Origin of the sequence: Paenibacillus sp. CCS19 (assembly GCF_033239625.1) — a bacterium.
GTDB lineage: Bacteria > Bacillota > Bacilli > Paenibacillales > Paenibacillaceae > Paenibacillus_T.
In genome coordinates this window covers 1-57,671 of the sequence record NZ_BTCK01000028.1, presented here as the reverse complement: position 1 = coordinate 57,671, position 57,671 = coordinate 1, and the positions used below count along the sequence as shown (strand labels likewise).

Annotated in this window: 59 protein-coding genes (1 of these 59 running past the window's edge); 6 read left to right on the top strand and 53 right to left on the bottom strand. The window is 51.7% G+C overall.

Annotated elements, in window-relative coordinates:
* From fliM to sucC, 24 genes are all read right to left on the bottom strand, one after another.
* On the bottom strand, positions 1 to 486 hold the 5' portion of the coding sequence (gene fliM, locus SBI19_RS18590) for a flagellar motor switch protein FliM (RefSeq protein ID WP_317970890.1). It extends 513 nt beyond the left edge of the window; only the first 486 of its 999 coding nucleotides appear in the window; the start codon lies at positions 484 to 486; its stop codon lies off the left edge, out of view.
* 36 nt (positions 487 to 522) lie between these two features.
* A complete protein-coding gene (locus tag SBI19_RS18585) occupies positions 523 to 990 on the bottom strand; it encodes a flagellar basal body-associated FliL family protein (RefSeq protein WP_317970888.1) in 468 nt (155 codons plus the stop codon).
* Positions 987 to 1,217, bottom strand: coding sequence for a flagellar FlbD family protein (locus tag SBI19_RS18580; protein WP_317970886.1), 231 nt, complete (start codon positions 1,215 to 1,217; stop codon positions 987 to 989). Before SBI19_RS18580 ends, SBI19_RS18585 begins: the two co-directional genes overlap by 4 nt.
* 125 nt (positions 1,218 to 1,342) lie before the next feature.
* Positions 1,343 to 2,161, bottom strand: a complete 819-nt coding sequence (gene flgG / locus SBI19_RS18575) for a flagellar basal body rod protein FlgG (RefSeq protein WP_317970884.1) — start codon at positions 2,159 to 2,161, stop codon at positions 1,343 to 1,345.
* A 98-nt stretch (positions 2,162 to 2,259) separates the two neighbouring features.
* A complete protein-coding gene (locus SBI19_RS18570) occupies positions 2,260 to 2,646 on the bottom strand; it encodes a TIGR02530 family flagellar biosynthesis protein (protein WP_317970882.1) in 387 nt (128 codons plus the stop codon).
* Entirely contained in the window at positions 2,639 to 3,130 is a 492-nt protein-coding gene (locus SBI19_RS18565; protein ID WP_483312311.1) for a flagellar hook capping FlgD N-terminal domain-containing protein, read from the bottom strand. The genes SBI19_RS18570 and SBI19_RS18565 overlap by 8 nt, the downstream gene beginning before the upstream one ends.
* Positions 3,131 to 3,170: 40 nt before the next feature.
* Positions 3,171 to 4,541, bottom strand: coding sequence for a flagellar hook-length control protein FliK (locus tag SBI19_RS18560; protein ID WP_317970878.1), 1,371 nt, complete (start codon positions 4,539 to 4,541; stop codon positions 3,171 to 3,173).
* Between the two features lie 43 nt (positions 4,542 to 4,584).
* A complete protein-coding gene (locus tag SBI19_RS18555) occupies positions 4,585 to 5,487 on the bottom strand; it encodes a magnesium transporter MgtE N-terminal domain-containing protein (RefSeq protein WP_317970957.1) in 903 nt (300 codons plus the stop codon).
* Between the two features lie 55 nt (positions 5,488 to 5,542).
* Positions 5,543 to 5,989 carry a flagellar export protein FliJ gene (gene fliJ, locus SBI19_RS18550; RefSeq protein WP_317970876.1) on the bottom strand — a complete coding sequence of 149 codons (447 nt, stop codon included), beginning with the start codon at positions 5,987 to 5,989 and terminating at the stop codon, positions 5,543 to 5,545.
* Between the two features lie 7 nt (positions 5,990 to 5,996).
* Positions 5,997 to 7,322, bottom strand: a complete 1,326-nt coding sequence (gene fliI, locus SBI19_RS18545) for a flagellar protein export ATPase FliI (RefSeq protein WP_317970874.1) — start codon at positions 7,320 to 7,322, stop codon at positions 5,997 to 5,999.
* Entirely contained in the window at positions 7,303 to 8,142 is an 840-nt protein-coding gene (locus SBI19_RS18540) for a FliH/SctL family protein (RefSeq protein WP_317970872.1), read from the bottom strand. Before SBI19_RS18540 ends, fliI begins: the two co-directional genes overlap by 20 nt.
* The gene (gene fliG / locus SBI19_RS18535) at positions 8,135 to 9,148 is read right to left on the bottom strand and encodes a flagellar motor switch protein FliG (RefSeq protein WP_317970870.1); all 1,014 of its coding nucleotides are present in this window, start codon (positions 9,146 to 9,148) and stop codon (positions 8,135 to 8,137) included. The genes SBI19_RS18540 and fliG overlap by 8 nt, the downstream gene beginning before the upstream one ends.
* An 11-nt stretch (positions 9,149 to 9,159) precedes the next feature.
* Complete coding sequence (fliF, locus tag SBI19_RS18530) at positions 9,160 to 10,728, bottom strand: flagellar basal-body MS-ring/collar protein FliF (protein WP_317970868.1); 1,569 nt, start codon at positions 10,726 to 10,728, stop codon at positions 9,160 to 9,162.
* Positions 10,729 to 10,770: 42 nt separating this feature from the next.
* Positions 10,771 to 11,079 (bottom strand): flagellar hook-basal body complex protein FliE, encoded by a 309-nt coding sequence (fliE, locus tag SBI19_RS18525; RefSeq protein ID WP_483312309.1) that lies wholly within the window; start codon positions 11,077 to 11,079, stop codon positions 10,771 to 10,773.
* A gap of 20 nt (positions 11,080 to 11,099) precedes the next feature.
* Entirely contained in the window at positions 11,100 to 11,567 is a 468-nt protein-coding gene (gene flgC, locus SBI19_RS18520) for a flagellar basal body rod protein FlgC (RefSeq protein ID WP_317970866.1), read from the bottom strand.
* Between the two features lie 4 nt (positions 11,568 to 11,571).
* On the bottom strand, positions 11,572 to 11,982 hold the full coding sequence (gene flgB, locus SBI19_RS18515; protein WP_317970864.1) for a flagellar basal body rod protein FlgB: 411 nt from the start codon (positions 11,980 to 11,982) through the stop codon (positions 11,572 to 11,574).
* Between the two features lie 227 nt (positions 11,983 to 12,209).
* A complete protein-coding gene (gene codY / locus SBI19_RS18510) occupies positions 12,210 to 12,980 on the bottom strand; it encodes a GTP-sensing pleiotropic transcriptional regulator CodY (protein ID WP_317970862.1) in 771 nt (256 codons plus the stop codon).
* Positions 12,981 to 13,007: 27 nt separating this feature from the next.
* Positions 13,008 to 14,408, bottom strand: a complete 1,401-nt coding sequence (gene hslU / locus SBI19_RS18505) for an ATP-dependent protease ATPase subunit HslU (protein WP_317970860.1) — start codon at positions 14,406 to 14,408, stop codon at positions 13,008 to 13,010.
* 38 nt (positions 14,409 to 14,446) lie between these two features.
* The gene (gene hslV / locus SBI19_RS18500) at positions 14,447 to 14,989 is read right to left on the bottom strand and encodes an ATP-dependent protease subunit HslV (RefSeq protein WP_317970858.1); all 543 of its coding nucleotides are present in this window, start codon (positions 14,987 to 14,989) and stop codon (positions 14,447 to 14,449) included.
* 155 nt (positions 14,990 to 15,144) lie between these two features.
* Positions 15,145 to 16,464, bottom strand: a complete 1,320-nt coding sequence (trmFO, locus tag SBI19_RS18495) for an FADH(2)-oxidizing methylenetetrahydrofolate--tRNA-(uracil(54)-C(5))-methyltransferase TrmFO (protein ID WP_317970856.1) — start codon at positions 16,462 to 16,464, stop codon at positions 15,145 to 15,147.
* 84 nt (positions 16,465 to 16,548) lie between these two features.
* A complete protein-coding gene (topA, locus tag SBI19_RS18490; RefSeq protein WP_317970854.1) occupies positions 16,549 to 18,663 on the bottom strand; it encodes a type I DNA topoisomerase in 2,115 nt (704 codons plus the stop codon).
* A 24-nt stretch (positions 18,664 to 18,687) separates the two neighbouring features.
* Positions 18,688 to 19,800, bottom strand: a complete 1,113-nt coding sequence (gene dprA, locus SBI19_RS18485) for a DNA-processing protein DprA (protein WP_317970852.1) — start codon at positions 19,798 to 19,800, stop codon at positions 18,688 to 18,690.
* 197 nt (positions 19,801 to 19,997) lie between these two features.
* Entirely contained in the window at positions 19,998 to 20,930 is a 933-nt protein-coding gene (gene sucD / locus SBI19_RS18480; RefSeq protein WP_317970850.1) for a succinate--CoA ligase subunit alpha, read from the bottom strand.
* A 52-nt stretch (positions 20,931 to 20,982) separates the two neighbouring features.
* On the bottom strand, positions 20,983 to 22,143 hold the full coding sequence (gene sucC / locus SBI19_RS18475) for an ADP-forming succinate--CoA ligase subunit beta (protein ID WP_317970848.1): 1,161 nt from the start codon (positions 22,141 to 22,143) through the stop codon (positions 20,983 to 20,985).
* Between the two features lie 348 nt (positions 22,144 to 22,491).
* On the opposite strand from sucC, the gene SBI19_RS18470 reads away from it, so the two are divergent.
* A complete protein-coding gene (locus tag SBI19_RS18470; protein ID WP_317970846.1) occupies positions 22,492 to 24,048 on the top strand; it encodes a YifB family Mg chelatase-like AAA ATPase in 1,557 nt (518 codons plus the stop codon).
* Positions 24,049 to 24,069: 21 nt separating this feature from the next.
* On the opposite strand, the gene SBI19_RS18465 is transcribed toward SBI19_RS18470, so the two are convergent.
* The 25 genes from SBI19_RS18465 to SBI19_RS18345 form a co-directional block, all read right to left on the bottom strand.
* On the bottom strand, positions 24,070 to 24,450 hold the full coding sequence (locus SBI19_RS18465; RefSeq protein WP_317970844.1) for a YraN family protein: 381 nt from the start codon (positions 24,448 to 24,450) through the stop codon (positions 24,070 to 24,072).
* On the bottom strand, positions 24,443 to 24,766 hold the full coding sequence (locus SBI19_RS18460) for an EscU/YscU/HrcU family type III secretion system export apparatus switch protein (protein WP_317970842.1): 324 nt from the start codon (positions 24,764 to 24,766) through the stop codon (positions 24,443 to 24,445). The genes SBI19_RS18465 and SBI19_RS18460 overlap by 8 nt, the downstream gene beginning before the upstream one ends.
* A complete protein-coding gene (locus SBI19_RS18455) occupies positions 24,763 to 26,781 on the bottom strand; it encodes a RodZ family helix-turn-helix domain-containing protein (protein ID WP_317970840.1) in 2,019 nt (672 codons plus the stop codon). The genes SBI19_RS18460 and SBI19_RS18455 overlap by 4 nt, the downstream gene beginning before the upstream one ends.
* A 443-nt stretch (positions 26,782 to 27,224) precedes the next feature.
* Entirely contained in the window at positions 27,225 to 27,842 is a 618-nt protein-coding gene (locus SBI19_RS18450) for a ribonuclease HII (RefSeq protein WP_317970838.1), read from the bottom strand.
* A 39-nt stretch (positions 27,843 to 27,881) separates the two neighbouring features.
* Positions 27,882 to 28,754, bottom strand: a complete 873-nt coding sequence (ylqF, locus tag SBI19_RS18445) for a ribosome biogenesis GTPase YlqF (RefSeq protein ID WP_317970836.1) — start codon at positions 28,752 to 28,754, stop codon at positions 27,882 to 27,884.
* A gap of 69 nt (positions 28,755 to 28,823) precedes the next feature.
* Complete coding sequence (gene lepB, locus SBI19_RS18440) at positions 28,824 to 29,525, bottom strand: signal peptidase I (protein WP_317970834.1); 702 nt, start codon at positions 29,523 to 29,525, stop codon at positions 28,824 to 28,826.
* A gap of 129 nt (positions 29,526 to 29,654) precedes the next feature.
* Positions 29,655 to 29,996 carry a 50S ribosomal protein L19 gene (gene rplS / locus SBI19_RS18435; RefSeq protein WP_317970832.1) on the bottom strand — a complete coding sequence of 114 codons (342 nt, stop codon included), beginning with the start codon at positions 29,994 to 29,996 and terminating at the stop codon, positions 29,655 to 29,657.
* Positions 29,997 to 30,142: 146 nt separating this feature from the next.
* Entirely contained in the window at positions 30,143 to 30,931 is a 789-nt protein-coding gene (gene trmD, locus SBI19_RS18430) for a tRNA (guanosine(37)-N1)-methyltransferase TrmD (protein WP_317970830.1), read from the bottom strand.
* A 4-nt stretch (positions 30,932 to 30,935) separates the two neighbouring features.
* The gene (gene rimM / locus SBI19_RS18425; protein ID WP_317970828.1) at positions 30,936 to 31,469 is read right to left on the bottom strand and encodes a ribosome maturation factor RimM; all 534 of its coding nucleotides are present in this window, start codon (positions 31,467 to 31,469) and stop codon (positions 30,936 to 30,938) included.
* 217 nt (positions 31,470 to 31,686) lie between these two features.
* Positions 31,687 to 31,920: a KH domain-containing protein gene (locus SBI19_RS18420; protein WP_317970826.1), complete on the bottom strand. Its 234-nt coding sequence runs from the start codon at positions 31,918 to 31,920 to the stop codon at positions 31,687 to 31,689.
* Between the two features lie 25 nt (positions 31,921 to 31,945).
* Complete coding sequence (gene rpsP / locus SBI19_RS18415; RefSeq protein ID WP_191202427.1) at positions 31,946 to 32,218, bottom strand: 30S ribosomal protein S16; 273 nt, start codon at positions 32,216 to 32,218, stop codon at positions 31,946 to 31,948.
* Between the two features lie 39 nt (positions 32,219 to 32,257).
* The gene (gene ffh / locus SBI19_RS18410; RefSeq protein WP_317970823.1) at positions 32,258 to 33,625 is read right to left on the bottom strand and encodes a signal recognition particle protein; all 1,368 of its coding nucleotides are present in this window, start codon (positions 33,623 to 33,625) and stop codon (positions 32,258 to 32,260) included.
* 19 nt (positions 33,626 to 33,644) lie between these two features.
* Positions 33,645 to 33,980: a YlxM family DNA-binding protein gene (ylxM, locus tag SBI19_RS18405; RefSeq protein ID WP_483312310.1), complete on the bottom strand. Its 336-nt coding sequence runs from the start codon at positions 33,978 to 33,980 to the stop codon at positions 33,645 to 33,647.
* A gap of 170 nt (positions 33,981 to 34,150) precedes the next feature.
* The gene (gene ftsY / locus SBI19_RS18400; RefSeq protein WP_317970819.1) at positions 34,151 to 35,158 is read right to left on the bottom strand and encodes a signal recognition particle-docking protein FtsY; all 1,008 of its coding nucleotides are present in this window, start codon (positions 35,156 to 35,158) and stop codon (positions 34,151 to 34,153) included.
* A gap of 44 nt (positions 35,159 to 35,202) precedes the next feature.
* Positions 35,203 to 38,799, bottom strand: a complete 3,597-nt coding sequence (smc, locus tag SBI19_RS18395; RefSeq protein WP_317970817.1) for a chromosome segregation protein SMC — start codon at positions 38,797 to 38,799, stop codon at positions 35,203 to 35,205.
* Between the two features lie 195 nt (positions 38,800 to 38,994).
* A complete protein-coding gene (gene rnc / locus SBI19_RS18390; RefSeq protein WP_317970815.1) occupies positions 38,995 to 39,693 on the bottom strand; it encodes a ribonuclease III in 699 nt (232 codons plus the stop codon).
* Positions 39,683 to 40,921: a beta-ketoacyl-ACP synthase II gene (gene fabF, locus SBI19_RS18385; protein WP_317970813.1), complete on the bottom strand. Its 1,239-nt coding sequence runs from the start codon at positions 40,919 to 40,921 to the stop codon at positions 39,683 to 39,685. Before fabF ends, rnc begins: the two co-directional genes overlap by 11 nt.
* A gap of 161 nt (positions 40,922 to 41,082) precedes the next feature.
* On the bottom strand, positions 41,083 to 41,316 hold the full coding sequence (locus SBI19_RS18380; RefSeq protein WP_110043041.1) for an acyl carrier protein: 234 nt from the start codon (positions 41,314 to 41,316) through the stop codon (positions 41,083 to 41,085).
* Positions 41,317 to 41,411: 95 nt separating this feature from the next.
* Entirely contained in the window at positions 41,412 to 42,161 is a 750-nt protein-coding gene (fabG, locus tag SBI19_RS18375) for a 3-oxoacyl-[acyl-carrier-protein] reductase (protein ID WP_317970810.1), read from the bottom strand.
* A 117-nt stretch (positions 42,162 to 42,278) separates the two neighbouring features.
* Positions 42,279 to 43,214 (bottom strand): ACP S-malonyltransferase, encoded by a 936-nt coding sequence (gene fabD, locus SBI19_RS18370; RefSeq protein ID WP_317970808.1) that lies wholly within the window; start codon positions 43,212 to 43,214, stop codon positions 42,279 to 42,281.
* A 563-nt stretch (positions 43,215 to 43,777) separates the two neighbouring features.
* The gene (locus SBI19_RS18365; protein ID WP_317970953.1) at positions 43,778 to 44,764 is read right to left on the bottom strand and encodes a beta-ketoacyl-ACP synthase III; all 987 of its coding nucleotides are present in this window, start codon (positions 44,762 to 44,764) and stop codon (positions 43,778 to 43,780) included.
* A gap of 14 nt (positions 44,765 to 44,778) precedes the next feature.
* Positions 44,779 to 45,768, bottom strand: a complete 990-nt coding sequence (gene plsX / locus SBI19_RS18360) for a phosphate acyltransferase PlsX (RefSeq protein ID WP_317970806.1) — start codon at positions 45,766 to 45,768, stop codon at positions 44,779 to 44,781.
* Entirely contained in the window at positions 45,752 to 46,348 is a 597-nt protein-coding gene (gene fapR / locus SBI19_RS18355; protein WP_174812758.1) for a transcription factor FapR, read from the bottom strand. The genes plsX and fapR overlap by 17 nt, the downstream gene beginning before the upstream one ends.
* A gap of 480 nt (positions 46,349 to 46,828) precedes the next feature.
* Positions 46,829 to 47,002, bottom strand: coding sequence for a 50S ribosomal protein L32 (rpmF, locus tag SBI19_RS18350; protein ID WP_006036546.1), 174 nt, complete (start codon positions 47,000 to 47,002; stop codon positions 46,829 to 46,831).
* Positions 47,003 to 47,047: 45 nt separating this feature from the next.
* Positions 47,048 to 47,569 carry a YceD family protein gene (locus SBI19_RS18345; RefSeq protein ID WP_317970802.1) on the bottom strand — a complete coding sequence of 174 codons (522 nt, stop codon included), beginning with the start codon at positions 47,567 to 47,569 and terminating at the stop codon, positions 47,048 to 47,050.
* A gap of 219 nt (positions 47,570 to 47,788) precedes the next feature.
* Here SBI19_RS18345 and SBI19_RS18340 point away from each other — a divergent pair, with 219 nt between their 5' ends.
* Both SBI19_RS18340 and SBI19_RS18335 read left to right on the top strand, forming a co-directional pair.
* A complete protein-coding gene (locus SBI19_RS18340; RefSeq protein ID WP_317970800.1) occupies positions 47,789 to 49,051 on the top strand; it encodes a nucleotidyltransferase in 1,263 nt (420 codons plus the stop codon).
* A 163-nt stretch (positions 49,052 to 49,214) separates the two neighbouring features.
* A complete protein-coding gene (locus tag SBI19_RS18335; protein ID WP_317970798.1) occupies positions 49,215 to 50,477 on the top strand; it encodes a nucleoside recognition domain-containing protein in 1,263 nt (420 codons plus the stop codon).
* 3 nt (positions 50,478 to 50,480) lie between these two features.
* Here SBI19_RS18335 and coaD read toward each other — a convergent pair whose 3' ends face one another.
* The 3 genes from coaD to pruA form a co-directional block, all read right to left on the bottom strand.
* The gene (gene coaD / locus SBI19_RS18330; protein ID WP_317970796.1) at positions 50,481 to 50,996 is read right to left on the bottom strand and encodes a pantetheine-phosphate adenylyltransferase; all 516 of its coding nucleotides are present in this window, start codon (positions 50,994 to 50,996) and stop codon (positions 50,481 to 50,483) included.
* Positions 50,971 to 51,591 (bottom strand): 16S rRNA (guanine(966)-N(2))-methyltransferase RsmD, encoded by a 621-nt coding sequence (rsmD, locus tag SBI19_RS18325; RefSeq protein WP_317970794.1) that lies wholly within the window; start codon positions 51,589 to 51,591, stop codon positions 50,971 to 50,973. Before rsmD ends, coaD begins: the two co-directional genes overlap by 26 nt.
* Positions 51,592 to 52,210: 619 nt before the next feature.
* A complete protein-coding gene (gene pruA, locus SBI19_RS18320) occupies positions 52,211 to 53,758 on the bottom strand; it encodes an L-glutamate gamma-semialdehyde dehydrogenase (protein ID WP_317970950.1) in 1,548 nt (515 codons plus the stop codon).
* A gap of 169 nt (positions 53,759 to 53,927) precedes the next feature.
* Between pruA and SBI19_RS18315 the strand changes: the two genes are divergently transcribed.
* Together SBI19_RS18315 and rocF are read left to right on the top strand one after the other, a co-directional pair.
* Positions 53,928 to 54,860: a proline dehydrogenase family protein gene (locus SBI19_RS18315; protein ID WP_317970792.1), complete on the top strand. Its 933-nt coding sequence runs from the start codon at positions 53,928 to 53,930 to the stop codon at positions 54,858 to 54,860.
* Positions 54,861 to 54,901: 41 nt separating this feature from the next.
* Positions 54,902 to 55,828, top strand: a complete 927-nt coding sequence (gene rocF / locus SBI19_RS18310; protein WP_317970790.1) for an arginase — start codon at positions 54,902 to 54,904, stop codon at positions 55,826 to 55,828.
* Positions 55,829 to 56,319: 491 nt separating this feature from the next.
* Here the strand turns inward: rocF and SBI19_RS18305 are convergent, their stop codons facing one another.
* Positions 56,320 to 57,171: an ATP-dependent DNA ligase gene (locus tag SBI19_RS18305; RefSeq protein WP_317970788.1), complete on the bottom strand. Its 852-nt coding sequence runs from the start codon at positions 57,169 to 57,171 to the stop codon at positions 56,320 to 56,322.
* Positions 57,172 to 57,310: 139 nt separating this feature from the next.
* Here SBI19_RS18305 and SBI19_RS18300 point away from each other — a divergent pair, with 139 nt between their 5' ends.
* Entirely contained in the window at positions 57,311 to 57,517 is a 207-nt protein-coding gene (locus SBI19_RS18300) for an alpha/beta-type small acid-soluble spore protein (RefSeq protein WP_317970786.1), read from the top strand.
* Positions 57,518 to 57,671 lie beyond the last annotated feature (154 nt).

Sequence of the window (57,671 nt, the reverse complement as noted above, 5' to 3'; positions counted from 1 at the left end):
TTCGAATGCTCGGCTGAATATACGCTCCATAATCGTCATTTCGATTTCAGTCAGCGCATTCATCTTAGAAGGAGCTGCACCTTGTCCTCCCAAGAGTCGGTCGAGCATCGCATAAGCGACGTTCGGATGCACCTCGAGCACCATTCGGCCTTCCAGCGGTTCTGCCTCAAAAATGTTCAGAATCGTCATTTTGGGAATCGAGCGAATGAACTCATCGTATGGAAGCTGTTCTACGTCTACGACGCTAATTTGTACAAAGGTTCGAAGCTGCGCGGAGAAATAGGTTGTCAAATACCGCGCGAAGTTTTCATGAATACGCGTTAAGCTGCGGATGTGATCTTTTGAGAACCGAGTCGCGCGCTTGAAATCGTAGGAACGCACTTTCTTCTGCGTATCCTCTTTCTTCAGCTCTTCCGCATCCATCTCACCGGATGACAGGGCAGCTAGAAGCGCGTCAATCTCGTTCTGCGACAACACATCAACCAAATCTCTCACCCCCTTACAGGAATACCGGTCTATCGACTAGATCTGGGACATTAAAAAGTTCGTTATGTCGACTTTCACCAGCTTCTCATCTTCGGGCAGCTCTTGGTTGATCAAATTCAGGAGCTTCGAAGCGAGCATATCTTGACCCTTCGAACCGTTCAGCTGTTCGACCGTCATATCTGCGATGACACGGTTGATGATCGGACGAATTTGAATATCTTTTACTTTCTCGAATGATGCCTTCGATTTCTTGCTGTCTAGCTGGAACGCAAAACTTGCAATGACAACGTAATCGTTATCGAGCAGATTGCGCTTTATATCCTTCAATTCAGAAGTGACCTCCACTCGCTCATCAGCTGACAAGACCTCTATCTTCACAGGTTCTGACGATTTGGCCTCCTTGCTGGTGTCGTCGAACATCGTATTCAGCAATATAATTACGACGATCGCAATTAACGTAATGGCTAACAGGATTGAGATTAACCACGGTACCATTTTTCTCATATCGAGGGTTCCTCCGTTTGCTCGCTCTTATGGGTTGTCGCCGCAATGACGCCAATCGTCTGAAGATAGCGCTGAACGAGCGAAATCACTTCCGAAGACTTTTCGAGAACATGTAGTTTCTTACCGGTCGTGAGCGTAATGAGCGTATCAGGCATCTCTTCAATCGTCTCAATTAATAAAGCGTTAATCGTAATGGGCATGCCATTCAATCGCGTTAAGCCAATCATACGTTTCCTCCCAAAGGTTATGCAGCGTCACAAGCAGGCTGTCTAGCCCACTAGGCGACATAGCTGCTTCGTAAGCATTGGCTGCTCCCGAGGAGAGATCTTACGACCTCTCCTCGGCCACTGCTCTATCGTTTCAGGTTGACGACTTCTTGCAAGATTTCATCAGATGTCGTAATGATACGAGAGTTCGCTTGGAAACCGCGCTGTGCGACGATCATCTCCGTGAACTCGCTCGTCAGATCGACGTTCGACATTTCCAATTGGCCTGCGATAATAGCGCCAGTGCCTGTCTCGGCATCATTCGCTGCGCCAACTTCAATCTCTTCCATATTGGCATTCGGAGTAACGCGGTACATGTTGCCGCCGATCTTCTCGAGACCGGATGGATTCGTTACTTTCACGACGCCGATTTTGAAATCCGTCGCTTCGGCCGTACCGTCTGCATTGATCGAGATAATCGTACCGTCTTGTGCAATCGAGAACGACGTAACGCCTTCATCCAGAATGATAGGCTCGCCGCCTTCCGCCAGAACGAAGTAGCCATCTGCCGTTACAAGTTGACGGCTCGCATCCAGCGTGAAGTTACCTGCACGAGTAAGGTAAGGCACTTCTTGATCGTCGCTGGCGCGGACTGCGAAGAATCCGTCGCCATCGATTCGCACATCCGTCGGTACGTTGGTCGTCATTGCGCTGCCCGCCGTATGAATCGTATCGATCGCTGCAATCGCAACGCCAAGGCCGATCTGCTTCGCGTTCGTGCCGCCTTGTACACCTTCTTCTGGCGCAGTCACACCTGCAACGCTTTGGCTCAAAATATCTTTGAACATAACGCGGCCGCCTTTAAAGCCAACCGTATTCACGTTCGCGATATTATTGCCGATTACGTCGAGTTTCGTTTGAAAGGCACGCATGCCGGATACACCGGAATACATCGATCTAAGCATCTACGAAATCATCCTCCCATGTCTTTACATTGGAATTTCAATCGCTTCTGTCGATCAGCGATTGGTAGGCTTCCTAATAAGGTCCAGCCTATTGTTCATTAATGAAGAATGACGGCGCTGTCTATTTGTGTGAATACCGTATTCGATAATTGCGAATGCTCCATCGCGGTCACAACCGTTCGATTAGGAACGTTTACGATCAATGCGACGTCAGGCATTACGATTAAAGAATCGACAGCACCTTTGGATGCTGCTTGATCAACGGCACTTGCCAGCTTCGTCATCGTCTCTGGCGGCATCGAGATGCCACGCTGTTGAATGCGCTGTGCGGCGTGCTGACTGAATTTCACTTGTCGTTGCTGCTCCTGCAGCATTTGTTCGAAAGGCTTGTCCGACGTGCGTCCCGTCGCGCTAGACGAAGCTCGTACATCAGCCGGACGTCCCGGAAGCGGATACAGTGAGCCGATCGTTACTCGATTACTCATTGCTGCCGCCTGCTTCCTCGTACTCCGATGATGCTGTCGACGATGCAGGTACATATGTAATCGTGGTTAAATCATCAACCTTCACGGTCCGGTCCCCAACCTTCGCGTACTGCGCGCCATCCTTAATCGAGATCGCTTCCACAATACCTGAGTAGGTCGTCTGGATGCCTTGGTCCGAGAGGCCGTCCCATTCTACGGTCATCCCGATCAAGCTGGAGGCTGAACCGAGATTTTGCCGAAGCTTAGTCATCTCTTCCGACATGTTCATCAGCTGCTCTACCGAGGAGAACTGAGCCATCTGCGCGATAAAATCACGGTCTTGGAGCGGCTGACTTGGGTCCTGGTTGCGAAGCTGGGTCACAAGAATTTTCAAAAAATCATCTTTGCCAAGCGTTGTATCCTTCGTTGTTGCAGCTGCCTTCTGTACGTTCGACGTACTGTAATTCGGCCATACTGCATTCGAATTGATCGCTGCTCCTGCCACTGCTGTCACCTCCATCCCTGCTTGCTTTGATGTTCATCCGTTATGCTCTTACGTTAATGCCTCGTCCATAGCCAAGCTCACGTATAACGGATTGTTCAGTCAACTCTGCTTCGAATGCAGATTGCTCTGATTCACTAGCGTCATGTGTTCCATTGCCGTTATTGGACTGCTGTCTGCCCGATCCGCTATTTTGCTGTTGAGCCGTTTGACTATCTACCGATTGCTGAGACACTTCCAGTTTGTCGACGTTCAATCCTTGCGATTGAAGATTCGCGCGAAGAAGCGCCAACTGGTTATCCAGCATATCTTTCGCTGTGCTGGAGTCTGTCAAGAACAGTGCCGTTAGCTGGCCATTTTGCATCGAGATTCGTACATCCACTTGACCAAGATGCTCAGGCGTGAGCGTCAGCCTTGCTTCCGACATACCGACAGCTGTCTTCACCTCGAACTTGTTAACCATCAGGTTTGCCATCGTTTCGGCAAATTGTTGAACAGGAACTTGCTGCGTCACTTGAACCGTCCGTGCCATAGCGATAGTACGTGCACCCTCTGGTGCTTGTGCGGTTAAGTTGATAGCGACGGGTGCATCCTCAGTGGATACCGTTCCGTCAGTCGGCTGCTCATTCGTTTGCTGTTGACCAGCAATGACTTGAAGCAGGTTCGGACTTACGCCATTCCGGTTCAACTGATCAAGCAACGATGCTGCTTTGACCGTTACTGTCGTTTGGGACTGCGTTGATGCCGAAGCCGGCTCGTTATTACTTGAAGATTGAGGAGTTGCGCTCAGCATATCATCCTCTTGCGGTGCTGCTTGCTCCGCAGACGACGCTTTCAACTGCTGCATCGTTTGCTGAAGCACTTGAAGCTGGGAGCCCAGCCACTCCGTTACATTGCCAAGTTTAGCTGCGCCAAGCTGTCCGCGGTCAATCGTTTGTTGAAGAGCGACCAGTGCCTGCGCAACATCAGCCTTCAGATCCTCAACCTCGAACCCTGGAACTTGCGGCAGAGGTTGTACAGGCTGCTGACCGAGCAGCGATAGCATCGCGTTCAATTGGTCCAGCATCTGCTGAAGCGTATCTTGTGCATCCGCATCGCTGCCTTGCTGTTGATCCGAGTTATCCTGCAGTGCTTGCAGAAGTTCACCGATCGCTGCAACAAGCTGCTCTGCTGTCATCGGTACGGCTGTTTCGGACTGCGCTGCATTCGCTTGATCAGCTTGAGTTGTTGAAGCTGTCTCCGTCTTACCCGCAGCACTCGTGTTCGCACCGCTGGTATCTTTCATGCTGCCCGCAAGCTTGTCTTTGAATTGACCATTGCTAGATGCGGCTGCATTGGAAGAATCAGCTGCATTAGTAGAAGACTTCGATTGTGCCGTTGGCGCTGCCGGTGCTGATACAATTGCCATATCCATCTGTTTTCACCTCCTTCCATCCATTGAAAGCGAGAGGAATTGATTATTTGCCTGTCATCAGCTTGGAAACGAGCTGTGCGGTCACACCATTGTTGAGCGCCGACATCTCCTGCAAAATACCAGCACGTGTGCTGTCATCTACAGCGTTCAAGATGCGGAGCACCTTGCTAGGACTTAGATCTGACATCTTGATGAGCAGCTCTGCCGCATTCTTTGGTGTCATGCTGGCGAATGTTTTTTGCAGCTGCGCCGTATCCAGAACCGTCGTCGACGTTTGTGTGCTGGATCCATTCGCGCCTGCTTGACGTTCCAGCTGCGCTTGAAGTGCAGCAATTTGGCGATCTTTCGCCGTCACGACGTCTTTCAATCCCATCGAGATATCCGCCGCTTTCTGCGCGTTCATCTTCTCAAGAATTTTGGACTGTTTATCCACAGCCATTGCTTCAAGGACTAACACAGCCTCTTCTGTAGACATGCTTTGCAGGATAGGAGCCGCCTTGCTAGGCGTCATAAGCGCATACATGTTAGCGAGCTCTGTAACCTTCGCCTGATACTGCTCATCATCGAGCAGCTTCTTATCGTTCGCCTTCGTAAGCGCCTCGATCTCGCTCTGCAGCTGTTTGATCTGTTCATCTGCCAACGCTGCCTTGTCCTGCACCGCTGTCAGCTCGGCCGTCTTGTCATTCAACTGCTTGCGCAGCTCATCAATCTTCGCCGTCGACTTCTCGACTGTCATCTCTTGATCGGTAGTCGCTTCCTTCGCTTTCGGGTCAGGAAGCACATCTGCCAAGTATGGAATCGAGTTGCCTGCTTCTAGCATTCTGTTCCTCATATTCTCGTTGAAGAGCATTAAAAACACACCAAGCAATATGATCGTGAACAAAATCGGCGTCAAGAAGAACATAAATCGTTCAAATCCGCTGTAGCGCTCATTGTCCAAATCCATTTCCGCCAATTTCAACCCTCCCGAAGTCCCGGATCACGCAAGCTTCTAGCATCGGTTAAGGGGCTGCGATCATGAAACGGACTGTCGCCATTTCATCTAGCTCGTTCTGCTCTTGGAGCATCGATGCTTGCCGGAATCGATTGAATGCTCGTTCCTTCGCTTGCAGCCACACTTTCTCATCTTTCAGCTTAACTGTCAGATGGCTGCGGCTTTGCTCTACGACTCCATTCGCAAGGCGAACCTCTGCGTTTTTGGTCTGAATGCTGCTGTCCAAGTAGTTCAAATACTGTTGAACAGCTGCCAGCTCACCCAGCGGTACTGCCGATTGAGCCATCTCGGTCTGCCTTTCTTCCCACAACTTACGCTCTGTCAATAATTGATCGAGCGAGAGCTGTTCGAGCTGCAGTTTACCGAGTGCATCCGACAGCATCCATTCCGCTTGACGCTTCTCGCTTTCCTTTAAACCTACTATCTTCGCATAGGTGTATACAAACTTAGCCACTTATCGTTCATCTCCCGAGAAATTGTGAAATGAGCAGCTGCTGCGCTTCTTCCAAACCGACCTTCTCGTTTGTTTTTTGCCTTGTGAATGCCCGTATTTCATCGATTGCATGAATCGCTTGATCAATTTTTTCGTTAGAACCTATTTGATACGCCCCAATATTGATCAAGTCCTCCGAACTCTTATAAGTAGCTAGTAAACTTTTGAGCTGATTGGCTGCGTCCTGCTGCTCCTCCGTCACGATTTCCTTCATGACGCGGCTGATAGAGGCGAGTACATCAATCGCCGGAAAATGTCCTTGATGCGCCAGGTCGCGGCTCAGAACGATATGACCGTCCAAGATGCCCCTGACTGCATCTGCGATTGGCTCATTCATATCATCGCCATCGACGAGTACCGTGTAGAACGCTGTAATCGATCCGTTCTGACCGGTTCCCGCCCGCTCAAGAAGTTTCGGCAGAGCCGCAAAGACGGAAGGTGTATACCCTCTCGTCGCAGGCGGTTCGCCAATCGCGAGGCCAACCTCGCGCAGCGCCATTGCGTACCGGGTAACTGAATCCATCATTAGCATGACATTCAAGCCGCGGTCGCGGAAGTATTCCGCTATCGTCGTAGCAATCAATGCGCCTTTCATTCGAACGAGCGCTGGTTGATCCGATGTCGCAACAATTACGACAGAACGAGCTAGTCCTTCAGGACCAAGATCCTTTTCGATAAACTCGAGCACTTCTCGTCCGCGTTCGCCGATCAGTGCGATGACGTTAACATCAGCGGAAGTGTTGCGAGCGATCATGCCCAGCAATGTACTCTTACCAACACCAGAACCTGCGAATATACCGACGCGCTGGCCACGCCCAACCGTGAGCAGTCCATCGATCGCACGAACGCCGATTCCGAGCGGTTCTTTCACGCGCGGACGCATGAGCGGATTGCTCGGCGTATTATTCGTAGAGCAGTGCGGCATTCGGCTGGGGATGAAGGAACCATCAAGAGGTTGACCTAACCCGTCAAGCACTTTGCCTAGCAGTTCGGAGCCAACTTGTACCGTCAGCGGTTTGCCTGTACCAACGACATCACAGCCTGGTCCGATTGCATCCAGCTCACCGAGCGGCATAAGGATAACTTTGTTATCACGAAAACCGACGACTTCTGCTTTGAGCGGCTTTGCACCTTTGGTCGGATAGATATGGCATACATCGCCGATACTCGCATCCGGGCCTTCTGATTCAACCGTCAGACCAATAACTTGTGTGACCTTGCCGTTAACACGAACTGGGTCGATTGGTCTAAGATGCTCCAGGTACTTCCATGCATTAAGCTTCGGAACGTTCATTGGCGTTCCCCCACTCATCGCTTTCAAGCGCAAGTTGTGTCAGCTCGCGTTTGATCTCGGTCAGCTGTGTGTCGATTCGCGCATCAATGCTGCCGAAGCTGGAACGGATCACACATCCGTAATCTTGTACCGTTACATCCGGCAGAATATGGAGCTCTGCTTGGGAATCGATCGCTAACGCAAGCTCTTCTCTGGCTGCCTGCATGAATGCTAGATTCTGCGGTGCAACACATAGAGTAATGACGCCTTGTTCTTTACGTCTAGCTAGTGATTTACGAATCATTTCGACTGCAAGATCCGGGTTCATCGAGAGCTGGTGGCCGATGATTTTCTCAGCGATCGCACAGCTAAGCTCGACAAGGAACGGTTCTGCTTCCTGAATGATTTGATCTCTCATCTTATAGGATGAGTTGAGCAGTTGTTGCGCTTCTTCAATCCGATGCTGCCATTCACGCTGAAGATCACCGATTGCTTGCGCTCGTCCGTCCTCGTAACCAAGGCTGAAACCTTCATCCTGGGCTCGACGGATTACGTTCTCGTCTTCTTCGCGTTGTGATTGCCACCACTGCTGAATCTGCTGCTCGGCTTCGGCCAACATAGCATTGCTTTGCATCGTAGCCTCTTGCACTCGCTCTTCAGCGAATTGCTGGGCATCTTGCAATATTTCATCGCGAAGCGATATCGTTTCGGCATCTGGCTTCGGAATCTCAGGTTGAATAAGATCATTCACCGGTGCAGCTGGCACATAGCGATTGAACCATTCCAATTTGCGCAAGTCTTCAACCGAAACAACATGTGAAGACTTTATCAAATTAGACAATGATATCATCTCCTCCACCGCGAGCGATGATAATCTCGCCGGCTTCTTCCAGTCTGCGAATCGTTGCTACGATACGAGTTTGAGCTTCTTCAACGTCACGCAGCCGGACAGGACCCATATATTCCATTTCTTCTTTGAAGGTGTCCGCCATACGCTTGGACATGTTGCGGAAGATTGCGTCGCGAACTTCCTCGCTCGCCACCTTGAGCGCAAGCTGCAGGTCGGCATTCTCCAGATCGCGGATAATCCGCTGAATGGAACGATTGTCGATATTGACGATATCCTCGAATACAAACATGCGTTTCTTGATTTCTTCTGCAAGCTCCGGATCCTGAATTTCGAGCGCATCGAGAATCGTCCGTTCCGTACCTCGGTCAACACCGTTGAGGATATGTACGATCGATTCGATACCGCCAGCCGTCGAGTAGTCCTGCGTAACCGTTGCGGACAACTTCTGTTCAAGAACACGTTCAACTTGCGAGATGACTTCCGGCGATGTGCTGTCCATGAGTGCGATTCTTCTTGCCACTTCTGCCTGCTTCTCTTGCGGCAGCGACGACAAGATGCTGGAAGCTTGTTCAGCTTGCAAATACGAGAGCACCAATGCAATCGTCTGCGGGTTCTCGTTCTGGATAAAGTTCAAGATTTGCGTCGGCTCCGCTTTGCGGGCAAAGTCGAACGGTCTTACTTGCAAAGTTGCAGTCAGTCGGCTGATCACTTCAACAGCCTTCTGTTCCCCAAGCGCTTTCTCAAGAATATCTTTGGCGTAAGCAATGCCGCCTTGTTGGATATACTCCTGCGCCAGACAGATCTGATGGAACTCCGTTAGAATCAGTTCGCGTTCAGCGCTGTCGACTTTACGGACATTTGCAATCTCAAGCGTCAGCTGTTCGATTTCTTCTTCACGCAGCTGCTTGAAAATTTCAGCCGATACTTCAGGTCCTAACGTAATCAGCAAGATTGCTGCTTTCTGCCTGCCTGTCAAACCCCCATAAGCTCGCGCCATGCCGACCACCTCTATTCATCTACAAGCCAAGTCCGAAGGAGATTAACGAATTCTTCCGGCTTGCGCTTGGCCAGCGTTTCAAGATTTTTCCTCACTTGATGGTCGTTCGTTACATTCTCCAGATCAATCGTTGGATACTCGACTCGAACTGGTTCAGCCGCAGCTGCAGCTGCCATCAACTCTGCATTCTGCTTACGTTTGCGTCTTACGAAGAACATCAGGCCAGCGATAAGTGCGACTGCCGCTGCTCCGATTCCCGCCATCCATACTGGACCCAGCTTAGATGTTTGCGAAACCGCTCCGTCCACAACAAAATCCTGCGCCATAACCGTAACCCGTTGGCCTACAACCGCATCGCTTGAAACATCCAATCCGGATTGAGCCAGCTGCGTGCGAAGAATTTGTTTGACATAGTTCGTAATTTGCGTCTGCGCATCGCCTTTGAGCGAAGCTGAATTTACGCCAACACTGATCGTCAAGTCTTTAATCATGAACGGACTGGACTCAACAATGTTCTTAATACGGCTGTATTCATAGTTGCGGATGCTGGACGATTCTTCCGAAGAAGCATTGCCCGTATCCGATGCTGTGTAACCTGGAACATCCGTTTCACCGGTTCCCGGTATTCCACCTGCATCGCCGCTGTTGTTCGTCGACGATTTGTTCGTATCCTGTGAGCTGATCAGAGCGCCGTTGTTGTTGTTATTCTCAAGCGGCTGCAGCAGATTTTGCTCCGAAGTCGTTTTGTCGAAGTTGAGGCTGCTGGCAATGTATACGGCAACATTTCCTTCGCCAATGATGGTGCTTAAATATTGTTGAATGTTCTTCTTCAGTTCACTCTCATACTTGCGTTGAATCGTGAACAGTTGATCCGCCGAATCCGTGCTCGCTGCACCACCATCTTGTTCGGATGACGTCAGTTGACCTTCTGGGCTAGCGATTGTGATATCTTCAACAGCCAGCTTCGGCACTGCTGTCTTCACCAGTTTGAAGTATCCGTCAATTTCCTTTTGTGTTGGACGATAACCGTTAACGAACTTCATCGAGATCGAAGCGATCGCTTTCTCGCCTTCATCGTTCGCAAACACGCTTTCTTCTGGAAGCGTAACCAGAACCTTCGACCATTCGACGCCTTTCATGTTGTTCAACAGCTGCTGCACTTCACCGTTAAGTGCATTCCGGTATTTGACGTCGAACATGTTCTGCGTTTCTCCCCATGAAGAGGAGCTGTCAGAGAAGGAATCAAATCCGATTGAACCGTTGCGTACAAGTCCTTGCGAACCGACTTCGATCTTTACTCGCGAAGCCGCCGCGCTTGGAACCGAGATGCTTTTGCCATCGTTCGAGAGCTTGTAGCCAATCCCGCTGCTGTCCAAGTAGTTCATAACGGCTGCTGAATCCGTTGAATCTAAGTTGTTAAACGCAACCTCATATTGCGTTCTTGAAAATATGTATGTTAGTAAAATGATCGATAAGATTATGAGTCCTAATGTAGCGCCTAACCAGATTCGCTGCTTCTTACCTGTCTGTCCCCACCACCGCGAAATACCTTCGCGATACCGGGCGAATGTCTCATTCACAATGTCACCTCACCCATTGCTGTACCCGCTCAACTTCACTATCTATACTTGCGTTCGCATAATCTCCTGATAAGCTTCAACTACGCGATTGCGAATTTGTGTTGTGAGCTGAAGGCTTAATTCCGCTTGCTGCGAGGCAATCATGACTTGCGACACATCCGCTTGTCCTGCCATAAACTTGACCGTCTGCGCTTGCGCATTCTTCTCCTGCGCACCCACCTCTTCGATTGCTTGCTGAAGGAAGTCGCCGAACGATTGCGTTACTTCTGCTGGAGTTGCCTGAACACTCGATGTAATCGCCTTACCAGACTGAACCGATTGAATCGGGATTGATGTAATTGATTGAATCAAGGTTTATCCCTCCGTCATGTCTACTTTCCGATTTCAAGCGCTTTGGCAAACATGGCTTTGTTGGAGTTCAATGCCGTAACGTTCGCTTCGTATGCTCTAGTAGCAGAAATCATGTCGATCATTTCTTTTGCAATATCAACGTTTGGCATCTGTACGTATCCATTCTCATCTGCATCTGGATGACTTGGATTAAAAACAAGTTTGAAAGGTGTTTGATCTTCGACGATATTGGTTATCTTCACACCAGGGGATGCTGCTCCGCCATTGGTTCCTCCGGTGCCATTTAGTTGACTCTGCAACATTTGTGAGAAATTAGAACTAGTCGGCTCCATCACAACTAGTTTCCGCGAGTAAGGGACAAATTTACCATTCACATATTTGGCGCGAGTTGTTTCTGCATTGGCAATGTTGGAAGAGATAACATCCATCCGCAGTCGTTGTGCCGAAAGTGCCGATGCGTTCGCGTCAAAACCGCCGCTAAGCTTCACCTAATTAAGCCCTCCCATCGATTGCGGTTCGCATCATTGATACATCATGGTTCACTTGCTGAATGTACAGATTGTACACGAGCTGGTTCTTCGCTAGCAGTGACATCTCTCGATCAATATCAACGTTATTGCCGTTATTGTTTATCGAGCTGGTCTCGTCTGTTGCGACGATTGGAGCAGGCACTTCCGACGATTGCCCTATTGGAATATGCTTGGCATTTGTTCTGAAGCCCGAGATTGACTTCTCACTAGTTCCCATAGCCTCTGTCAGCAGATCCTCAAACAATACTTCGGAGCGTTTGAAATTCGGAGTGTCAACGTTAGCGACGTTATCCGAAATGACCTGCTGTCTCAGCTCAGCCGAATGTACCGCCGATTCCAATACTCGAAATTCAGCGCCATTTAACAATTTCACCGATTATCCCCCCGCTTTCTTGTTCATGATCTCTTAACACTATTCAACCTGAAGCGATGTATTCCTGCTTTCTTCGACACCATTTTATTAAAAATAATATGGAAAAGTGTCGAGTTTTGCCGACATGATTATCTTCACGAAATTCCTATTTTTGTACAATAAGAAAAAAGCCCTATCTTTTGAATACAAAAGACGGGGCTTTCCTACTAACAACGAATTTATTCAATTTATGTCTTTAATTTGTCTAATTCTACAAGTAGTTGAGGGTTCAATATTTTGATATACGTCCCCTTCATTCCGAGCGATCTTGTCTCGATTACACCGGCGCTCTCCAGCTTACGCAGCGCGTTCACGATAACCGAACGGGTAATGCCAACTCGATCTGCAATTTTCGAAGCGACGAGCAGTCCTTCTTTCCCTTCCAGCTCTTCGAAAATATGCTCCACAGCCTCCATTTCGCTAAACGACAGCGAACCTACTGCGACCGCGACGACTGCACGGCTTCTTGCCTCCAGTTCGACCTCTTCGGCCCTCTCGCGCAAGATCTCCATCCCGACGATGGTTGAGCCATATTCCGCAAGAATGAGATCTTCGTCTCCGAACATCTCTGCGTCCCTCGTCAATACGAGCGTGCCGAGCCGATCGCCGCCACCGATAATAGGAACCACAGTCATGGTCCGCTGACCAGACAACAGCGGGAACACCTCAACAACACCAGGATCTGGCTCCGCGTTTGTTACCGTCTCCTGCAGATGCAGGAAACGTTCATTGCTTTCGTTCGAGAATCGAATCTCGCCGAGCGACATCACACGCATATGATCGTGTTCATAAGCGCCGATTGCTGCGCAGCCGAGAATCTTTCCCTTACGGCTAACTACAAATACATTGCCTTGCATCGTTGCGCTCAGCACCTCCGCCATTTCGCGGAAATTGAGTGCTTTGCCGGCCGCTCGCTGGAGCAGCCTGTTCAACGTTCTTGTTTTTGACAGAAGAGTCATTGTTGTATCCTCCCGAACCAACAGCCGCTACAAAATATACTGGCTCAAATCGCGGTTTTGCGCGATGCTTCCCAGTTTCTCCCGCACATACTCAGGAGTAATCGTAATTTGTTCTAATTGGAGCTCTGGCGCCTCGAACGATAGATCTTCGAGAAGCTTCTCCAGAATGGTATGGAGACGTCTGGCACCGATATTCTCCGTGTTTTTATTCACGTCAGCTGCAATCGATGCAAGTTCGCGAATCGCCTCATCCGAGAAGTCGATTGCAATGCCTTCCGTCTCAAGCAGTGCTGCATACTGCTTAATCAGTGCATTCTTCGGTTCCTTCAATATATTGACGAAGTCGTCAAGACTCAAGGAAGTCAGCTCTACGCGAATCGGGAACCGGCCTTGCAGCTCTGGAATCAGATCCGAAGGCTTCGCAACATGGAAAGCTCCCGCTGCGACGAACAATACATAATCGGTTTTTACGGGACCATATTTGGTCATGACCGTAGAGCCTTCGACAATCGGCAAAATGTCACGTTGAACCCCTTCGCGGGAAACATCAGGACCTGCGCCCCTTGACGGACTTGCAATTTTGTCAATTTCATCTATGAAAATAATACCAGATTGCTCTGCGCGCGCAACCGATTCGGAAATAACGTCATCCATGTCGATCAATTTGTTCGCTTCTTCTTGCGTAAGCGCCTTGCGGGCTTCTTTAATCCGCAGCTTGCGCTTCTTCGAACGTTTCGGCATGAATTGGCCGAACAGCTCCTGCATGTTCATACCGCCCATGCCTTCGCCGTTCTGACCCGACAGCATATCAAGCATATTCGGTGAATTGTCTTCTACTTCAATCTCGATGAGCTCGTTCTCGAGCAGACCAGCAGCAAGTTTCTCTTTGATCGCCTTGCGCTGCTCCGCAGTGGAAGCATCGTGAACAGGCTCATTGTCTTCTTCCTTCGATTGTTGACCGCCGAACAGCATCTCAAACGGATTCTTTTGTGTCTTCGTGCTCTTAGGCGATGGTACCAGCAGGGAGACGATGCGTTCATTCGCAAGCACCTCAGCGCGGTCTTTCACCGCCTCAGTCCGCTCTGCCTTCACGATTCGAATGGCTGTCTCCACGAGATCCCGTACCATCGATTCGACGTCACGACCGACATATCCAACCTCGGTAAACTTCGTCGCTTCCACTTTAACGAACGGCGCCTGCACCAGCTTCGCGAGACGGCGGGCAATCTCGGTTTTGCCGACACCGGTCGGTCCGATCATCAGAATGTTCTTTGGAACGATTTCATCGCGCAGCTCTTCGGCGAGCCGGCTTCTCCGGTAACGATTCCGTAGAGCGATTGCAACGGAACGTTTGGCCTGCTTTTGACCGACAATATACTTATCCAGCTCCGTAACAATTTGTCGTGGTGTCAATGACTCGTTGCTCATAATAACATCCCTCCGCCGGTTATTAATGATAGAAACCGTTATACTTGCTCAACAATAATGTTGCGGTTTGTGAACACGCAAATATCTGCTGCCGTTTCCAGTGCCGCTCTTGCCATGTCCTTCGCTTCCAAATGCGTCGCGTGCTGCTTGAGCGCCCTTGCCGCCGCAAGTGCAAAGCTCCCGCCAGACCCGATTGCGAGAATGCCATCATCCGGTTCAATAATTTCACCATTACCCGAGATAAGAAGTAGTCCAGTCGTATCCATGACGATCATCATCGCTTCCAGCCGTCTTAGCACACGATCGGATCGCCATTCCTTCGCAAGCTCGACGGCAGCACGCTGCAAATTGCCGTGATGCTCCTCCAGCTTGCCTTCGAACTTCTCGAACAGCGTGATCGCGTCCGCTACCGAGCCGGCGAAGCCAGCAACGACCTGCCCTCGATACAATCTGCGCACCTTCTTGGCGGTCCCCTTCATTACCATGCTGTTACCGAACGTTACCTGTCCGTCGCCTGCAATAGCGCCTTGCCCATTATGCCGAACCGCGCATATAGTCGTCGCATGAAATTGCATTTCCATGAATGGTCCCTCCTAAAGTTTTTCTGAGCGACCCATTATCTTCGATAATGGGTCTTAGAAAAACTGCATCGTAAGCATAGGCTTGGTTTTATCTGAGTTATCAAACTTCTAAGTATATTAACCATTAATAACCCGACTTCGCGAGCATCAAACAACTAGTTCAGATGCTCGCGCTTAAATTGCTCGATCGACTCGATCGCCCGATTGGCGATCGCATCATTCTTGTCCCGCTTGCTCTTCATCCGTTTCTCAAGCGGCGGGAACAATCCGAAGTTCGCGTTCATCGGCTGGAAGTGTTTGAAGTCAGCCGTCGTAATATAGTTCGCCATGCTGCCGAGCGTCGTATCAGCAGGCAGTACAAGCGGATCGAGTCCACGTGCGAGACGACCAGCATTCAATCCGGCAATCAGCCCGGAAGCAGCTGATTCAACGTAGCCTTCAACACCCGTCATCTGACCAGCGAAGAACAACGTATTGCGTTTTTTGAACTGATAAGTCGCATCTAGCAGCGTAGGAGAGTTAATGAACGTATTGCGGTGCATAACGCCGTAACGTACGAACTCTGCATTTTCAAGACCTGGGATCAAGGAGAACACCCGCTTCTGCTCGCCCCACTTCAGATGAGTTTGGAAGCCAACCATATTGTACAACGTTCCTGCTGCATTATCTTGACGCAGCTGAATGACCGCGTGTGGCAGCTTGCCCGTATGTGGATTAATAAGACCTACTGGCTTCATTGGTCCAAACAATACCGTCTGCTTACCCCGAGAAGCCATAACCTCGATCGGCATACAACCCTCGAAGTATACTTCCTTCTCGAACTCTTTGAGCTCCGCTTTCTCCGCCGTAATGAGCGCATCATGGAACGTATTGAACTCTTCCTCTGTCATCGGGCAGTTCAAGTAAGCTGCTTCACCCTTATCGTAACGGGATGCCAAGTATACTTTACTCATATCGATCGAATCTTTCTCGATGATCGGAGCCGCTGCATCATAGAAATAGAAGTATTCTTCGCCCAGCAGCGATTGAATGCTCTGGGACAACGAAGGTGCTGTCAGCGGGCCAGTCGCAATGACGACGATGCCGTCCTCTGGTATCGCTGTCAGTTCTTCATTGCGCACCTCGATAAGCGGATGCTCCCGAAGCGATCGTGTTACATCACCGGAGAAGCCATCGCGGTCTACAGCGAGTGCGCCGCCGGCCGGAACGGCATTGCGGTCAGCGCTGCTTAGAATAAGGGAGCCGATACGGCGCATTTCTTCTTTAAGTACACCAACTGCATTCGTGAGACCGTTCGCGCGCAAGCTGTTGCTGCACACAAGCTCAGCGAATTTATCGGTATGATGGGCTGGCGTCCGTGTTACGGGACGCATTTCATATAGCGTGACAGGAACGCCCTGCGACGCGATCTGCCATGCAGCTTCACTGCCAGCGAGACCGGCGCCGACGACCGTTACTTTGTTGACTGAAGACAATGTACAAACCTACCTTTCGGAATGAAAACGGCTGCCGTCTCTAATAGACGGGCAGCACGTTGTAATCATGCATGCGTACAAGCATTACGCTTGTTCTTGTTCGTGATCCTCATCTGAATCCTCTGCGAGCTGTTCGCTATGATCGCAAACGGTGCATTGCAGCTTTACGCCTGCCTTGCTTCGCTTCTCGACCATCAGTCCGCCGCACGAAGGGCATGGCACCCCTGCCGGCTTATCCCAAGATACGAAATCGCATTCCGGATACAAGTTGCAGCCGTAGAATACGCGGCCCTTCTTGCTGCGGCGTTCGATAATGCTGCCTTTGGCGCATTTCGGACACGCTACTCCGATGTCTTTGACGATCGGCTTCGTATTGCGGCAGTCTGGGAATCCAGAACATGCAAGGAACTTGCCGAAGCGGCCCATTTTGTAAACCATATGTTTGCCGCACTTTTCGCACAACTCATCGGACACTTCGTCCTGCAGCTCGACTTCCTTCATCTCGTTCTCTGCGAATTCAAGCCGCTTCTCGAACGATTTGTAGAACTCGGACAACACCTTCACCCAGTTCTCCGTACCTTCTTCGACGTGGTCAAGTTCATCTTCCATCTGAGCCGTGAACTCGACGTCAAGAATTTCAGGGAAGAACTCCTCCATCAGCTGGCTTACAAGCCCGCCAAGCTCGGTCGGGATGAATTTCTTCTCTTCAATCGCAACATACCCGCGCTTCTGAACCGTTTCCAGCGTTGGCGCATATGTACTTGGACGGCCTATACCGAGTTCTTCCAACGTCTTGACGAGACGCGCTTCGGTATAACGTGGCGGAGGTTGTGTAAAATGCTGCTTCGGCTCGATCGAATCCGTCGTGATAAGATCGCCTACAGCAAGCGCCGGCAGGAATTTATCATCATCGTTTGTCGTGCCGTCATCATTGCCTTCGACATAAACCTTCATGAAGCCGGCGAACTTGACCTTGGAACCAACAGCGCGGAATACCGTGTCGCCCGCTGCAAGGTCGACCGTCATCGTATCCAGGATAGCCGACGACATCTGACTTGCGACGAACCGCTCCCATACCAGCTTATAGAGACGCAGTTGATCGCGGGTAAGGAATTCCTTCATTTGATCCGGTTCACGCAGCACGGACGTCGGACGAATCGCTTCGTGCGCATCTTGTGCATTGCTGTTCTTCTTCAAATAAATACGCGGCTCTTCCGGGAAATAAGACGGTCCATATTTACCTTCAATGAAACCTTTCGCCTCTTCTTGCGCAACAGGCGAGATACGCGTCGAGTCCGTACGCATATAAGTAATAAGACCGACCGTACCCTCTTTGCCTAGATCAACGCCCTCGTACAGCTGTTGTGCGACGGACATCGTCTTGGACGCTCGGAAGCCGAGCTTCCTTGCCGCTTCCTGTTGAAGCGAGCTAGTAATGAAAGGCGGAGCCGGATTGCGCAGCCGTTCTTTCTCTCGAACATCGGTCACCGAGAATGGCGCACCATTCATCGCGTCAAGCACGGCCTGCATTTCTGCTTCGTTGCCAAGCTCCCGTTTCTCACCTGTGACCGAGTAGAATTTGGCCTCGAACGCAGCTCCGTTCTTGTTCAACTTAGCCGTGATCGTCCAATATTCTTCGGGTACGAACGCTTCAATCTCATTCTCGCGATCGATGATGAGTTTGACCGTAACCGATTGTACACGGCCGGCGGACAAGCCCTTCTTCACTTTCTTCCACAGCAACGGGCTGATTTTGTAACCAACTAGTCGATCCAAAATACGACGCGCCTGCTGTGCATTGACCAAATCCATATTGATTGGTCTTGGCGTCTTGAAAGCATCCTTGACAGCTTGCTTCGTGATTTCATTGAATACAACGCGGCAGCTATTCGCTTCATCCAACTCCAAGTAGTGGGCTAGATGCCAAGCAATCGCTTCCCCTTCGCGATCGGGGTCGGCTGCGAGAAAGACGTGTTTCACTTTTTTACTCGCATCCTTCAATTCCTTCAGGACGTTGCCTTTACCGCGAATCGTTATATATTTCGGTTGAAAGTCGTTCTCGACTTCAACACCAGTCTGGCTTTTCGGCAAATCACGAATATGCCCCATGGACGCTTTCACGATATATTTACTGCCCAAATATTTGCCGATCGTCTTCGCCTTGGCAGGCGACTCGACAATAACGAGCGAATCCGCCATTTAAGCGTCCTCCTCTCCCAGCATTCAAATAATGGAATATGTAGAGCCGTTCTGTTGATGTATCCTGCGAGTTATACATAAATTTATCAGAACAGCGTGCAAAAGTCCAAGCGGTATTCCAGTAGCCTCATGAAGCTCGTCTGCTGAACAAGGATGATCAAGCAGCAAATCGTATACGAGCTTGGCATCTCCTGTCAACTCCTCAGTCGAATTGTTCTGAGAGATAGGCTGCGGGAGACTCTCGCTCGAATAACTGGTATACGGTAATTGCTTAAACCAATCCTCGACCGATAATATCGCATTTGCCTTGCGGTCAGCAAGCAGTTGATTCGTTCCGGCGCTCTTCGGCGACGTCACAGGCCCTGGAAGGGCAAACAATTCCCGATCAAATGCGAACGCCTGCTCCGCTGTTATGAGCGAGCCGCTTCTTGCCGCTGCCTCTATGACGACGGTTCCAGCAGACAACCCCGCGATAATGCGATTACGCAGAGGGAACAAGCCTGGATGGAACGCCATACCGATCGGCACTTCCGTCAGCAGCAGTCCATCTCTCGCAATTTGCCGGAACAATGAGGCGTGCTGCGGTGGATAAATACGTTCGATCGGAGTGCCTAGTACTGCAATCGTGCTTCCTGCACGCGTTACAGACGCTTCATGGGCGATCCCATCAATGCCTCTAGCCAAGCCGCTTACGACCGTCAGACCGCGCTCAGCGAAGCCGACAGCCAGCTCCTTCGTCATATGCCTGCCGTAAGCGGTAGGCGTGCGTGTACCAACGATAGAGACCGAATGACGTTGCAAAAGCTCCAACCTGCCAATTGCGTACAGCACCCAAGGCGGCTCATGAATATTGCGAAGCATGCTTGGGTAGTCCTCATCATCGATCGTAACGATAACCGCGTTATGCTGCGAATAGCTGGACATGATAGAATCATACCCCGATTCACTGTCAGAGAAACGTCTGGCTGCTTCTCCAGCTGCTTCTGGACGAAATCCTGCTGACAACCATACATCTACGCTGCTCAGTGAAGTACGGTTCCATAACTCTGCATCCATCGCGCGCTTAATCGATCTCCAGCCGACTCCCGGCATTTGATGCAGCATAATCAACAACTTGCGCTTCTTATCATCGCACATTCCAATAACCTCCATAGAGGAGGCCTACATTCCTTTCCTATTGTGCTTCAGCCGGAACGAGAATGCAAGCCGCCTAATCGACTTAAATGCAAAAAAGCAGCCTTTCGTGCCCAAATAGGGCCGAAAGGCTGCTTGCCTTATCGGTAGAAACACATTTCGACTATGCGATAAAATGTTTCTTAACGATATTTACTTTATTACTTGCGCGTGATGCACTTCTCGAGCAAACCTTGCTCTTCGAGTACGGATACGAGCGTCGAGCCCATCTCAGACGGCGTAGGTGCGACTTTGATGCCGCAAGCTTCCAACGTCTTGATTTTCTCAGCAGCCGTACCTTTACCGCCGGAGATAATTGCACCAGCATGTCCCATACGCTTGCCTGCAGGAGCCGTAGCACCGCCGATGAAGCCAACAACCGGCTTCTTCATGTTCGCTTTGATCCATTCAGCCGCTTCTTCCTCCGCCGTACCGCCGATCTCGCCGATCATGATAACAGCATACGTTTCTGGATCTTCATTAAACATGCTGAGCACGTCGATGAATTCCGTACCTTTAACTGGGTCGCCGCCGATACCTACTGCGGACGATTGGCCAATGCCGCGCGTCGACAGCTGGTGAACAGCCTCATACGTAAGCGTGCCGGAGCGCGATACAACGCCGACATGACCTTTCGTATGAATGTAACCAGGCATGATACCGATTTTGCACTCGTCTGGCGTAATAACGCCCGGACAGTTTGGTCCGATCAAGCGCGTTTTCTTGCCTTCCATGTAACGCGAAACTTTAACCATATCAAGCACCGGAATACCTTCCGTGATGCAGATAACGAGGTCCAGCTGCGCATCAACCGCCTCAAGAATCGCGTCCGCAGCGAATGCTGGCGGAACGTAGATTACGGAAGCTGTCGCACCTGTTGCTGCTACCGCTTCAGAAACGGTATTGAATACAGGCAGCGATGCCGTCGTTCCGTTCTCAAGCGCGATGTCTACTGTCGTACCGCCTTTGCCCGGCGACGTGCCGCCGACCATTTGCGTGCCGTAGTCGAGCGCGCCCTTCGCGTGGAACAACGCGGTTTTACCCGTGATGCCCTGCGTGATGACTTTTGTATCTTTATTGATCAAAATGCTCATCGAAATTTCACATCCCCTGAGAAAAAATTCGGAATTAGCCGCTTGTTAGTCCTTATTTCACGAGCGCAACGATCTTCTGAGCGCCATCCGCCATCGAATCAGCCGCAACAATGTTCAGGCCGGATTCGCCCAGCATCTTTTTGCCGATCTCTACGTTCGTGCCTTCCAGACGTACGACGAGCGGACGATCCAGTCCGAGCTCTTTCGCAGCTGCGATTACGCCTTCAGCAATAACGTCACAACGCATAATGCCGCCGAAGATGTTAACGAAGATACCTTTTACTTGCTCGTCGGACAAAATGATTTTGAACGCTTCCGTTACTTTCTCTTTCGTAGCACCGCCGCCTACGTCGAGGAAGTTGGCAGGGTCGCCGCCATAATATTTGATAATGTCCATCGTTGCCATAGCCAGACCCGCACCGTTAACCATGCAGCCGATGTTGCCGTCGAGTGCGATGTAGCTCAGGTCATACTTGGACGCTTCGATTTCTTTCTCATCTTCTTCTTCCAGGTCGCGCAGCGCCACGATATCAGGGTGACGGAACAGTGCGTTGGAATCGAAGTTCAGCTTGGCATCCAGTGCCATTACGTTACCGTCGCCAGTTACGACGAGCGGGTTGATCTCGGCGATCGAGCAATCTTTGTCAACGAATGCCGTGTAGAGCGCGATCATGAAGCTAGCTGCTTTGTTCACGAGCTCTTTCGGAATGTTGATGTTGAAAGCAAGACGCTTCGCTTGGAACGGTTGAAGACCGATTGCTGGGTCAACAACTTCTTTGAAAATCTTCTCTGGCGAATGAGCTGCCACTTCTTCGATCTCCGTGCCGCCTTCTTCAGAAGCCATCAGAACGACGCGGCCTGTACCACGGTCAACGACAACGCCGACGTAGTATTCTTTCTTAATGTCGCAGCCTTGCTCGATGAGCAGGCGCTTTACTTCTTTACCTTCTGGACCTGTTTGATGCGTAACGAGCGTTTTGCCGAGAATCTCACTCGCATAAGCTTTTACTTCATCCAGGTTTTTAGCGACTTTAACGCCGCCTGCTTTACCGCGTCCACCTGCGTGGATTTGCGCTTTTACTACAACGACAGCTGTGCCGAGCGACTTAGCCGCTTCAACCGCTTCGTCGACCGTAAAGGCTACTTTACCTTCCGGCACCGAAACCCCATATTGCTTCAGGACTTCTTTGCCTTGGTACTCATGGATATTCATTAACGAAATCCTCCAATCCGCAAACTGAATCAAGCAATGTTAATGTGAACAAACAACTACTAGTTTATCACTAAACGTTAATTCTTACCTCTATTTTAGTAAAAATAAAATCTACTCTTTTGATATGGAATTCATCTAGTTTTGAGATGATAGCTATTGTCCGGTCCCAATGTAGTGTATCCCAAGATGCCTGAATTGACGCGGGATTGCCGTTCATTTTCTGCAGATTCGGTATCCAGTCGTTGACAGGCAATTGTTCTCCTATTATGATGATTACAATTTGATACAAATGGTACGGAACTGTAAGGAAGCACCTTCGTCCGATTAATGGCGGAGGTGTTTTTATTTATGTATGCGAAGATTTTAGGGGCAAGTGTAAGCGGTGTCGAAGGCATCATGATAACGGTTGAAGCAGATATTTCGGGCGGTTTGCCGCAAATCAATTTGGTCGGGCTGCCCGACAGTGCGATTCGAGAGTCGTCCGAGCGAGTGCGAGCAGCAATCCGCAACTGCGGCTTCCAATTTCCGATGAGCCGAATCACGGTCAACCTAGCCCCTGCCGATCTGAGAAAAGAGGGCACAGCCTTCGACCTGACGATTGCAGGCGCGATCTTGGTTGCGAGCGAACAGCTGCCAGCCGAAGCATTCGCAGGCATGATGTTGATCGGTGAGCTGTCGCTTAATGGCGAACTCAGATCCGTCACTGGCGTATTGCCGATGGTCGAACAAGCGATGCGCACCGGCATACGGCGCGTTGTGCTCCCCTCGGCTAACGCAGCGGAAGCTGTACTGATTCACGATCTTGAAGTATACGCAATCGATCATTTGAATGAGCTCGGCGCTTGGGGGCAAGGCGACAGCTGGAAGCAGTATTTATATAATGAAGACAAATCCACAAACCGCCGTTTATCCATTAGCGGAGATGCCAGCGGACAGGCTGCTCTTGACTATGCGGATGTGCTTGGCTTGCATGGCGCGAAGCGCGCCTTATTGATTGCAGCGGCTGGCAATCACAACTTCATGCTAAGCGGCCCGCCAGGAACAGGCAAGACGATGCTGGCGAAGCGGCTGCCCACTATACTCCCACCACTATCGGACGAGGAAGCGCTTGAGGTCACGAAGATCTACAGCGTTGCTGGCAAGCTCGGCAGCAGCCCCTCCTCATTAATTCGCATGCGACCCTTTCGCGCTCCTCATCACACGATTTCGACCGGCGGCTTGATTGGCGGGGGCACGATCCCTCGTCCAGGTGAAGCGACACTCGCACATCGCGGCGTTTTATTTCTCGATGAGCTGCCGGAGTTCTCGCGTCCGGCACTTGAAGTATTGCGTCAACCATTGGAGGATCGAGAAGTTACAATCGCACGGACGCGAGCGGTCACGAGATTCCCTGCCCGCTTCATGCTCGCGGCATCTATGAATCCATGTCCGTGCGGATATTGGGGCAACGAGACGGGAGATCGACGCTGTACATGCTCGGACACAGCCGTGCTGCGTTATCGAAGCAAGATATCCGGGCCGCTTATCGACCGAATCGATTTGCTGCTGGAAGTGCCGCGCCCCGCTTCGATCCAAGCGGCTAGAGTCGGCATGTCCAGCGGCGAGATGCATAACAGTGTCATGGCTGCGGTGGAACGGCAGAACGATCGTGCGAAGGAGATTGGAGTAAGAAGCAATGGAGAGCTGGCCGGCGCCTCGCTTCATCGTGCAGCCAAGCTGTCGAACGAAGCATCTGCGCTGCTTCGACACGCATTTGATTCTCTTGGCATTAGCTTCCGTGCACACGACCGGCTGCTTCGGCTTGCGAGAACGATCGCAGACGTTGACGGAAGCGATGAAATTCGGGAGATTCATATGTCCGAGGCTATTCAATACAGACGTGCGGGGGAGACGATAGGTGAATAGTACAGAGACATCGAACACATCTTAGAGGACGCCTTGCAGCTGATTGATATCTGCGGCTGTTCCGTCAGCCGCTAACGTAACGGTTATCGCATCGACACGTACAGGCATATGGTACAACTTGTTTGCCTGCAAGTAGGCCTCTGCGGCAAGTCTGATCCGATACGCTTTACGCGCATCGATCGATTCTAAAGCAGCACCGAAAGCAGAAGATGAACCTAAAGTCCTAGTTCTTACCTCTACAATGACTAGCGTTCCATTAAGCTCTGCTGCAATATCCAACTCGCCCGCTTTGCTGCGCCAGTTCCTCGCAAGAATTCGATATCCGGCTGCCGTCAGGAAGACGGCTGCCGCTTCTTCGCCCAGCCGTCCCGTCTCGATACGGCTCCTCTTCGGTTTAATCATCCCAACCTCCTGCCTGCTTATCCGAACGATAGATGAAGCTTAATATTTCAGCAACAAGTGTATACAATTCCGGCGGAATTTCCTGATCAATATCGAGCTTGGAAAGCACTTCAACGAGCGAAGCGTCCTCCTGTACGGGGACGCCATTCTCAGCTGCCTTCTCCACAATTGCATTCGCCAGGTAACCTCTGCCTTTCGCTACAACGACTGGCGCGGATCGCTCGCCAGGCTCATATTTCAATGCGACAGCTCTGCGTACAGGATCTGTCTTCTGATCATCTTCATTAGTCGAAGTCGATCTTGGTTTGTATTTCATATTTTGATATCGACTCCTCTATACGGTGTGCCGCCATACGCCGGGAAATCCGGCAGCGTCAGATCGCTGCTGTTCAATAATTCATCTAACTGATCGCCATTGGATAAATCACGTGTTGTCGGCTTTACATTAAAAGTCAGCAGCTGATAGCCTGCACGGTTCAATGCATCAGCCACTGCTCCGCGCTCGTTATCTGCGATCTGACTCATGACAGGATGGTCGTTCCATACATTCAGATTGACGATCTTGTCCACCACATGGACATCGACTACGGTATCGCCAAGCACCTTCAGATGTAGGTCGAATAATAGTCGGCAGTTCGCAGCATCGAGCTCATTCTTCGCCCCTCTTCGTGTCTGTACATGGACTGACGCCGTCTGACTGCCGTTCTCATCCTGAATCGGGATGAACAGTGTGACGTGAGTCAGCACTGACCCGTTTCGTTCTGGTGCAAGCATCAACTGCTGACCCGTAATATGATGGATCAGCTGCTGTGCTGTTTCTCGTAGCGGAGCAGGAACATCATCCATTGATGCAAGGGAAAGCAGCGTACTCTTCAAAGTATCGGATACAGCGCCCTCTGTCGGCCGTATCCCGTTCGGCAGCGGCAGTGCTGCTCCGTTCTCCAGCTGCTGGGATGATTGCACATGTACCAGCGTTGCAGCACGTACCTGCGCAGAAGATACGGTCTGGGACTGCTGCTGACCGTTATTTGCACGCTCCGCAGCAGCTCTAACATCTTCACCATCAGCAGGTGCTTCGCTCCCATTGACGACTGCTGACGATGCAGTTGGCGTTGTTGTTACTGGTTGACGAGCAGCAGGTGCAATGTCATTATCCGCACCTGTACTATTCGAGCCTCCTGCCTGCTTCGTTAGTACGGAAGCATCCAGCGCATCTGGATTGGACTGCGCTGCGCTAGCAGCTCTTGGACTTGAAGCCAACTGCTTTGCAGTCTCATGCAGCAGCTGCTGCTCATGATTGACGCCGAGCATTTGCAGCATTTTGCCGATCCATCCGTTTGTATCACTCCCCACACCGATTGAAGCTGCTGGAACTTGCACCGCTGTTGGTGGTCCGACTGTCGTTTTTACAGGCGCGTTGTCGATCTGACTGCCCGAACCGCCAGAAGCCGCTTTATTCATTGGCAGTTCAATCGTATCGCCAGGCAGCTCCATTGCTTCATATGCCGCTTTCTGCAAAGCAACCGGATTGATAACGGGTCTTGTATTCGAAGTGTTCAGCGCAGGATTCGATCGTTGTCCTTCACCTGCACGGCTGGACTCTGCATCTGCCGTTTCCGCGTTCATCGGCGCATTCGTCGTTGATTTCATTTCCGCCAAGATGGCCTTCAATCGCGCCGCTGTATCCCCTGCTTGGCTGTCCTGTCCTTGTGCCGAACTCCTGACCGCTTGCTGTGAGGACAAGTTATCTAGCTGCGTTTCTAATTCCGCTAACAATTGATGGACAGGCTTGCCGAACATAATCTGCCGCATCCCCGCAACCGTCTGCTCCGTAACCGGCATTCCCCGACGCAATGCAACAGCTGCTGCGTGCATCCATTCTTCTGGGTCAGCGCCCTTCGGCATCGACTCGGCAGCCTGCTTCAGCGCCTGCACCACATCACGAGTCAGAGGAATGCCATCCCGCTTCAAATCTCGGATAAGATCCATCGCCCACTTCGTCTCCGGCATTCCCGCTGCCTTCACAAGCTGACGAATCGAATCTTCTGAAGCCTGATCTCCTGCTGTATCAACGGGCTTCAGCACAATCGATTCCGGCGTCGACTCAGGCTGTACCTTCAACATCGCTGTCTGGCCCGGAGCTAGCGGTGTCTCCAGCTTCGCGCGCACCTGAACACCGTTAATTTGAACGATAGCATCCTTGCTGTCGCTCTCCACCTTCATGACAACGCCCCGCACGACTTGCCCGGCTTTCAATTCTACCTTCCGGGCATCGCCGCTCTTCACATCACCTAGCAGACCTCTCATCATTTGCGTAATGTTGTTGTTCAAGGTGTCTTCCCCTCAATCTTCACGAATCTATATGAACGATATATCGGCATAAGGTGTTCAAGAGTAAACCGTTATGAATAAAAAAATGCCCCGACCGACACCAGCTTCAACAGAAGCATGTCTTCGAGGCGAGTACATTGCATGGTATTCCTTCATTAGAAATGTGTGTTCAAAAAGTTCGGTTGTCAGCACCGAGAAGATTGCGAGAACCTGAACAGCTTATGCTTACGAAGCAGTTATTTGCTCGCAGGTTGTAACGCCCGGCGTATCGCAAATAACTTCAGGAGGAACGGAGTGTAGGCAAACCCTACATAATACAAGGTTTCCAGCGGAAACCTGCATCGGAAGCATAATCCCCGGACTCCGAAGGTGAACGCAAGCTTCGACGTCGAATAAACTTCCTGACTCTCTTCGTGATCACAAGCGGACTTCTTGAACAACCTCTAGAAGAGCACTTGCTGCTCCATTTCCGCCATAATATTGCCAAGGAACGATCTGCGATGCATCGGCGTTGGACCGAGCGTCAGCAAACTTTCCCGATGAAGCTTCGTCGCATACCCCTTATGTATGGCAATTCCATAGCCTGGGTAAAGCATTTCCCATTCCGTCTTGCACAGCCGGTCGCGCGTCACCTTCGCAAGAATCGATGCCGCTGCTATCGATTGACTCGTTGCATCGCCTTTAATGATCGCTTGCTGCGGAATATCCAGATCAACCTTCTCCGCATCCACGAGCAAATGCTCTGGGTCAGCACCCAGCGTCTGTACGGCACGTTTCATTGCAAGTCGGGAGGCCTGCTTAATATTGATCCGGTCGATCTCAGCGGAATCGATACGAGCGACCGACCAGTAGAGCGCATGTTCAATGATGACTTCGTACAGCTCTTCCCGTTTCTTCTCCGACAACTTCTTGGAATCATTGATTCCATCAAGAATTAAGCCCGGCGGCAGCACGACTGCTGCAGCGACGACGTCACCGAACAAGCATCCGCGCCCGACCTCATCGATCCCCGCGATGAGCGTGCACCCTTGCTCCCACAATTGTTTCTCATAATCCAGCATTCCCGCATCTCCCATGACGGTTATTTCTGGCATACTGCCTTAATAGGTCGACGCCGATTCGAGGGTTAACCTTCCTAGCTTACCTGCACGAAGCTCGCGCAAAATAATGCCGGACGTTTTCTCGAGATCCACGCGTCCGCCACTGATGAGGCATCCGCGTTTACGGCCAATCGCTTCCATAATACGGACGATTTCTTCCGCATCTTCCGTATCGCTCGGACGCTCCGCTTCAATCCCATAACGCTCCACGAGCGTATCCCAGTATCGATTTATAAGCTCACGCGTTGCATAGAAAGCAATATCTTGAATATCGAGAATTTGCTCTTTAATCGCACCTGTCATCGCTAACCGATAGCCTACAATCTGATCATCGAATTTGGGCCACAGAATACCCGGCGTATCCAGCAGTTCCATCTCTTTGCCAACTTTGATCCACTGCTGACCTTTCGTAACACCTGGACGGTCGCCAGTAATCGCAATGTTGCGGCCTGCAAGTCGATTGATCAGCGTTGATTTGCCTACGTTCGGGATACCGACGATAAGCGCACGGACTGCACGCGGATTTATGCCTTTCGCCAACTGGCGATCAATTTTCTCCTGCATAAGGTGACGTGCCAGATCCGGAATTTCACCTACACGTGTACCTGTCGATGCATCAACTGCAATACATTCATGTCCATCATATTTAAAACGCTCAATCCATGCTTCTGTTTCTCTTGGATCCGCCAGATCGCTCTTGCCTAGCACGATCAAACGTGGTTTATTCTGAAGAATATCATCAACCATCGGGTTACGGCTGGACAGCGGAATGCGCGCATCCAGCAATTCGACAGCAAGATCGATAAGCTTCAGCTTGTCTTGAATTTGTCTCCGGGCTCTGGTCATATGCCCCGGGAACCATTGAATACTCATTTTGTCACCTCATAATCAACATGCCTCGCGGACCTCTGCAATCGCAGCATCCACGAGGCATGTCATATTTCAATGATGTTTTACAATCTTCGCTTTATCGAGCGGCCAGAAAATAACATCGCTGCGTCCGATGACTTCATCGAGCGAAACAAAGCCAATCATCCGGCTGTCTTTGCTTTCTGGTCGATTGTCGCCGAGAACGAATATATGCCCCTCGGGAACAACCGATTCGGTAAAGCTTTCATTCGGGAATCCACCGTTCGAGTACTGTCCGTTATTATAGTCATGGCCTTCTGCGTGAGCTTGGTCAATCGCTTCTTTTATGTATGTCTCATCGACCTTCTTGTCATTCACATACAGCTCATCGCCTTCGTAACGAATCTTGTCGCCTTCCACGCCGATAACGCGTTTAATGAAATTGCGACCTTCTTCTGGAACGTGGAATACGATGACCTCACCGCGTTTAGGCTCACGGATCTTGTACAGAATTTTGTTGACGATGACGCGCTCCCCAGTCTGAAAATTCGGCTGCATCGACGGACCATCAACAATAAAGGGCATAAACAGCAGCCAGCGAATGATGAGCACGAGTATGACCGCGATGGCAATCGCTTTAACCCATTCAAAAATCTCTTTGCCGAATTTGCTTCCAGCAGTCGCTGTTGAATGACCAGCTTGTACACGATCTTCAACATCGTGCGATGTTTCTCTCACTTCCGATGAAGCTTGATGCTGTTCTTCTTCTTGGCCTTCGAATCGATTGTTGTCCATACGCTCACCTTCTTCGCTCAATCTTATCAATCATGCTTGCGTGCAGCATCTGCCACAGCTGTTACGATTAATTATACCCAAGAAACGCGAAGAGGAGCTTGTATTGGCAAGCCCCTCTCGACGATCCGATTAACGGATTTCTTTAATTCTAGCTGCTTTACCGCGCAGTTCACGCAGGTAATAAAGTTTCGCACGACGAACTTTACCACGGCGAGCCACTTCAAGTTTATCGATCTTCGGCGAGTTCACTGGGAACGTTCTTTCCACGCCTACGCCGTAAGAAATCTTACGAACCGTGAACGTTTCGCTGATACCACCACCGCGACGCTTGATTACAACGCCTTCGAACAACTGGATACGCTCGCGCGAACCCTCGATGACCTTAACGTGTACTTTCAGCGTGTCGCCTGGACGGAAGCTAGGAATGTCTTTGCGCAGTTGTTCTTGCGTAATCGCTTGTACAATATTCATCTTGTATTCACTCCTTCCCCCATAGACGTTCTTATGAGCTCACCGACTCCGTATAGCAAGTCAGGTCATGGCTTATAGCGGACCGTCCGACTTTCGCACAACATCTGAAATTTTATCACAGTATGGGCCAAAACACAACCACTTATCTATTCTTTTTCTGCACGATCGACATGTTGTTGGGCTTCTCGTTCCATAAGACGTTCTTCACGCTCACGAAGTCCTGCAAGCCAGACACGTTCCTTTGCGGTCAACTCCGCCTGCTCCAGCAGATCAGGGCGCCGCTTGAATGTCCGAAGCAGCGACTGCTCGCGCCGCCACGCATCGATCTTGCCATGATGGCCCGACAATAATACTTCTGGCACTTCCCAGTCTCGGAATACAGCTGGGCGCGTATAATGCGGATACTCTAGCAATCCCGTACTGAATGAATCCGTAACAGCGGACGTTTCATTGCCGAGGACACCCGGCAGCAGCCTGGCCACACTGTCGATGACGACCATAGCAGGCAGCTCGCCGCCTGTAAGCACGTAATCGCCAATAGACAACTCATCGGTGACTAGATGCTCGCGAATACGCTCGTCGTAGCCCTCATAGTGTCCGCATACGAAGATAAGATGCTCCTCGCTCGACAGCTGTTCTGCCTTTTGCTGCGTGAATGTCTCCCCTTGAGGGCACATCAGAATGATACGCGGACGAGGGCCATCCGCAGGTACAAGGCTTTCAACCGCTGCGAACATCGGCTCCGGCTTCAGCACCATTCCGCCGCCACCGCCATAGGGATAGTCATCTACCGTGCTGTGCTTGTCCGTGGAGAACTGCCGGAAGTTAACCGCCGCAAGCGACACGATGCCCTTCTCACGCGCCTTGCCCAGAATGCTGGAGCTGAATACGCCGTCGAACATCTCTGGGAACAATGTCAATACGTCAATGCGCACGGCGTTAAATCAGCCCTTCCAGCAATTTCACCTTAATGACCTTCGCCGCAACATCAACGTTAAGAAGAACATCGTCAATGACTGGAAGCAGCACTTCCCGAGCGCGGCCGGCTCCATCCTTACCTTTGACAACCCATACATCATTAGCGCCAGGCGACAAAATATCCGTTACTTTGCCAAGCTCTTCGCCTTCGTCTGTGACGACTGTACAGCCAATAATTTGATGGTAGTAATATTCGTCCTCAGGCAGCTCTACGAGGTCGTTCTCCGATACCTTCAGCGCCCAGCCTTTGAACTTCTCAATATCATTAATATTGTCATAGCCTTTCAGCTTTACAATATACACGTTCTTCTGCAATCTGGCGCTCACAACCTCTACGTTAATGCTTGGAGCACCCTTCTCTTCATCTACGAGCGTCAGAACGCTGCCTTTCGCAAAACGCACCTCTGGAAAATCCGTCTGCGGCCATACTTTCACTTCTCCGCGAATGCCATGCGAATTGACCAATTTTCCAACTGTATACCATTTATCTGCCATATTACATTCGTTCCTTTCTCGACTCTAGCGTTACCTCATTTTTCCCTGTTTAAAAAGTCGGCTATTCAGCACCAGAGGCGGGCTCGTGTTCAATAGTCGACTTTTTAAGATGTAGGTATCACGTTTATTGTTTCCTGCACACTCGATAATCTATAAGTTCTTATGTATTGAAAAAGGGTTAGGACATTCATCCCAACCCTTAAGGTAGCTTGTTCGATTATGAGTCGATGTCGATCGTAACCCGCCGGCCGGACTTCACCGCAGCAGACGATACGACTGTGCGCAGCGCCTTTGCGATTTTGCCCTGCTTGCCGATTACTTTACCGACATCAGAAGGATGGACGGACAAGCCGAACACGAGATTGCCTCGTGCGTCCTCCTTCTCACTGACGCGAACGTCACTCGGATGATCCACTAGTGCCTTAGCTATGACAAGAATTAATTCTTTCATCTTCAGGCCCTCCACAATTCAACAGTTATTTCTGTTGCTTGAGCTCATGGAATTTCTTCATGACGCCTACTTGCGAAAGCAAGTTGCGAGCCGTGTCAGATGCTTGCGCACCGTTCTGCAGCCATTTCAGTGCTTTCTCTTCATCGATGTTCACTTGTGCCGGTTGTGCAACCGGATTGTACGTGCCGATTTCTTCGATGAAGCGGCCGTCACGCGGGGAACGGGAATCGGATACGACTACACGATAGAAAGGGTTTTTGTGAGCACCCATACGTTTCAGACGAATACGAACTGCCATTTTGTTTCACCTCCTTACAAGAATCAACTGCCGAACCCATTAGCGAGGGAATTTCATCCCTTTGCCCATAAGGCCCTTCAAGCCTTTCATACCTTTGCCGCCTTTGCCCATCATGCCGGAAAATTGCTTCATCATCTTGCGCATCTCTTCGAATTGCTTGATGAGACGATTGACTTCCGCAATGTTCGTGCCGCTGCCGGCTGCAATCCGTCTACGGCGGCTATAGTTGAGCAGATCTGGATTCCGCTTCTCATCCGTCGTCATCGAGCGTACGATCGCTTCGACGCGGTTGATCTGCTTATCATCGACCTTCATGTCTTTCATGCCTTTGACCTTGTTCATGCCTGGCAGCATGTCGAGCAGCTGATCCAGTGGACCGAGCTTACGAACTTGCTCCATCTGCTCGAGGAAATCCTCGAACGTGAACTCGGCGTTGCGCATCTTCCGTTCCATCTCTGCCGCTTTATCAGCATCGATGCTCGATTGCGCTTTCTCGATCAACGACAGCATGTCGCCCATGCCGAGAATACGGGACGCCATCCGCTCCGGATGGAAGGGCTCAAGCGGCTCGATCTTCTCGCCCATCGATACGAACTTGATTGGGCATCCGGTAACCGCCTTGACCGACAGCGCCGCGCCGCCGCGCGTATCGCCATCCATCTTCGTCAGTACCACACCTGTCAACTCAAGCTGTTCGTGGAAGCTCTTCGCGACGTTGACCGCTTCTTGACCCGTCATCGCATCGACGACGAGAAGCACTTCGTCCGGCTTTACTTCTGCGTGGATCTGCTTAAGCTCTTCCATGAGTGCTTCATCGATCTGCAATCGGCCTGCGGTATCGACGATCACATAGTCATGGCTGTTCGCTTTCGCATATTGGAGACCTTGACGTGCGATCTCGACCGGCGACACCTCGTTGCCGAGTGTGAATACCGGTGCTTTGATCTGCTCGCCCAACACTTGAAGCTGCTTGATTGCAGCTGGGCGATAAATATCACCCGCGATGAGCAGCGGCTTATGATTGCCCTTCATGAGCATCATCGCCAGCTTAGCGGTCGTCGTTGTCTTACCGGCACCTTGCAGACCCGCCATCAGAATGACAGTCGGCGGCTTGCTTGCCTTCGCAATCTTCGTTGCCGAACCGCCCATCAGTTCGATGAGTTCCTTGTGAACGATGTCAACTACGACCATGCCCGGTGTGAAGCTCTTCTGAACTTCGACGCCAACAGCCTGCTCCTTCACCTTGGCGACAAAATCTTTGACGACCTTGAAGTTTACGTCCGCTTCCAGCAGAGCAAGCCGGACTTCACGCATCGCTTCGTTAACATCGTCCTCCGACAGCTTTCCTTTGCCCCGCAATTTGCCGAACACATTCTGCAGCCTGTTCGTCAAGCTTTCAAACGCCATGATGATTCACCTGCCTTTATTATTTGTTTCTCGTTTGCTCCGCGTGGCGAAGCGAATCTGCAATACGCTTCAGCGCATCGGTATGTGTCCCGTCTTGCGGCATCGTTGCGATATGGGCTTCGAGCTCATCCATGGCGCCTCGCAGCGCTTGGTGACGACCCAGCAGTCCTAGCTTCGCTTCGTAATTCTCAAGAACGGTTTCCGCTCGCTTTATATGTTCGTAAACCGCTTGGCGGCTAATGCCGACTTCCGCTGCAATCTCCCCAAGCGTAAAATCTTCAATGAAATACTGCATCAGAAACGTTCGTTGCTTATCCGTCAGCAGCGGCTCGTAGAAATCAAACAGCATGTTCATGCGATTCGTCTTCTCGAGCGCATCCGTGTGGGCGCTGGTCACGAGTACGTCCCCTTCCGTCAAGTACAATCACTTGACACTCACTTAACTTCTCCTATCATACAGGGCGAATGTAGAGGTGTCAAGCTTTTATACTTGTCAGCCGGAACAACCTTTGGAACGACGCTCCACTACTGCTGCTGCTCCTCATTGTCCTGCGTGTCTTTGCCTTGAATCAAGCCAGCGAACAACGCGTGTACGAACTGCTCGGAATCGAACGCCTGGAGGTCGTTCATCTTTTCCCCGAGACCAACAAGCTTCACCGGCAGGTTCAGCTCATTGCGGATCGCAATGATGATGCCGCCCTTCGCCGTACCGTCGAGCTTCGTGAGAACAAGGCCCGTAACGCCGCTCTTCTCGCCGAACAGCTTCGCTTGGCTAAGTGCGTTCTGACCTGTCGTCGCATCAAGCACGAGCAGCACTTCATGCGGCGCAGTCGGCACTTCACGCTGGATGACCCGGAAGATTTTGTTCAGCTCATCCATCAGATTCGTCTTGTTCTGCAGACGTCCGGCCGTATCGCATAGCAATACGTCTACACCGCGCTGCTTAGCAGCCTGCACCGCATCATACATAACAGCGGCCGGGTCAGCTCCCGAGTTCTGCTTGATAACGTCAACGCCTACACGCTGCCCCCATACTTCAAGCTGCTCGATCGCGCCTGCGCGGAACGTATCCCCTGCTGCCATCAGTACGCTTTTGCCTTCGGATTTGAACTTGTGAGCCAGCTTGCCGATTGTAGTCGTCTTGCCGACGCCGTTGACGCCAACGAACAGAATGACCGTCAGACCGCTGTCGGCCATCCGCAGCTCTGGATCGTCATTGCCCTTCAAGATTTCAACCAGCTTCTCGGACAGAATCGGTTGAAGTTCGGAAGCGTCTTCGATCTTGCGAGCTTTCACTTCTGCACGCAGGCTGTCGATAAGTCCAACGACTGTGTTAACGCCTACGTCCGCGCTGATGAGAATCTCTTCAAGCTCTTCGAAAAACTCCTCATCGATTTTCTTGCGGCGCGTAATCAGCTCTTCAACACGCTCGACGATAGCTTTGCTCGTCTTGACTAGTCCCTCTTTGAAAATATTCGTGACCGCTTCCGTCTTGGAAGCGATCGACTCCTTCAGCCGTTTAAAGAAACTCATATTATGCCGTTCCTTTCCTCTTCACATATCGATATCGGTATTGGTTAAGCTGATTCAGACTCGGATCCGTCATCGATGAACGCCTCGTCCTCAAGCCGGACGGAAACGAGCTTCGACACGCCGCCTTCTTCCATTGTTACCCCGTACAGCACGTCTGCTTCTTCCATCGTACCTTTGCGGTGCGTAACGACGATAAACTGCGTCAAATCCGAGAACTCGCGCAAATATTGGGCAAAACGCGACACGTTCGCTTCATCAAGCGCCGCTTCTACTTCGTCAAGGACGCAGAACGGAACCGGCTTCACCTGCAAAATAGCGAACAGCAGCGCGATAGCCGTCAGCGCGCGCTCACCGCCGGAGAGCAGCTGCAAGTTCTGCAGCTTCTTGCCGGGAGGCTGTGCCACGATATCGATTCCGGTATCGAGCACGCGATCCGGCTCCGCTAGAATAAGATCAGCGCGCCCGCCGCCGAACAGCTTGCCGAATACGACAACGAAGTGACCGCGGATCGCTTCGAAGGTCGTGCGGAAACGCTTCGACATCTCGTCGTCCATCTCTTTGATTACTTGGTACAGCGTCGTCTTCGCATCGATCAAGTCGTTCCGCTGCGTATCCAAAAACTCGAAACGTTCTTTCACCCGCAAATATTCGTCGATGGCACCCAAGTTAACTTCGCCGAGCGACGTAATCTGGCGCTTCAAATCGCGGACCGCGTTCTGCGTTGCGACAACATCCTCAGGCACCGGATAACGTTCCTTCGCCAGTTCGAAGCTAAGCTCATATTCTTCGCTCAGCTTGCGAAGCAGGTTGTCGAGCTCAACGTCGAGACGGTTCACCGCGATTTCGGTCTGCCGCATCTTATCTTCGGTTTCGCGAAGCTTGGCGCGCTGATCCCTAGTCTCACTCTCCCCATCCTCGAGACCTTTAATCATTTCGGCGCGCTGGGCACGCATAAGATCGGTGCGTTCAGCACAACCGTCCTTCTTCAGCTTCAAGGCGTTCAATTGTTCGATCTGACCGACAGATTCGGCAGCATGGCGCTCTTCGTCTTCCTTCAGCTGCTGATGCATGCTGCGAAGCGTGGACATCTCTTGCTTCGCGCGATTGACATCGGATCGAATTCTCGCAGCTTGATCTTCGAACGAGAATTTCTCCTGCTCAGCTTTCGCGACGGAAATTTTCAGATCGGTCAGCTGTCCTTGCAGCTCCTCACGCGCAGTCTCGGAAGCTTTACGACGCACTTCAGCCGCTTGAATATCGACCTGCAGCTTCGCCTCTCGTGCGGACAGCTCTTCCAGTCGAACCCGGGCCGCCTCTGCGGTAGCAACGAGATCCCGTTGTTCTTCCGCTTGTCCGGAACGATCCGCACTGTACAGCTGAAGCTGTTCCGTAAGCTGCTGCAGCTGCTTGTCCAGCTGCAACAATTCAGCTTTCAGCTGCTGCTCCTCGATACGAAGCTGCTCGCCCCGCTCGCGGAGCTCCTCGATATTCTGACTGCGAATCGACTGCTCCTTGCGAAGATCTTGCATTTTCTGCCGAAGTTTATCGGCTTGCGTTCTGCATTCAGCGATCTCATCGTCCATCTGCTCAATCTGACGTTGACGACCAAGCAGGCTTGCGCCTTTCTTCTGAAGGCTGCCGCCCGTCATCGAACCGCCAGCATTAACGACGTCGCCTTCGAGTGTAACGACCCGGTAACGATATTGGCACTGGGATGCGATTTTGTTCGCCTGTTCAAGGTTCTCCGCGATAATGACGTTGCCGAGCAAGCTCGAGACGATGTTCTCATACTGACGATCCGTCGAAACAAGATCAGCGGCAATGCCGACAAAACCGCTGATCGAGGCTGCATTGCGGCGATCGGAGTCGGGCACGTTCCGTCCTCGAATAACATCGAGCGGCAGGAATGTAGCTCGTCCGAGCTGCCTTGACTTCAGGAAGCCGATCGCGGCACGCGCAGTGCTCTCATTGTCCATAACGACATGTTGCAGCGCGCCGCCGAGTACGGTTTCGATCGCCGTCTCATACTTCTCAGGTACACGAACAAGCTCCGCGACTGCACCATGAACGCCATTCAAGCCGCCCTGCTGCTTGCGGGATGCCTTCAGCACTTCCTTAACGCCGTGCATAAAGCCATCAAGCGCATCCTGCATTTCTTTCATTGTATCGCGGCGAGATACGAGCGCATCTAGACGCTGCTCCCACTTGCGAACCGTCTGCTGCGTTTCCTCATACACCTGATACAATGATTGCGAATGCTCGCTTTCATCGGTATACTTCTGCTTCGCTTCCTGCAGCGATTCCAGCGTCGACTTCAAACGAGCTGACAGCTCGCTTCGTCTTACTGTGAGTTCTTCCTGCTGCTGCTTCCACTTCGCTTCCTCGTCGCCGATTCGCTCAATTCTGCGCTGAACATTGTCCTGCTGCTGCTCCGTATATCGAATCTCGTTGCGGGCTTGCGCCATCGCGCTGAGTACATCCAGCAATTCCGTCTTCAGCGATTCTTCGGCCTCTGTGCCCGCTTCCCCAGCCGTTCCGGCCAGTTGGGATTCTTCATCATGAAGCTGCTGACGCAGTCTTGCAATCTCTTCTTCAAGAGACGCTGACTTCGCCCTGAAATCAGCCTCTTCCTTCATTAATGCAGCAATCCGGTCGTCCAGCGTCGTCATCGATTCTTCCAACTGGCGCTTATTCTGCTCCAAGTTGCGCTTGCGTTCCTTCAATACTTCTCCGTAGCCTTCGCACTTCTCGTAGTCTTCACTTAGCTGAAGCATAAGCTCGTGAAGCTGATCGAGCTCCTGCTCGACCTCGCGAAGACGCATCCGATCCTTCTCGAGCAATGCATCATGTTTGCTGACGACGGAAGCATACGAAAGCCGCTCGCGTTCGAGTTCGGCGAGCTTGGCAGTCGATGTATTCCATGACGCATGCACCGTCTCGATTTGATGAACATACATCGATATTTCTTGCGTTTGCAGTTGTTCACGCAGCGACTTGAACCGAATCGCTCTCTCCGATTGCTTACGAAGCGGTTCAACCTGGTCCTCTAACTCTGATACCAAGTCGTGAATACGAAGCAGGTTATTCTCCGTCTCATCCAGCTTGCGCTGCGCGTCGCGTTTGCGCGATTTGAACTTAACGATACCGGAAGCTTCCTCGAAAATGCCGCGGCGATCTTCCGAACGTGTACTTAATATTTCTTCAATCCGACCTTGTCCGATAATCGAGTAGGCTTCTTTGCCGATACCGGTATCCATGAACAGCTCGGTAATATCTTTCAGCCGGCATGGCTGCTTGTTGATCAAATATTCACTATCGCCGCTTCGATGCACACGTCGAGTTACGGTTACTTCATCGTATTCCAGCGGAAGCGCATTGTCGCCATTATCGAGCGTCAGCGATACCTCTCCGATGTTAACCGCCTTACGAGCATCTGATCCGGCGAAAATAATATCTTCCATCTTGCCGCCGCGTAAGCTCTTGGCACTCTGTTCGCCAAGCACCCAGCGAATGCTGTCCGAAATGTTGCTCTTGCCGCTGCCGTTAGGACCAACGACGGCTGTAATGCCGCGTACGAATTCCAGTTCTGTTTTATCGGCAAACGACTTAAAACCTGATAGTTCGATCCGTTTCAGGAACATGTTCTCGGATTCACCTCATCGACTATTGTACCATAATGCAGTGGAAAGGTCAGGACTGAGCTGTGATACGCCTTGCTGAGGTTGTTCAAAAAGTCCGCTGCCGATCTCTTTTGAACACGAACTTAAAGGTGAGGAAACACAACAAAGCGCCGCAACAGCTTCGACTAGTCCGCTGTGCAGCGCCTTTCCTTCGATTTACTTGTGCTGCTCAAGCTGCGTGCAGGCCGCTTCAGCGGAACGCTGCTCAGCTTCCTTCTTCGTTCGTCCAACGCCTACCCCGTACGTCTGCTCTCCGATTCGAACCTCAACGACAAACTCGCGGTCATGCGCAGGTCCACGTTCTTCTGCGATGCGGTACTCAACGGGACCAAGCGCGCCGTGCTGCGCTTTCTCCTGCAGCTTCGACTTGAAGTCCTTCACGAGCAGCGAGCCGTTCTCTTCGATATGCGGGAACACCTGCTCCGAGAGAAAGGTCCGTACTCGCTCGAAACCTTGATCGAGATAGATCGCACCGATGAAAGACTCGAACAGGTCGGCAAGAAGCGCTGGCCGCTGACGGCCGCCGAGCTGCTCCTCGCCGCGTCCAAGCATAACGCATGCGCCAAGTCCGAGCAATTCCGCGAAGCGTGCAAGCGAAGGTTCACACACGATCGAAGCCCGCATCCGCGTAAGCTCGCCTTCCGGACGATTCGGATAGGTAAGGAACAGATGCTCTGACACAAGCAGTTGAAGAACGGCGTCGCCGAGAAACTCGAGCCGCTCGTTATCTTCAATCGGCTTGCCCCGATGTTCGTTCACATACGAGGTATGCGTGAAAGCTTGCTTCAACAGCCGTGGCTGACGAAAACGAATAGAAAACCGGTTCTGCAGTTGATCTAGTGCATCATGCCTCATACGCTCTCATCACAATCGTCGCATTGTGACCGCCGAAGCCGAAGGAGTTGGACAATGCCGTCCGTACGTTCGCTTGACGCGGTGTATTCGGTACATAATCGAGGTCGCATTCTGGATCTTGATTGTCCAGGTTGATCGTTGGCGCGATGATACCGTTCTTGATCGTCAGACCGAGAATAACGGCTTCAACACCGCCGGCAGCGCCGAGCAAGTGACCCGTCATCGACTTCGTCGAACTGATCGCTACTTTATAAGCATGGTCGCCGAACGCTTTCTTCACCGCAAGCGTCTCCGAGCGATCGCCAACCGGCGTCGACGTACCATGTGCATTGATATAATCGATCTCTTCCGGTGCAAGGCCAGCATCCTTCAATGCGCGCGTCATACAGCGTGCTGCGCCATCCGGATCAGGCTCGGTCATATGGTGAGCGTCGCCGCTCATGCCATAGCCGATAACTTCGGCATAAATACGAGCGCCGCGTTTCTGTGCGTGCTCAAGCGACTCAAGTACAAGTACGCCGGAGCCTTCGCCCATGACGAAACCGTCGCGGTCGGTATCAAACGGCCGGCTTGCTTTCTCTGGTTCGTCGTTCCGTACGCTCATCGCGCGCATGGCGCAAAATCCAGCCATACCCGTTGGTCTGATCGTCGCTTCTGCGCCGCCGCAAATCATGACTTCGGCGTCGCCGCGTTGAATCATTTTGTACGAGTCGCCAATGGAGTGGGTTCCTGTTGCACAAGCTGTAACTGCCGTGCTGTTCGGACCTTTCGCCCCGGTTGCCATCGACACTTGTCCGGACGCCATATTCGCGATCATCATCGGAATAAAGAATGGGCTGACGCGCTTCGGACCTTTCTCCAGCAGGATGTTATGTTGATCTTCCCACGTACCAAGACCGCCAATACCCGAGCCGATCATTACGCCGACACGCTCTGGATCTGCATTCTCGCCAATGTTCAGACCTGCATCTTCGACCGCTTTCTTCGATGCAGCAACTGCAAACTGAACGAAACGGTCCATCTTGCGCGCTTCTTTCTTATCAGCATAAAGCTCCGGGTTGAATCCTTTGATCTCCGCTGCGATACGCGTCGGATATTCGGACACATCGAACGCTTCGATAAGCGATACGCCCGACTTCCCTTCCATCAAATTACCCCAGAACTGCTCCAAATCGTCCCCGAGCGAGGTCATGACCCCCATGCCTGTTACGACAACTCTCTGTTTCATTGTGTTCACCTCTACGGACAGCGATATTGGCAGCATCGTTAGACGGTGCTGCCGTTGTGCGAATGTATATATAACGAAACTCTTCGTAACAATGCTTAAGCTATCAAAAAAAGACTATATGATGGAGAGAAGTCCCGTTGCAATAACGGGACTTACGAACCTTACGTATGAGATTGTATGTAATTTACTACTTCTCCCACAGTGGTGATCTTTTCTGCGTCTTCATCAGAAATCTCCAAGTCAAACTCGTCTTCCAGCTCCATAACCAACTCAACAACGTCGAGCGAGTCTGCGCCGAGGTCATCCTTGAAGCTCGCTTCCAGCGTAACTTCTGATTCTTCTGCGCCGAGGCGGTCAACGACGATGCGTTTAACGCGATCCAGTACTTCGGACATTCCGGTTCACCTCCTCCTTGGTATTATACGAGAATTGCGGACAAAATGCCAGCGTAACCGTTTCATTTGTACCTTGAATGAAAGGTTTACAAATGTTACATGTACATGCCACCATCAATATGAATGGTTTGTCCTGTCATGTAGGACGCAGCATCAGAAGCCAAGAAACGAACAGCTTGTGCGATATCGTTCGGCTGGCCCAGACGAGCAAGCGGAATTTGGCCGATATGATGAGCTTTCGCTTCGTCGGACAGCTTGTCCGTCATATCGGTCTCGATAAAGCCTGGCGCGATGCAGTTCACGGTAATACCGCGGGATGCAAGCTCGCGAGCTGCAGATTTCGTCAGGCCGATAACGCCAGCCTTCGCAGCGACATAGTTGGCTTGCCCCGGATTGCCGAGCGAGCCTACAACAGAAGAAATGTTAATGATGCGGCCCGAACGCTGCTTCATCATTTGGCGCGTAACAGCTTTAATACCGTTGAATACACCTTTAAGGTTCGTCTCAATCACTTGATCGAACTCTTCTTCCTTCATGCGCATGATTAAATTATCTCTAGTAATGCCGGCATTATTCACCAAAATATCCAGCTTGCCAAACTCTTCGATCGACTTCTTCACGATCGTTTCGAATTCGTCCGTCTTACCGACATTGCCTTGCACGAGAATTGCACGGCGGCCAAGCGCCTCAATCGCATTCGCCGTCTCTACAGCGGCAGCTTCGCTGCCTGCATAGTTAACGGCAACATCGGCGCCAGCCTCGGCCAGTGCAATTGCGATTGCGCGGCCAAGTCCACGCGATGCGCCCGTTACGAGCGCCGCTTTACCTTCCAGACCTGCAAACATGTACGGATCCCTCCCAAAAGCGATTTGCATTTTTCTTTGAAAATACTACTTAGCATAAAAATTGCTTGCAGCGAAAGCATATGCTAGCAATTCGCTTGCTTATATGAAACCACTACTCTACGCGATCGGGTTGACTGCAGCTTCGAGTGATTGAACGCTGTTGATCGAAATAATCTTCACGTTGCGGTCGATTTTCTTGATCAGACCTGCCAGTACATTGCCGGAGCCGATTTCAACGAATGTATCGACGCCAAGCGCAATCAGCTTCTGTACACTGTCTTCCCACAGCACAGGCGAGTATACCTGTTCGACGAGCAATTGACGAATAGCAGCGCCTTCCGTAACTGGTTCAGCCGTTACATTCGCAATGACAGGTACCGATGCATCTGCAAACGCTACAGTGTCAAGCGTATCCGCAAGCTTCGCTGCTGCAGGCTTCATGAGCGAGGAGTGGAACGGACCGCTTACTTCAAGCGGAATGACGCGCTTCGCGCCGGCTTCTTTGCCGCGTTCAACTACAGCTTGTACACCTGCTGCCGTACCGGAAACAACGATTTGACCCGGGCAGTTGACGTTGGCCAATTCTACAGCGCCAACTTCTGCCGATACCGTGCTGCACAGTGCAGCGAGCGTATCGCGCTCAGCGCCGAGAACAGCTGCCATCGCGCCAGTACCGCCTGGTACAGCTTGTTCCATATATTCACCGCGAGCGCGTACGATACGCACCGCATCGGCGAACGACAGAACGCCAGCTGCAACAAGTGCACTGTACTCCCCTAGGCTGTGGCCAGCAACGTAATCAGGCGTTAGGCCGCGGCCTTTGAGCGCCTCAAGCAGTGCAACGGAGACTGTCAGCAGCGCAGGCTGCGTGTTCGCCGTTTGCTTAAGTGAGTCATCGGGTCCGTTGAAAATAATATCCGTCAGAGCGAAGCCAAGCGCTTCGTCCGCTTGTTCGAATACGCGGCGCGAGCCTTCGAATGCGTCGAATGCGTCTTTGCCCATGCCGACGGCTTGAGCGCCTTGGCCTGGAAATACGAAAGCTATTTTGGACATGAGGTGTCCAATCCTCCTTCATAACATCAAATTCTTAATTCTTTATCAACCCACCCAAACCCTCCCTTTCAAGGGAGGGCCCCCAAGGGCTGCTGCCCTCGGGACTCCCGCTTCTTTAGGACTGTTCTAGGCAGGGTTGGTGCGTGTGCCCGCTTGATGTGGTTGTTGATGCTCGTCCCTGATCGGGACGAACCAACAACCTCATCAAGCTTAGGTTTGAACGAGTCTATTGTCGGTTGTACGTCTGCTCACCTTGATTCGGCGCACCCGAGGTAACTTCCTGCTGCAAGCCTCTTTCGTCCCTGACGGGACACGACTCCACTTTAGGTGCTCCTGCCTATGTTGGCGTGATGGCCTAATCGGCCACGCCAGCGTTTAAGTGCAGTATTCGAGTCCCTATGGGACCATCCGAATACTAAATAGCGTATGTAGGTCCCTTCGGGACCATGGGGATAAGGCATATGGATCCCTGTGGTATCGGCCATATGCTTAAGACTAAAACCTAAGAGCTAATTTCATAATGACCAAAAATTATATAGACAAAAACCAAAACCCTTCTCGACTTACCAGTTCAGTACCGAAGCGCCCCAAGTGAGACCGCCGCCGAAACCGACGAGAACAAGCGTGTCGCCTTTGTTGACGCGGCCTTGTTCGACTGCTTCGGCCAGCGCGACTGGGATCGAGGCAGCGGACATGTTGCCGTATTTGTCGAGGTTGACCATGCACTTGTCTTCTGGCAAGTCAAGGCGATTGATTGCCGAGTTGATGATGCGGATGTTCGCTTGGTGAGGTACGAGAAGGTCGATATCGCTCTTCTCGAGGCCCGCTTTGCGGAGAGCCTCTTCGGCTGCACCGCCCATAATGCGAACGGCGAATTTGAACACGTCGTTGCCTGCCATATGGATGAAATGCTTCTTCTCGTCGATCGATGCAGCCGTTGCTGGCAGTCGGGATCCGCCGCCGCTGATGCAGAGCAGCTCGCCGCCGCTTCCGTCTGCGCCAAGCTCGAACGATTTGAAGCCGCGTCCTTCTTCCACTGGACCAAGTACTACAGCGCCAGCGCCATCACCGAACAGGATGCAAGTGTTGCGGTCCGTGTAGTCCGTAATGCGCGACAGGCATTCTGCACCAACAACCAGTGCATGTTTGTACATACCCGTAGCAATCATGCTCGAAGCAGTCGCCAGACTGTAAATAAATCCTGAGCAAGCTGCCGACAAGTCAAACGCAGCAGCTTTCTTCGCTCCGAGTTTATCTTGCAGCAAGCAAGCCGTCGAAGGGAAGAACATATCCGGCGTAATTGTAGCAACAATAATTAAGTCGATATCCTCTGCTGTTAGTCCAGCCGAACGCAGCGCTTCTTGCGAAGCACGCAGCGCAAGATCCGAAGTTGCCTGATCTGGCGCAGCAATTCGACGCTCTCGAATGCCGGTACGCGTGACGATCCACTCGTCATTCGTTTCGACCATTTGTTCGAGCTCAGCATTCGTCAATACGCGCTCCGGCACGTATTTGCCTGTTCCGATAATACCGACAGATGGCATATTCAACATGGTAGGTCCTCTCACTTCCCGCTAATTTCGTTAGCCATGCATGTAGTAACGTTGCTAATCAGCGCGTTGCGCGTCTGACGAATCGCATTCTTAACCGCTTTCGCATCGGAAGAGCCATGCGCCTTCACGACCAAACCGTTAACGCCGAGCAGCAGCGCGCCACCATGCTCTTTATAGTCCATTTTCTTACCTAGTGAACGCAAGCCCGGCATCATAATTGCTGCAGCCAACTTCGTCAGCATGGATCGTTTGAACTCCGTCTTGAGCGTTCCCATGATCGTACTCGCCGTGCCTTCCATCGCCTTAAGCATAATGTTCCCTGCGAAGCCGTCGCATACTAGAACATCACAATTGCGGTGGAGAACGTCACGAGCCTCGACATTGCCGATAAAATTAAGCGGCGAAGCCTCCAGCAGATCATACGCAGCCTTCGTCAGCTCATTGCCTTTACGTTCTTCCGTACCTACGTTAAGCAGACCTACACGCGGCTCACTGAGACCGTCCACTTGTTTCCGATAGATGCTGCCAATCGTTGCATATTGAAGCAGGTGCTCCGGCTTCGCATCCATGTTCGCGCCAAGGTCCATTGCCAAGACGCCGATGTCATCCATCGTAGGCATCAGCTGCGCCAGCGCCGGACGCTCAATTCCCTCCATACGACCGACTACGAGCAAGCCTGTAGTCATAAGCGCGCCCGTGTTGCCGGCAGAGATCATCGCATCAGCTTTACCTTCGCGCACTAACTGGCCTGCTATAACCATGGACGATTGCTTTTTGCGGCGAACTGCTCTTACAGGCTCTTCATCCGGGCCGATCACTTCTTCCGCATGTTCAATTGTTACGTTGGACGGCTTACTACCTTGTATGCACGCCTCAATGGCTGCTGTATCACCAACGAGAACAACCTGAATGTCTGACCATTCGGCTGCGGCATTCAATGCGCCTTGAACAATAAGTCCCGGCGCGTGGTCTCCACCCATCGCATCAATGACGATCCGCACGTTCTATTCCTCCCTCATCGATGTGCTCTCCCGCGGACCGATAGATGACAAAGTTCCCTTGAAACACCATCTCTTCTCCAACGTATGTGAACACTTCTACCTTTGCTTTGCTTTTCTCCCCGGAGATAGACCGTACATAAGCTTTCGCTATACATTTCTCACCGAGCTTGACCGATCGAATAAACCGGATATCAGCCGTAGCCGTGAGTGCGATTTCATCATCTATAACAGCGACAGCCAATGAGTTGGCCTGTGCGAACACGTGGTGCCCCCTCGCGATGCCCGTCCGGGAAAATACGTGCTCATGCATAATTTCGAACATCGAAATACCGCTTCGATCGAGCTGCAAATCAACAATATCACCGATAACCTCATGCAGTGGCAGCGAGCGGACCGAATCGTAGGATCGCTCAGCCATCAGCTTCAGCCTTTCTCTCAGCTCCGGAATGGCTAGCTCTAGCCGGTCAAGTCTGATCGTCTGAATGCTCACCTTCAGCAAACGTGTCAGTTCACGGTCTGTAATGAACGGGTTCTCTTCGATCAGCTTGGATAGCTGCTGGTGCCGCTGGCGTTTGGGCAAACGTTCGATGGCTGGCACCTCCTTTACTCTGTAATCGTTCGTTATTTAATGTTTGCAAAACCGCAAACATGAAATCAGCTATTATAACCTGGTACTAAATCAGTATATGAGAAAACCACTATCGAGGCAACTCTGAGATGAGCGACCGCGTTTAAGGGTAGGTTTTATCGCCAATAAGAATTTGTTCATTCCAGTACACGTGGATGCTTAATAAATTCTTATGTGGAGGGAAAACCACTATCGAGGCAACTCTGAGATGAGCGACCTTCAGCTTTGCGGGGCAAAGCAGCTTCGTAAGCATAGGGTAGGTTTTATCGCCAATATTAAAAACGGCGCAAAGCAGCGCTGATCAGTTCATGAACAGAACCGGTCAGCTTTGCTTGCGCCGTCAGACCATCAACGCCACATAATGCACAGACCACTCTTTTGAAAAAAATAGCACTTCATCGCGAGATGAAGCACTACGAGTGGGAAACCGGCTTATTGCGAAATGATCTCTTTCGTTTTGTAATACCCGCACACTTTGCATACGTGGTGAGCAAGTTTCAGTTCTCCGCATTGCTCGCATTTCACCATGCCTGGCACCGCCAGTTTAAAGTGCGTACGACGTTTGTCGCGGCGAGTTTTGGAAGTTCTTCGTTGTGGTACTGCCATGTTTCCCACCTCCTTCACAGAATTACAGACCGCCTAAGCAGCTGGTTATTTGTTGTCGTCAATGAACAAATCTTTAAGAGCAGCAAGTCGCGGGTCGATCGATCCGCGGTTACAGCCGCATTCATGTTCATTCAAGTTCTGTCCGCATTCGGAGCATAGTCCCTTGCAATCGCTGCTGCACATCGGCACGAAAGGCAGCTCAAGCAGCCACAAATCTTCAACGTACGGCTTCAGGTCGATGGAATCACCGATCACTTCGATCGTATCGTCATCCGATTCTTCATCTTCGGGCGACAGCTCAGCGACCTGTTTGAACTGTTCATGGAACGGCACGTCCACCTTAACGGCAGCCGGGTTCAAACAGCGGGAACAAGCCATCTCAAGCTCGGAAGTCAAATGTCCGTCGACATGAATCAAGCCTTCTGCCGCTGTAACGTTAAGCTCAACCTGCATCGGACTTGCCGACAACACGTCTCTGCGACCCTTCAGCAGCGAATCAACCTGAACCGTCTCATGGATTAAAGGAAGCTTCCCTTTGGTCAGTACTTCTTGAATACGAAATTGCATGAGATCACCCCAAACAAACAAAGATTATTATATCGACTCGATAATGGTTTTGTCAACATTTTCAGCGCATGATATGATGGTTCTTATAAAGAAGAATCAGCTGTTGTCTTCCTTGTGACGGCGATAACGCGATTCATTCCGGCGAAATCCAAGCGGTTATAGGAGATAACTTAACCTTTCCTGGATTTCAATGAAAAGCATCCGAATCGGAGGAACGCCATGCGTACGGTCGGCATTGTAGTTGAGTACAATCCTTTTCATAATGGACATTACTATCATGTACAGCAATCTCGAAAAAAAACGGGCGCCGATGCCGTCGTCGCCGTCATGAGCGGCCATTTCCTCCAGCGTGGAGAGCCGGCGCTGCTGGACAAATGGACGCGCGCCGAGATGGCGCTGCGCGGCGGCTGCGATCTCGTGCTGGAGCTGCCCGTCGCCTATTCGACGCAGTCGGCGGAATGGTTCGCTCGGGGCGCGGTCGCAACGCTCGATGCGACGGGAGTCGTCGACACGCTTTGCTTCGGCAGCGAATCAGGCGACATCGAATCCTTCTGCGCGGCAGCCGAATTGCTGCATGAAGAACCCGCTTCATTCAAACAAGCGCTGAATGAGCGGCTTGCAGAAGGCGTTCCATATCCCGCAGCATACGAGTGGGCTTTATCCACTCATGCTGCAAAGCAAGGGATCCCCCCGCTCGCTGTCGCACAGCCCAACAATTCGTTAGGATTGCATTATACACTCGCTGTTAAGCGAATGGGAAGTCCAATTGCTCCCTTTACGATTCGCCGGGAGAAATCCGGCTATAACGATCAGACGCCATCGGACGAATCCATAGCCAGCGCAACTGCGATCCGCAAGCTGCTGCTTGAAGCTGGCGATCTCGAAGCCGCTCGTCCTTTTGTCCCGAAGACGACAATTGCACTGATGCAGCGCGAACGCGACAAAGGGCTGATCGCTGCTGATTGGCGATTGTTCGAGAAACAGCTCATTCATTCCATCCTAACGCGATCCGTCGAAGAGCTCGGACATATTCACGAAATGACCGAAGGACTCGAGCATCGACTGCTGCATACCGTCCGCCAGCTGGATGAAGTTCGATTCGAGCCGCTGCTGGAGCAGTTGAAGACCAAACGTTATACGCGTACCAAGCTGCAGAGAGCGCTTCTAGCGGTTCTGCTTGGTCATACGAAGCGTGAGCTTGCACCGGGCAAGCTGGCTGAAGGTCCCGGCTACATCCGAGTGTTAGGCTTTACGTCCAAGGGCCAATCATTGCTGCGGCAAATGCGTAAGTCTTCCCGCTGGCCCGTGCTGATGAGCGCTGCGAGAGCACCTGAGCAGCTGCCGTACTTGTCGCTTGATATTCGCGCAACCGCCGTTTACGCTCTGGCAAGAAATCCGAACGCTTCTTCACGCGACCTGCTGCGCGACTATTACGAACAACCGATTCGTATCGCTGATGATTCATCTCCATCTGAACAATGATACGTTCGCAATTATAGCCATGGCAGCCTAATCGGTTGTCATGGCTATTTCGCGTATATCGAACAGATCGAAGGTCTATCGTGCCGCCTAGGCACGTACAATGTACGGATTGCCCGTCCTCTCACGGAACGGAGCCGTAACGCTCAACGAAAGGAGACTGCACATGCGCCGCACCATTGTGCTTGCGATCGTCTCCATCCTGCTCGTAGCAGCTGTCATCCGTCAGCCCGATGCGACCTTCCAAGCATCGCTGCAAGGACTGACGCTGTGGTGGACGATTGTTTTTCCTGGCTTAATGCCATTCTTAGTGCTGTTCGAGCTCATGAGCGCATTCGGCGTCACAACGCTCGCCGGACATTTGATGGAGCCGCTGACGAGGAAGCTGCTCCGGCTGCCTGGTCCAGCGGGCCTTGCCATTGCTGCAGGATGGTCAGGCGGCTATGCAGCCGGTTCCGAAGCGACCGCAGCGCTGCGGCGCAGCGGAGAAGTAACGCGATCAGAAGGCCAGCGGCTGTTGGCGCTGGCCCATATGCCGAATCCGCTGTTCATGATCATCGTCGTTGGCGTTGGATTCATGAAGCAGCCTGCATATGGCTTCTTAGCTGCGATTGCGATATGGACAAGCAGCTTGATCCCTGCGTTAGCTATCGCGTTCAAGGATCGGCTGATGTCCGGAGCAAGCAATAGGACACAGCGTGGATCAACAGAGAAATCCACGAGTTCCAATCCTTCTGCCGCTCCGCACAAGCTGCTGACTAGAGCTGCTGCTGCAATGCAAGAAGCGCATGACCTTGATGGCCGATCATTCGGCAAGGCGCTTGGCGACGCGACGGTCAGCGCCGTACAGAAGCTGCTGGCAGCCGGCGGCATTATTATCGTCTGCGCCGTCATCGTCCGGCTGCTGGAGCCGCTCTGGGACGCGGCAAGCCTGCTGCTGCATCTGCCGCACTGGGTGCTGGCCGCGCTATTCGAGAGCCATCTAGGCGCCTACTCCGTGTCCAGCTCGTTCAACGCAAGCGTGAGCGCTGCTCTTCCGATTGCCGCGACTGCCGCCGCACTGGCATGGAGCGGACTTGGCGCAATCGCGCAGACGAGCGCCGCGATTGCCGGAACGGATCTACGGCTGCTGCCGTTCTTAGCTGCGCGTGCCGTTCATGCCGTTCTCGCCGCCGTGCTTGTCCTGCTGTTATGGCGGCCGTTCACTTCATTGATCCAGAAGCATGCGGGCGCGTTGTCCGCTGCGCATTTTGACCATACGAATCTTAGCACAAGCAGTGCGAACCGATGGATCAACGACGTGTTCATTCACACATCGGATCTCAGCTCGTTCTGGCACTACATCCCTGCAGCGCTGCTGGTGTTCGCATTGATGATACTATCAGCTGCCTTATTATCGCTTCCGCTTCGATTCAAGCTTAGACGATGATTTTTACCCGAGCTGCGCCTGCACTTTCTCCTCCAACTTCGTTCTTACGAATGGCGGAACCAGCTCCGACACATCGCCATGGAAGCGTGCAACCTCTTTCACAATGCTGGAGCTTAAATAGGAATATTTCGGATTCGTCATCATGAAAATCGTCTCGATGTCCGGGTCAAGCAAATGGTTCGTCGATGCCATCTGAAGCTCATATTCAAAATCCGAAACGGAGCGGATGCCGCGTACGATCGTACCGGCCTTCTTCGATTTCATAAATCGAACAAGCAAATCACGGAAGCTGTCGATCTGCACGTTCGGAAACTCGCGCGTCACTTCATGCAGGAGCGCCTTGCGTTCATCGACGGAGAACATCGGGCTCTTGCTCGTATTATTGAGCACCGCTACGATCAACGTATCGTACTGCTTCGACGCCCGCGCGATAATGTCCAAATGGCCGTACGTTACCGGGTCGAAACTCCCTGGGTATACGGCAATACGATTATTAGCTTCCAGCTGACTGTTGCTCATCTGCACTTCCCCCATCTTCCGCTGCGTTATCGCCTGGCTGTTCGGGCTGATAGGAATAGATCGTAACAGCCGTCTCCCCATACTTCGAATATTTCCGTTGGATGAATCCGCCGAACCGCTCTGGATATAGATGCGAAGAGTCGTGTTCAATCACGATAATCGCATCCTGCTCCACCAAGTTATGCGAAGCGATGCTCTCCAGCATTTCGTCCATGTTCGTCATCTTGTATGGTGGGTCTAGAAATATGTATCGGAACTGTTCTCCCCGCTTCGCGAGCGCCTTCACTGCGCGATCCGCATCGTTGCGGTAAATCTCACTGCGATCCGCTAGTCTCGCCGCATTCACGTTCTGACGAATCACATCAATGCTGATGGCCTCCCGATCGACGAAAATCGCCTTGTCCGCACCTCTGCTCAGCACCTCGATGCCAAGACCTCCTGTGCCTGCGAACAAATCAAGCGCGAGTCCTCCGTCAAAATAAGGACCGATCATGCTGAAGATCGCCTCTTTGACCTTATCGGTCGTCGGTCTCGTATTCTTGCCTGGCACCGCTTTGAGCGGCCGCCCTTTGGCTGTTCCTGCTACTACCCTCACGTTGTTGCCCCCTTACAAACAAACACTCTCTATCAATCAATCGGCTATATCGTACCACATTTGAATGTTGGGAATAAAGCAATCAAATGGGACGTGAATAGAGGGATTTATCGCAATCGGGGCATATTACTCGCTAAGGGGGAAACCGATATGCTTCGAACCATACTTTGCTTCATCATTATGACTTGCTTCCTTGCTTCAAATGCGCATGCATTTCCTTTGATGACAATAGAGACAGTGCCTGCTCCCGAGAGAAACTGGACTTATCTCCCCGAGGGCAATGGCGAAATGACGATTCATGTTGAAACCTATACTGCAAATCGGATAAAGGTGTGGCGCGTTCCAACGGGGACGCAGCAATGGGTGAACCGACACCTTATTTGCGATGAATCCGGTCATAAAGATCATTGGAAGTGTGTATGGAAGTATGATCAGGACGAGTCCATACACGATCATTTTGTCATTCAAGTATTTGGAGACGGTTGGGAGATACAAGACAGCATCAACGTCACTCGCAGACAGCCGAAGATCATCCGCAGTGATGATTGTTGTGCTTTATATACGGACAAACAACAGCCGCTCGAACGGAGTTCGAACGGCTGTTGTTTTGCATTTTCCGCTACATACGCTCCGACACGACCTTGCCTTGCATGAATTGAATCAAATAGTCAGGTCCGCCTGCCTTCGAATCCGTTCCGGATAGGTTGAAGCCGCCGAATGGATGAACGCCGACCAATGCGCCCGTACACTTCCGATTGAAATACAAATTGCCGACGTGGAACAAGTCGCGCGCGAGCTCAAGTCGCTCTCTGCGGTTGGAGTACACCGAGCCCGTCAAGCCGTATGGCGTATCGTTCGCAATCGCAAGCGCGTGGCCGAAGTCATCTGCACGAATGCAAGCGAGCACCGGACCGAATATTTCGTCTTGCGCGAGCGACGCATGAGAATCGACATCTGCGATGATCGTTGGTTCTACGAAGTAGCCTGCCCCGTCGTCCATCCCCCCGCCTGAGAGCAGGCGGCCTTGCAATTTCCCTGCTGTCACGTACTGACGGATCTTGTTATAGGCTGCACGGTCGATGACGGGTCCGACATCGGTACCATGCAGCGCCGGATCACCGATGGTGAGACGCTTCGTCAGCGCTGTTATCCGCTCGGTAACTTCCTCATATACATCCGCGTGAATGATGGCACGTGAACAAGCGGAACATTTTTGCCCCGCATAACCGAATGCCGACTGAACGATACCCTGTGAAGCTGCGACCAAGTCCGCATCACGATCAACAACGATTGCGTCCTTGCCGCCAAGCTCTGCAATGACGCGCTTAATCCAGCGCTGTCCCGGCTGCAGCCTCGCGGCACGCTCGACAATTCGGAGTCCAACCTCCATCGAGCCTGTGAAGCTGACGAAACGGGTCAGCGGATGATCGATAAGCACGTCGCCAATCTCGCCGCCGGAGCCAGGAACGAACTGAATGACATCCTCAGGAAGCCCCGCCTCGTGCATAAGCCGAACGAATCGAGCTGCAATGATGGGCGTAGCCGAAGCCGGTTTGAGCACGACCGTGTTGCCCGCTACAACCGCAGATGCGGTCATGCCAGCCATTATCGCAAGCGGGAAATTCCATGGCGGGATCACGATGCCGACACCGAGCGGGACGTACGTCCATTCATTATCTTCGCCAGGAATACGAACAAGCGGCTGCGGGGCGCAGAGCCGTTCCGCTTCTCTCCCGTAATATTCAAGAAAATCGATCGCTTCCGCCGTATCGACGTCCGCTTCTACCCATGTTTTGCCGGCTTCTGCAACGAGCCATGCCGAGAATTCATGTTTCCTGCGGCGAAGCAGCGCCGCTGCCTTATACAACGTTCGAGCGCGTGCCGCCGGCTCCACTCGCTTCCAGTGTTCAAAAGCAGCCGCAGCGATATCGACCGCCTCTGCCGCACGCTTCCGATCAGCCTGTGCGACAACGCCAAGCGCTTCGCCATGCCTCGCCGGATTGATCGAATGCTTCAGGTTTTCAGGAACGATCTCTCTTCCGCCGATCAATAACGGATACAGCTGTCCGTAGCTTCGCTTGATATCATCAAGCGCTGTCTCGAGCAGACGGCGGTTGTCTGCTTGGCTGAAATCCGTCATCGGCTCATTGCTGAATGGCCCCATCATCATTAGCCGCCTCCCAATAGTCGAAGTTGCCGCCTGTACACCTGGAATGACGGCACCAGTTCCTGTCTATATATAAGCATCCACATCTAAATTCATGACAGCTTGCTTACGGAACGGGAACGAAGAGCGATCTCATAAGTCTGGAGCATCCAGGAAGGAGCTGGCGAGGATGGAAATCGGCATTCGACTGTTTCGCTCAGTCATCCTCGGGCTGGCCGGCAACCCTGCAGCGGCGGCCCTCTCGCGCAAGTATGGAATGAAGCTGGGCGCCTCCCGCTTCGTTGCCGGACAGACACGGGATGAGGCACTCAATCGAGCACAGGAACTGAACACGCAGAAGCTGGTCGTGACGATGGATCATCTTGGCGAAGGCGTTCGTACCGATATCGAGGCGGATGGATACCGGACGGAGTACTGCTCGCTCATTACGGCAATGAAGGAACGCGGCATCAAAGGCAACGTATCGTTGAAGCCGACCCAGATGGGACTGGCGCTTCACGAGGAACGGACGTATGCACGAATTCGAGCGATTGTGCAAACCGCAGCCGGCTGCGGAATGTTCGTTCGTTTGGACATGGAGGACAGTCCATATACCGACAAAACGCTTCGTATCGTTTCCAAGCTTCGTGCCGAAGGACTGATGAATGTAGGCCCCGTCATTCAAGCGTATCTCCGTCGCAGCGATCATGATCTGAAGTCGCTGACTTCTTCACGCGTTAACGTCCGGCTAGTGAAAGGCGCATATAAAGAACCTGCTCGAATCGCGTACCCCAAACGAGAGGATGTGGATTCTAATTTCAAACGGCTTATCCGTTCTCGGCTGGACAGCGGCGTCTACACGGCTATCGCAACACATGACGAGAAAATAATCGACTGGGTCAAATCGTATGTGAAGCGGCGGTGCATCCCCCATTCGGCGTTTGAATTCCAAATGCTGTACGGCATCCGAACGCCGCTCCAGCTGTCGCTTGCCGAGCAGGGTTATACGGTTCGCAGCTATGTGCCTTACGGGACGATGTGGTACCCGTATTTTGTTCGGCGGTTAGCCGAGCGGCCCGCTAATGTCGGGTTCGTTGTACGCAGTCTGCTGAAACGGCGTTAACGCCGCTGAGTTGAGTACTTGCCATGAGGAGGTGCACATCGATGTCTCGTGCTTCGCGATCTGCAGGCGTTCTGCCGCCCATCGCCATCATCCCTGCCCCCTTCGATTGGGGTGCGAGCCGCCGCGGCGCCTCACAAGGCCCTCAGGCCATTCTGCTGTCAGGACTTGAACGCAAGCTGCAGCAGCTTGGACTGCAATACGTCGTGGAATCGCCGGATTATCTACCTGATGTGCTGCTGGACCATCGAAATGAACCCTATTTGCGACATTGGGGCAAAATTGCAGCGGTCAACGAAGCGATTGCGCTCAAGACCGCACAAGCAGCAGCGGCAGGACGGTTCCCGCTGCTGCTTGGCGGCGATCATAGCATCGCGATCGGCTCGGTTGCAGGCGCGGCGAAGAGCCGCCGCCGGCTCGGCGTGCTCTGGATCGATGCGCATGGCGACTTGAATACGCCAAGCACGACCCCTTCGGGCAATATCCACGGCATGTCGCTCGCATGCTCGCTCGGCCATGGAGACAGCCGATTAACCTCCATCGGCGGGAGCTTCCCGAAGGTACAGGCGGATCGGACGGTGTTGGTAGGCGCACGTGAGTTGGATGAAGGCGAGCGGCAGTTGATCCGCTCGGAAGGTGTTCATTGCTTCACGATGCACGACATTGATCGGCGCGGCATGGCCGCGGTAATGAGTGATGCGATCGCTATCGTATCGGATGGCACGGACGGCGTCCATCTCAGCTTCGACATCGACTCCGTTGATCCGGGCGAAGCGCCGGGCACCGGCACGAAGGTGCGCGGCGGGCTTATGTACCGCGAGACCCATCTGGCGATGGAGATGCTGGCGGAAGCCGGCATCGTCACTTCCGCCGATGTCGTCGAGGTGAATCCTCAGCTCGATAACGGCCACCGCACGGCGCGGCTCGCCGTCGAGCTGATCGCTTCCTTGTTCGGCGAACGGATTTTATAGAGGATGGATTAGCAGGTGGGGCTTGTTGACGAATCGTTGACAACATACACGAAGCGAAACAATTGGCCCTCCGAGTTGGCCTAAGGAAAAGTTCGGAAACATTTTTGGAAACAGAGGTATAAAACGGTCAAATCGGGCAATCATACTATACATCGGCGTCGAGAGATGCCGTAGACAACCGCGGAGAAGACTTACGTTTCCCCATAAGCTCTTCGTCCGGTTTCTCCTCTCCCATGAAAGGACGTCCCGAAAGGGGCGTCCGATTTTTATTTTAACAACGACCAATAAACCCCCAGTATATAAAGAATCATCCCAAATATGTATTTCCGTTTTATTATATCAACAGAAGATTGTTGACCAATTGTCGACCAAATAAATAAAAGGCAGCGGACGCATCATGATGTGCGTTCACTGCCTTTAATCTTGTGCGCGCCAGCTGCCGTTATTCGATGTTAACACCTGGATGGTCACAAGAAGGGGGTCATTTACATCTACACCACAAAATCAACAAATTCCGGTGCGCGCAGCATACCGTTCCTTGTCCAGTTTCGAGTTCGTACTTGCGCCTTAAAATGGGGTTGGATGTATACGAAGTCACGATCTTCCGCGCAAGTGATCTGCGCAGCTATAGTAAAGAATGCCTTTCGTGCAACAAGCGGAACAGACAGCTCGATTACACCAACAGATTGGCCTTGATAGTGAGCAAGCCAGCCGAACTGGTTTTTCCGGTATCCGACCAAATCAACATTAACGTAGAGGTAGTTGATGATCTTCAGCCAATCTGAGCTTCGATTCCCTACGTATTTCGAATTCTTATGCTTAGCGACAATCCCGCCGAGATTCCGCTGACGTACAAGGTCAAACAAGATCTTGCCATTACCTTCTGCACTGAACATAACGCTGTAAAATGGGTTGGGCTGTAGGATCTTCTGCAATAGCAGCTTCCGTTCACACAAAGGTCGGTGACGTATATCTTCACCGTTGTAATAAAGAATATCGAATACATAATAATGAACGGGCTTTGTCTTGGAATACTCGCGTATTCTAGGCGACTTGGAAGCCCTAAACCGCTCCAAAAGTAAATCGAAATCGAACCTTCCATCTTCGTCTGTCCTCGCTACCACTCCATCTAGAACAACGTCGCAATCCTCAAACACGGGTACATTATGTAACTCAGGATATTGTCGAGTGACATCGAGGTTATGCCTCGTATAAAGCGTCACCTTACCTCTATTCAACGATAGGAGTAAACGATGTCCCTCTATCGCAGGTTCAAATATATAACGTTCATCGTCAAATGGACGCTGGGCCGTTTCAGGCAGCATGGGTTCGCAGAAAGTCATGATACATCCTCCGTATATCATCGGTGATATACAATTGTATCATTTAATGCGAATAAAATAATTGTGAAACCAATGCATACAATTCCAACTCATACCACAAATTATTAATGTAACAACACTTCTAAGGGAGTTGACATACATGGCTAGAAACAACCAATTAGTCGTGCCTCAAGCGAAGGCAGCACTGGACAGAATGAAAGTCGAGATCGCGCAAGAACATGGAATCGCTTTTTCGCCTGACGGTTACAATGGAAACTTGATTACACGCGATGCTGGCACGATTGGCGGAAACATTACGAGAAAGCTTGTTCAAATGGCTGAACAAACTTTAGGTGGACGAATCTAACACAAGAGAAAATGAGGAAGCCCTGTCAGCAAACTGGAGTGCACCCCTTAGAATGGACATTGGATAAAACCCCTGGTTTATCCGATGAAATTGGTCAAGACCCTAATTAATGGACAGTAAGAAAAACCCCTACTTCGCAAGCTGGCTCTGGTAC

Coding starts and splice junctions, on each gene's coding strand:
- SBI19_RS18585 (WP_317970888.1), bottom strand. CDS start 990: ATGAGAAAAATGGTACCGTGGTTAATCTCAATCCTGTTAGCCATTACG.
- SBI19_RS18580 (WP_317970886.1), bottom strand. CDS start 1,217: ATGATTGGCTTAACGCGATTGAATGGCATGCCCATTACGATTAACGCT.
- flgG (WP_317970884.1), bottom strand. CDS start 2,161: ATGCTTAGATCGATGTATTCCGGTGTATCCGGCATGCGTGCCTTTCAA.
- SBI19_RS18570 (WP_317970882.1), bottom strand. CDS start 2,646: ATGAGTAATCGAGTAACGATCGGCTCACTGTATCCGCTTCCGGGACGT.
- SBI19_RS18560 (WP_317970878.1), bottom strand. CDS start 4,541: ATGGATATGGCAATTGTATCAGCACCGGCAGCGCCAACGGCACAATCG.
- SBI19_RS18555 (WP_317970957.1), bottom strand. CDS start 5,487: ATGGATTTGGACAATGAGCGCTACAGCGGATTTGAACGATTTATGTTC.
- fliI (WP_317970874.1), bottom strand. CDS start 7,322: ATGAACGTTCCGAAGCTTAATGCATGGAAGTACCTGGAGCATCTTAGA.
- fliG (WP_317970870.1), bottom strand. CDS start 9,148: ATGGCGCGAGCTTATGGGGGTTTGACAGGCAGGCAGAAAGCAGCAATC.
- codY (WP_317970862.1), bottom strand. CDS start 12,980: ATGACTCTTCTGTCAAAAACAAGAACGTTGAACAGGCTGCTCCAGCGA.
- hslU (WP_317970860.1), bottom strand. CDS start 14,408: ATGAGCAACGAGTCATTGACACCACGACAAATTGTTACGGAGCTGGAT.
- hslV (WP_317970858.1), bottom strand. CDS start 14,989: ATGGAAATGCAATTTCATGCGACGACTATATGCGCGGTTCGGCATAAT.
- topA (WP_317970854.1), bottom strand. CDS start 18,663: ATGGCGGATTCGCTCGTTATTGTCGAGTCGCCTGCCAAGGCGAAGACG.
- dprA (WP_317970852.1), bottom strand. CDS start 19,800: ATGTGCGATGATAAGAAGCGCAAGTTGTTGATTATGCTGCATCAAATG.
- sucD (WP_317970850.1), bottom strand. CDS start 20,930: ATGAGCATTTTGATCAATAAAGATACAAAAGTCATCACGCAGGGCATC.
- sucC (WP_317970848.1), bottom strand. CDS start 22,143: ATGAATATCCATGAGTACCAAGGCAAAGAAGTCCTGAAGCAATATGGG.
- SBI19_RS18470 (WP_317970846.1), top strand. CDS start 22,492: ATGTATGCGAAGATTTTAGGGGCAAGTGTAAGCGGTGTCGAAGGCATC.
- SBI19_RS18465 (WP_317970844.1), bottom strand. CDS start 24,450: ATGATTAAACCGAAGAGGAGCCGTATCGAGACGGGACGGCTGGGCGAA.
- SBI19_RS18460 (WP_317970842.1), bottom strand. CDS start 24,766: ATGAAATACAAACCAAGATCGACTTCGACTAATGAAGATGATCAGAAG.
- SBI19_RS18450 (WP_317970838.1), bottom strand. CDS start 27,842: ATGCTGGATTATGAGAAACAATTGTGGGAGCAAGGGTGCACGCTCATC.
- ylqF (WP_317970836.1), bottom strand. CDS start 28,754: ATGAGTATTCAATGGTTCCCGGGGCATATGACCAGAGCCCGGAGACAA.
- lepB (WP_317970834.1), bottom strand. CDS start 29,525: ATGGACAACAATCGATTCGAAGGCCAAGAAGAAGAACAGCATCAAGCT.
- rplS (WP_317970832.1), bottom strand. CDS start 29,996: ATGAATATTGTACAAGCGATTACGCAAGAACAACTGCGCAAAGACATT.
- rimM (WP_317970828.1), bottom strand. CDS start 31,469: ATGGCAGATAAATGGTATACAGTTGGAAAATTGGTCAATTCGCATGGC.
- SBI19_RS18420 (WP_317970826.1), bottom strand. CDS start 31,920: ATGAAAGAATTAATTCTTGTCATAGCTAAGGCACTAGTGGATCATCCG.
- rpsP (WP_191202427.1), bottom strand. CDS start 32,218: ATGGCAGTTCGTATTCGTCTGAAACGTATGGGTGCTCACAAAAACCCT.
- ffh (WP_317970823.1), bottom strand. CDS start 33,625: ATGGCGTTTGAAAGCTTGACGAACAGGCTGCAGAATGTGTTCGGCAAA.
- ylxM (WP_483312310.1), bottom strand. CDS start 33,980: ATGAACATGCTGTTTGATTTCTACGAGCCGCTGCTGACGGATAAGCAA.
- ftsY (WP_317970819.1), bottom strand. CDS start 35,158: ATGAGTTTCTTTAAACGGCTGAAGGAGTCGATCGCTTCCAAGACGGAA.
- smc (WP_317970817.1), bottom strand. CDS start 38,799: ATGTTCCTGAAACGGATCGAACTATCAGGTTTTAAGTCGTTTGCCGAT.
- rnc (WP_317970815.1), bottom strand. CDS start 39,693: ATGAGGCATGATGCACTAGATCAACTGCAGAACCGGTTTTCTATTCGT.
- fabF (WP_317970813.1), bottom strand. CDS start 40,921: ATGAAACAGAGAGTTGTCGTAACAGGCATGGGGGTCATGACCTCGCTC.
- SBI19_RS18380 (WP_110043041.1), bottom strand. CDS start 41,316: ATGTCCGAAGTACTGGATCGCGTTAAACGCATCGTCGTTGACCGCCTC.
- fabG (WP_317970810.1), bottom strand. CDS start 42,161: ATGTTTGCAGGTCTGGAAGGTAAAGCGGCGCTCGTAACGGGCGCATCG.
- fabD (WP_317970808.1), bottom strand. CDS start 43,214: ATGTCCAAAATAGCTTTCGTATTTCCAGGCCAAGGCGCTCAAGCCGTC.
- rpmF (WP_006036546.1), bottom strand. CDS start 47,002: ATGGCAGTACCACAACGAAGAACTTCCAAAACTCGCCGCGACAAACGT.
- SBI19_RS18345 (WP_317970802.1), bottom strand. CDS start 47,569: ATGCAATTTCGTATTCAAGAAGTACTGACCAAAGGGAAGCTTCCTTTA.
- SBI19_RS18340 (WP_317970800.1), top strand. CDS start 47,789: ATGCGTACGGTCGGCATTGTAGTTGAGTACAATCCTTTTCATAATGGA.
- SBI19_RS18335 (WP_317970798.1), top strand. CDS start 49,215: ATGCGCCGCACCATTGTGCTTGCGATCGTCTCCATCCTGCTCGTAGCA.
- coaD (WP_317970796.1), bottom strand. CDS start 50,996: ATGAGCAACAGTCAGCTGGAAGCTAATAATCGTATTGCCGTATACCCA.
- pruA (WP_317970950.1), bottom strand. CDS start 53,758: ATGATGGGGCCATTCAGCAATGAGCCGATGACGGATTTCAGCCAAGCA.
- SBI19_RS18315 (WP_317970792.1), top strand. CDS start 53,928: ATGGAAATCGGCATTCGACTGTTTCGCTCAGTCATCCTCGGGCTGGCC.
- rocF (WP_317970790.1), top strand. CDS start 54,902: ATGTCTCGTGCTTCGCGATCTGCAGGCGTTCTGCCGCCCATCGCCATC.
- SBI19_RS18305 (WP_317970788.1), bottom strand. CDS start 57,171: ATGACTTTCTGCGAACCCATGCTGCCTGAAACGGCCCAGCGTCCATTT.
- SBI19_RS18300 (WP_317970786.1), top strand. CDS start 57,311: ATGGCTAGAAACAACCAATTAGTCGTGCCTCAAGCGAAGGCAGCACTG.